49 protein-coding genes and 1 tRNA gene are annotated in these 50,335 nt (G+C 39.4%); 29 read left to right on the top strand and 21 right to left on the bottom strand.

The genetic code is table 11. From position 1 onward, the window contains the following. On the bottom strand, positions 1 to 669 hold a 669-nt coding region (locus tag Q8S11_RS03100; RefSeq protein ID WP_305660621.1), incomplete at its 3' end, for a tetratricopeptide repeat protein. Positions 670 to 839: 170 nt separating this feature from the next. Here Q8S11_RS03100 and Q8S11_RS03095 point away from each other — a divergent pair. After that, positions 840 to 1,940, top strand: a complete 1,101-nt coding sequence (locus Q8S11_RS03095; protein WP_305660620.1) for a DNA replication/repair protein RecF — start codon at positions 840 to 842, stop codon at positions 1,938 to 1,940. Positions 1,941 to 2,004: 64 nt separating this feature from the next. Then, positions 2,005 to 2,295: a DUF721 domain-containing protein gene (locus Q8S11_RS03090; RefSeq protein ID WP_305660619.1), complete on the top strand. Its 291-nt coding sequence runs from the start codon at positions 2,005 to 2,007 to the stop codon at positions 2,293 to 2,295. Here Q8S11_RS03090 and Q8S11_RS03085 read toward each other — a convergent pair. Then, positions 2,292 to 2,486 (bottom strand): hypothetical protein, encoded by a 195-nt coding sequence (locus Q8S11_RS03085; protein WP_305660618.1) that lies wholly within the window; start codon positions 2,484 to 2,486, stop codon positions 2,292 to 2,294. The genes Q8S11_RS03090 and Q8S11_RS03085 overlap by 4 nt on opposite strands. Positions 2,487 to 2,544: 58 nt before the next feature. Continuing rightward, on the bottom strand, positions 2,545 to 2,964 hold the full coding sequence (locus Q8S11_RS03080; RefSeq protein WP_305660622.1) for a nucleoside-diphosphate kinase: 420 nt from the start codon (positions 2,962 to 2,964) through the stop codon (positions 2,545 to 2,547). 118 nt (positions 2,965 to 3,082) lie between these two features. On the opposite strand from Q8S11_RS03080, the gene Q8S11_RS03075 reads away from it, so the two are divergent. Beyond that, positions 3,083 to 4,096, top strand: a complete 1,014-nt coding sequence (locus Q8S11_RS03075) for a bifunctional oligoribonuclease/PAP phosphatase NrnA (RefSeq protein ID WP_305660617.1) — start codon at positions 3,083 to 3,085, stop codon at positions 4,094 to 4,096. A 146-nt stretch (positions 4,097 to 4,242) separates the two neighbouring features. Further along, the gene (locus Q8S11_RS03070) at positions 4,243 to 5,181 is read left to right on the top strand and encodes an FKBP-type peptidyl-prolyl cis-trans isomerase (protein WP_305660616.1); all 939 of its coding nucleotides are present in this window, start codon (positions 4,243 to 4,245) and stop codon (positions 5,179 to 5,181) included. Between the two features lie 287 nt (positions 5,182 to 5,468). Here Q8S11_RS03070 and bshA read toward each other — a convergent pair whose 3' ends face one another. The 3 genes from bshA to Q8S11_RS03055 all read right to left on the bottom strand — a co-directional run bounded on the left by bshA (position 5,469) and on the right by Q8S11_RS03055 (position 10,146). After that, entirely contained in the window at positions 5,469 to 6,605 is a 1,137-nt protein-coding gene (gene bshA / locus Q8S11_RS03065; protein WP_305660615.1) for an N-acetyl-alpha-D-glucosaminyl L-malate synthase BshA, read from the bottom strand. Positions 6,606 to 6,701: 96 nt separating this feature from the next. Continuing rightward, on the bottom strand, positions 6,702 to 8,534 hold the full coding sequence (locus Q8S11_RS03060) for a serine hydrolase (RefSeq protein ID WP_305660614.1): 1,833 nt from the start codon (positions 8,532 to 8,534) through the stop codon (positions 6,702 to 6,704). After that, positions 8,518 to 10,146, bottom strand: a complete 1,629-nt coding sequence (locus Q8S11_RS03055) for an amidohydrolase (RefSeq protein ID WP_305660613.1) — start codon at positions 10,144 to 10,146, stop codon at positions 8,518 to 8,520. The genes Q8S11_RS03060 and Q8S11_RS03055 overlap by 17 nt, the downstream gene beginning before the upstream one ends. Positions 10,147 to 10,405: 259 nt before the next feature. Between Q8S11_RS03055 and Q8S11_RS03050 the strand changes: the two genes are divergently transcribed. The 8 genes from Q8S11_RS03050 (at position 10,406) to Q8S11_RS03015 (ending at position 19,331) form a co-directional block, all read left to right on the top strand. Continuing rightward, a complete protein-coding gene (locus Q8S11_RS03050; RefSeq protein ID WP_305660612.1) occupies positions 10,406 to 11,395 on the top strand; it encodes a cytochrome c in 990 nt (329 codons plus the stop codon). A gap of 247 nt (positions 11,396 to 11,642) precedes the next feature. Further along, positions 11,643 to 13,499, top strand: coding sequence for a DNA mismatch repair endonuclease MutL (gene mutL, locus Q8S11_RS03045; protein WP_305660611.1), 1,857 nt, complete (start codon positions 11,643 to 11,645; stop codon positions 13,497 to 13,499). Positions 13,500 to 13,516: 17 nt separating this feature from the next. Continuing rightward, positions 13,517 to 14,263, top strand: a complete 747-nt coding sequence (locus Q8S11_RS03040; RefSeq protein WP_305660610.1) for a rhomboid family intramembrane serine protease — start codon at positions 13,517 to 13,519, stop codon at positions 14,261 to 14,263. Continuing rightward, the gene (locus Q8S11_RS03035; protein WP_305660609.1) at positions 14,260 to 15,111 is read left to right on the top strand and encodes a rhomboid family intramembrane serine protease; all 852 of its coding nucleotides are present in this window, start codon (positions 14,260 to 14,262) and stop codon (positions 15,109 to 15,111) included. The genes Q8S11_RS03040 and Q8S11_RS03035 overlap by 4 nt, the downstream gene beginning before the upstream one ends. Continuing rightward, a complete protein-coding gene (locus Q8S11_RS03030) occupies positions 15,111 to 16,235 on the top strand; it encodes an endonuclease/exonuclease/phosphatase family protein (protein WP_305660608.1) in 1,125 nt (374 codons plus the stop codon). Before Q8S11_RS03035 ends, Q8S11_RS03030 begins: the two co-directional genes overlap by 1 nt. A 50-nt stretch (positions 16,236 to 16,285) precedes the next feature. Beyond that, complete coding sequence (gene cysS, locus Q8S11_RS03025) at positions 16,286 to 17,746, top strand: cysteine--tRNA ligase (protein WP_305660607.1); 1,461 nt, start codon at positions 16,286 to 16,288, stop codon at positions 17,744 to 17,746. A gap of 135 nt (positions 17,747 to 17,881) precedes the next feature. Further along, positions 17,882 to 18,754, top strand: a complete 873-nt coding sequence (locus Q8S11_RS03020; protein WP_305660606.1) for a hypothetical protein — start codon at positions 17,882 to 17,884, stop codon at positions 18,752 to 18,754. A 262-nt stretch (positions 18,755 to 19,016) separates the two neighbouring features. Continuing rightward, positions 19,017 to 19,331 (top strand): phosphoribosylpyrophosphate synthetase, encoded by a 315-nt coding sequence (locus tag Q8S11_RS03015; RefSeq protein WP_305660605.1) that lies wholly within the window; start codon positions 19,017 to 19,019, stop codon positions 19,329 to 19,331. Here the strand turns inward: Q8S11_RS03015 and Q8S11_RS03010 are convergent. Continuing rightward, positions 19,328 to 20,293 carry a MoxR family ATPase gene (locus Q8S11_RS03010; RefSeq protein ID WP_305660604.1) on the bottom strand — a complete coding sequence of 322 codons (966 nt, stop codon included), beginning with the start codon at positions 20,291 to 20,293 and terminating at the stop codon, positions 19,328 to 19,330. The genes Q8S11_RS03015 and Q8S11_RS03010 overlap by 4 nt on opposite strands. Before the next feature lie 3 nt (positions 20,294 to 20,296). After that, positions 20,297 to 21,661, bottom strand: a complete 1,365-nt coding sequence (locus tag Q8S11_RS03005; RefSeq protein WP_305660603.1) for a peptidylprolyl isomerase — start codon at positions 21,659 to 21,661, stop codon at positions 20,297 to 20,299. A gap of 323 nt (positions 21,662 to 21,984) precedes the next feature. Between Q8S11_RS03005 and Q8S11_RS03000 the strand changes: the two genes are divergently transcribed. Next, positions 21,985 to 22,590 carry a hypothetical protein gene (locus Q8S11_RS03000; RefSeq protein ID WP_305660602.1) on the top strand — a complete coding sequence of 202 codons (606 nt, stop codon included), beginning with the start codon at positions 21,985 to 21,987 and terminating at the stop codon, positions 22,588 to 22,590. 1 nt (position 22,591) lies between these two features. Beyond that, a complete protein-coding gene (rdgB, locus tag Q8S11_RS02995; RefSeq protein ID WP_305660601.1) occupies positions 22,592 to 23,167 on the top strand; it encodes an RdgB/HAM1 family non-canonical purine NTP pyrophosphatase in 576 nt (191 codons plus the stop codon). On the opposite strand, the gene Q8S11_RS02990 is transcribed toward rdgB, so the two are convergent. After that, on the bottom strand, positions 23,164 to 25,182 hold the full coding sequence (locus tag Q8S11_RS02990; protein WP_305660600.1) for an OstA-like protein: 2,019 nt from the start codon (positions 25,180 to 25,182) through the stop codon (positions 23,164 to 23,166). The genes rdgB and Q8S11_RS02990 overlap by 4 nt on opposite strands. A 53-nt stretch (positions 25,183 to 25,235) precedes the next feature. Here Q8S11_RS02990 and tilS point away from each other — a divergent pair, with 53 nt between their 5' ends. Both tilS and Q8S11_RS02980 read left to right on the top strand, forming a co-directional pair. Beyond that, positions 25,236 to 26,573: a tRNA lysidine(34) synthetase TilS gene (tilS, locus tag Q8S11_RS02985; RefSeq protein ID WP_305660599.1), complete on the top strand. Its 1,338-nt coding sequence runs from the start codon at positions 25,236 to 25,238 to the stop codon at positions 26,571 to 26,573. A 1-nt stretch (position 26,574) separates the two neighbouring features. Continuing rightward, positions 26,575 to 27,060 carry a hypothetical protein gene (locus Q8S11_RS02980; protein ID WP_305660598.1) on the top strand — a complete coding sequence of 162 codons (486 nt, stop codon included), beginning with the start codon at positions 26,575 to 26,577 and terminating at the stop codon, positions 27,058 to 27,060. A 313-nt stretch (positions 27,061 to 27,373) separates the two neighbouring features. Here Q8S11_RS02980 and Q8S11_RS02975 read toward each other — a convergent pair whose 3' ends face one another. Further along, a complete protein-coding gene (locus Q8S11_RS02975; RefSeq protein WP_305660597.1) occupies positions 27,374 to 28,339 on the bottom strand; it encodes an isopenicillin N synthase family oxygenase in 966 nt (321 codons plus the stop codon). 1,060 nt (positions 28,340 to 29,399) lie between these two features. Here Q8S11_RS02975 and Q8S11_RS02970 point away from each other — a divergent pair. Further along, positions 29,400 to 29,567, top strand: a complete 168-nt coding sequence (locus Q8S11_RS02970) for a hypothetical protein (RefSeq protein ID WP_305660596.1) — start codon at positions 29,400 to 29,402, stop codon at positions 29,565 to 29,567. Between the two features lie 12 nt (positions 29,568 to 29,579). On the opposite strand, the gene Q8S11_RS02965 is transcribed toward Q8S11_RS02970, so the two are convergent. The 3 genes from Q8S11_RS02965 to Q8S11_RS02955 all read right to left on the bottom strand — a co-directional run bounded on the left by Q8S11_RS02965 (position 29,580) and on the right by Q8S11_RS02955 (position 31,434). Continuing rightward, entirely contained in the window at positions 29,580 to 30,083 is a 504-nt protein-coding gene (locus Q8S11_RS02965; protein ID WP_305660595.1) for a hypothetical protein, read from the bottom strand. A gap of 184 nt (positions 30,084 to 30,267) precedes the next feature. Beyond that, positions 30,268 to 31,116, bottom strand: a complete 849-nt coding sequence (locus Q8S11_RS02960; RefSeq protein ID WP_371135123.1) for an OmpA family protein — start codon at positions 31,114 to 31,116, stop codon at positions 30,268 to 30,270. 93 nt (positions 31,117 to 31,209) lie between these two features. Then, positions 31,210 to 31,434, bottom strand: coding sequence for a CDGSH iron-sulfur domain-containing protein (locus Q8S11_RS02955; RefSeq protein ID WP_305660593.1), 225 nt, complete (start codon positions 31,432 to 31,434; stop codon positions 31,210 to 31,212). A gap of 223 nt (positions 31,435 to 31,657) precedes the next feature. Here Q8S11_RS02955 and Q8S11_RS02950 point away from each other — a divergent pair, with 223 nt between their 5' ends. Continuing rightward, positions 31,658 to 34,846, top strand: a complete 3,189-nt coding sequence (locus Q8S11_RS02950) for a DUF4962 domain-containing protein (RefSeq protein WP_305660592.1) — start codon at positions 31,658 to 31,660, stop codon at positions 34,844 to 34,846. A gap of 412 nt (positions 34,847 to 35,258) precedes the next feature. Here the strand turns inward: Q8S11_RS02950 and Q8S11_RS02945 are convergent, their stop codons facing one another. The 6 genes from Q8S11_RS02945 to Q8S11_RS02920 all read right to left on the bottom strand — a co-directional run bounded on the left by Q8S11_RS02945 (position 35,259) and on the right by Q8S11_RS02920 (position 39,188). Beyond that, the gene (locus Q8S11_RS02945) at positions 35,259 to 35,474 is read right to left on the bottom strand and encodes a hypothetical protein (RefSeq protein WP_305660591.1); all 216 of its coding nucleotides are present in this window, start codon (positions 35,472 to 35,474) and stop codon (positions 35,259 to 35,261) included. 2 nt (positions 35,475 to 35,476) lie between these two features. Beyond that, the gene (locus Q8S11_RS02940; RefSeq protein ID WP_305660590.1) at positions 35,477 to 35,785 is read right to left on the bottom strand and encodes a hypothetical protein; all 309 of its coding nucleotides are present in this window, start codon (positions 35,783 to 35,785) and stop codon (positions 35,477 to 35,479) included. Positions 35,786 to 35,796: 11 nt separating this feature from the next. Beyond that, a complete protein-coding gene (locus Q8S11_RS02935; RefSeq protein ID WP_305660589.1) occupies positions 35,797 to 36,363 on the bottom strand; it encodes an RNA polymerase sigma factor in 567 nt (188 codons plus the stop codon). Positions 36,364 to 36,796: 433 nt separating this feature from the next. Further along, positions 36,797 to 37,249: a hypothetical protein gene (locus Q8S11_RS02930; protein ID WP_305660588.1), complete on the bottom strand. Its 453-nt coding sequence runs from the start codon at positions 37,247 to 37,249 to the stop codon at positions 36,797 to 36,799. Next, positions 37,246 to 37,599: a hypothetical protein gene (locus Q8S11_RS02925; protein WP_305660587.1), complete on the bottom strand. Its 354-nt coding sequence runs from the start codon at positions 37,597 to 37,599 to the stop codon at positions 37,246 to 37,248. The genes Q8S11_RS02930 and Q8S11_RS02925 overlap by 4 nt, the downstream gene beginning before the upstream one ends. Before the next feature lie 611 nt (positions 37,600 to 38,210). Further along, positions 38,211 to 39,188, bottom strand: a complete 978-nt coding sequence (locus Q8S11_RS02920) for a hypothetical protein (protein WP_305660586.1) — start codon at positions 39,186 to 39,188, stop codon at positions 38,211 to 38,213. A gap of 587 nt (positions 39,189 to 39,775) precedes the next feature. Between Q8S11_RS02920 and Q8S11_RS17805 the strand changes: the two genes are divergently transcribed. Further along, a complete protein-coding gene (locus tag Q8S11_RS17805) occupies positions 39,776 to 40,015 on the top strand; it encodes a hypothetical protein (protein WP_371135122.1) in 240 nt (79 codons plus the stop codon). Here the strand turns inward: Q8S11_RS17805 and Q8S11_RS02915 are convergent. Both Q8S11_RS02915 and Q8S11_RS02910 read right to left on the bottom strand, forming a co-directional pair. After that, positions 40,012 to 40,293 carry a hypothetical protein gene (locus Q8S11_RS02915; protein ID WP_305660585.1) on the bottom strand — a complete coding sequence of 94 codons (282 nt, stop codon included), beginning with the start codon at positions 40,291 to 40,293 and terminating at the stop codon, positions 40,012 to 40,014. The genes Q8S11_RS17805 and Q8S11_RS02915 overlap by 4 nt on opposite strands. A gap of 368 nt (positions 40,294 to 40,661) precedes the next feature. Next, positions 40,662 to 40,736, bottom strand: a tRNA-Val gene (locus Q8S11_RS02910). Between the two features lie 273 nt (positions 40,737 to 41,009). On the opposite strand from Q8S11_RS02910, the gene Q8S11_RS02905 reads away from it, so the two are divergent. From Q8S11_RS02905 to Q8S11_RS02860, 10 genes are all read left to right on the top strand, one after another. Next, positions 41,010 to 42,251 carry a site-specific integrase gene (locus Q8S11_RS02905; protein WP_305660584.1) on the top strand — a complete coding sequence of 414 codons (1,242 nt, stop codon included), beginning with the start codon at positions 41,010 to 41,012 and terminating at the stop codon, positions 42,249 to 42,251. A gap of 80 nt (positions 42,252 to 42,331) precedes the next feature. After that, the gene (locus Q8S11_RS02900; protein ID WP_305660583.1) at positions 42,332 to 43,267 is read left to right on the top strand and encodes a hypothetical protein; all 936 of its coding nucleotides are present in this window, start codon (positions 42,332 to 42,334) and stop codon (positions 43,265 to 43,267) included. A 47-nt stretch (positions 43,268 to 43,314) separates the two neighbouring features. After that, positions 43,315 to 43,758 carry a hypothetical protein gene (locus Q8S11_RS02895; RefSeq protein ID WP_305660582.1) on the top strand — a complete coding sequence of 148 codons (444 nt, stop codon included), beginning with the start codon at positions 43,315 to 43,317 and terminating at the stop codon, positions 43,756 to 43,758. Between the two features lie 54 nt (positions 43,759 to 43,812). Further along, positions 43,813 to 45,645: a hypothetical protein gene (locus Q8S11_RS02890; RefSeq protein ID WP_305660581.1), complete on the top strand. Its 1,833-nt coding sequence runs from the start codon at positions 43,813 to 43,815 to the stop codon at positions 45,643 to 45,645. A 603-nt stretch (positions 45,646 to 46,248) separates the two neighbouring features. Continuing rightward, a complete protein-coding gene (locus Q8S11_RS02885) occupies positions 46,249 to 46,722 on the top strand; it encodes a hypothetical protein (protein WP_305660580.1) in 474 nt (157 codons plus the stop codon). Between the two features lie 55 nt (positions 46,723 to 46,777). Beyond that, on the top strand, positions 46,778 to 47,266 hold the full coding sequence (locus Q8S11_RS02880) for a hypothetical protein (protein ID WP_305660579.1): 489 nt from the start codon (positions 46,778 to 46,780) through the stop codon (positions 47,264 to 47,266). Between the two features lie 308 nt (positions 47,267 to 47,574). Next, on the top strand, positions 47,575 to 47,991 hold the full coding sequence (locus Q8S11_RS02875) for a hypothetical protein (RefSeq protein WP_305660578.1): 417 nt from the start codon (positions 47,575 to 47,577) through the stop codon (positions 47,989 to 47,991). A gap of 35 nt (positions 47,992 to 48,026) precedes the next feature. After that, positions 48,027 to 48,209, top strand: coding sequence for a hypothetical protein (locus Q8S11_RS02870; RefSeq protein ID WP_305660577.1), 183 nt, complete (start codon positions 48,027 to 48,029; stop codon positions 48,207 to 48,209). Positions 48,210 to 48,282: 73 nt separating this feature from the next. Continuing rightward, complete coding sequence (locus Q8S11_RS02865; protein WP_305660576.1) at positions 48,283 to 48,999, top strand: DUF4595 domain-containing protein; 717 nt, start codon at positions 48,283 to 48,285, stop codon at positions 48,997 to 48,999. 52 nt (positions 49,000 to 49,051) lie between these two features. Further along, positions 49,052 to 49,336: a hypothetical protein gene (locus Q8S11_RS02860; protein ID WP_305660575.1), complete on the top strand. Its 285-nt coding sequence runs from the start codon at positions 49,052 to 49,054 to the stop codon at positions 49,334 to 49,336. Positions 49,337 to 50,335 lie beyond the last annotated feature (999 nt).

Here is a 50,335-nt window from a genome sequence, read left to right as displayed (position 1 = left end):
TTCAGCCCTTGCAATAAAGGCATCCACTGAGGCTGCTTCAACACTTTCCGGATAATCAGTTTTGATTTTCTTGTAAGTATCCAGTGCAGATTTTAATTCCTTTTTCTCTTCATAAACCAAACCTAACTTTTTAAGAAAAAGGGGAGTAGTGAAGGTATTTTTGTTTTTATCAGCAGCTTTCTTATAGAAAGTAATGGCTTTATTGTAGTCTTTCAATTCACTGTAAGCATCTCCAAGCATGCCCAATACAAGCGGATCAATAACAGGGCTACCGGTACTGCTATATTTTCCAAGAGCGTCAACTGCTTTTTGATATTCGCCCTTTTGTAGATAAAGACCTCCAAGATATGCGTTTGCAAGATTGGCAGATTTAGTACTGGAATATTCATCCGCTATTATTTCAAAACCTGGATATGAACCATCCCCTTTTATTGCCCTGTCTTTCAGGGAATCAATAGCCAAATACTCTTCAGCCTTAAACATTTCATTGGCTGCTTTTTCTGCCCTTGGGGCAAGGTAGAAATTTTGGTAACCAAAATATAATAGCACTAAAGCAATAATGGCAGCAGCAATTACAGCTAAGCTTTTTGCATTTTCCTGAACAAATTTGCTTGTATTTCCAAGCTGATTGTCAGTTTCTGTTACGTTATCTTTTTGATCTTTTGACATTTGTATATTAAAAGTTGTAAACCATTTCCATAAATCCAATTCCGCAAAAATACATTTTTAGTACTAAGTATCAACTTTTAAATCAGACAGATTGATTTTTTTTATTTGGGCAGTAAAACAAGCTGAAAAGACTAAATTTGTAAAAGCGCTTCCAAGCACAGGCATCAACTATGTGGCTTCAAAAATTATCCGTCCTTAATTTTAAGAATTATTCTGAAGCCGAGTTGATTTTTTCTGATTCTGTCAATGCCTTTACTGGGAATAACGGTGCCGGAAAAACCAACCTGCTCGACGCAATCCATTATTTATCCCTTTGCAAAAGCTATTTCAATCCTATTGATAGTCAACAGATTATGCAGGGCAAAGATCTTTTTATGATCCAGGGAACATTCATGAAAGAAGATACAGATGAAGTAATCTACTGCGGATTAAAACGAAATCAAAAAAAGAAATTCAAACGTAACAAAAAAGAATACCAGCGTCTGGCCGATCATATTGGCCTCTTCCCTCTGGTAATGATCTCTCCAAATGATATCAGCCTGATTATTGAAGGCAGCGAAGAACGCAGAAAGTTCATCGATAATGTAATCTCTCAAACGGATAGCCTGTATCTGGATGAACTGATCAATTATAACCGGAGCATGATGAATAGAAATGCCCTGTTAAGGCAAATCGCTGTTTCGGGCAATTATGATGCCGCATTAATGGAGATCTACGATGATCAGCTTGTAATTTCGGGCAATAAGATCTTCGAAAAGCGCAAGACCTTCATGGAAATATTTACGGGTATCTTCAATAAACATTATCAATACCTGAGCGAAAATGCCGAAAAGGTTGAACTCGTTTATGATTCGCCACTGCTACAGGAAGATTTTGCAACTATATTAAGCAGGAATCTGGAGCGCGACAGGATACTGGAGCGTACCTCAAGCGGGATTCACAAAGATGAGCTGAATTTTAGCATTCATGGAATGGCGCTGAAAAAATTTGGTTCCCAGGGGCAGCAAAAATCCTTTCTTATCGCCTTAAAACTTGCACAATACACCTTTCTGCATCAACAAAAGGGATTTGAACCCTTGCTCCTTCTGGATGATATTTTTGATAAACTGGATGAGTCCCGAACCACCAAGCTAATGAAAATGGTATCCGACAAGGATTTTGGGCAGATATTTATTACCGATACCAGCAGGGACAGAATTGAGAATATTTTCGTTAAGCTGGATGTTCCGGTAAATATCATTGATATCGAAAAAGGAAATATTGCTGAATAAATAATCCTTCGAGTGTATCAGATTTTCTTAAATTTAAAAACAGGGATTAGATAATCTCATGATTATGAGCCGTACAAACGACAAACCACTTAAAGATGCTATTGAACAAATGCTTCAGGTTTACAAACTGAGAAGGAAGTTCGATGAAACTTCTCTGATTGTGGCTTGGCCTGAAATGATGGGAAAGGCAATCGCTAACCGGACAAAGGATATCTTTATTCGCGACCGAAAGCTATTTATCCGTCTGGAATCTGCGGTTATTAAAAATGATCTGATGATGATGCGCTCCAATATTATAGAAAAGATGAATCAACGCGCAGGGAGCAGTATTATTGATGAAATAATCTTTCTTTAACTACTCTTTTTTTCGTTGTAGTTTTTTACCAGAAGGTAATACAAAACTGTCATAAAAAAGGCAATTGAGATAGCCTTAAGAACAAATAAATAATCCACATTAGAATCCCAGCCGCCCAGATAAGAAATAGCAGCGGGCACAATTAGCATCACCAAAAAAAATATCAGAAAGCGGGCTTGAAGAATTTTCATCACTGGAAATTTTATATTGTCACCCTGTAAAAATTACAGGGTGACAATATATTGAGCATTAAAAACGCTCGAATGCGGTAAAAAAGAAACGTCCTTCTATTTCAGCATTGTCGTCTGAATCTGATCCATGAATTGCGTTTGCATCAATGGATTTTGCATATTTATTACGGATAGTTCCTGCATCAGCTTTGCTTGGATCAGTTGCACCGATCAGCTTTCGGAAATCCTCAACCGCATTATCCTTTTCAAGAATTGCAGCTACAATCGGTCCGGATGACATAAAATCAACTAAATCTTTGTAGAAAGGACGCTCACTGTGTACTGAATAAAATTGCCCTGCAATATCTTTGCTCAAACGGGTATATTTTAAAGCAATCACTTTAAATCCACCCTTGATAATATCATCCAAAATTGCTCCGGTGTGGCCATTGGCTACAGCATCGGGCTTAATCATTGTAAAAGTTCTGTTTGTTGCCATCATAATATATTCAAAATTGCTGCAAAAGTACTGCTAATTAATTAAAGGATAAAGGATTTTAATAAATGAGCGGTTTTGAAGCTTTATTTTAATAACTTTGCATTTCTTTTTACTATACATGTTAGAATTAGCCTCCCTAAAAGAGTTTTTAGCTGAATCAAGGCACATTGTCATTACCACACATCCTAAACCGGACGGTGATGCGATGGGATCTTCTTTGGGCTTATACAATTATCTGATCCTGAATGGGCATCAGGTTAGTGTAATTACTCCTACAGATTATCCAAGCTTTTTACAATGGCTGCCCAACAATTCTGATGTCATCATTTATACAGAGAAACCTGAACAATCACAGCATTTGGTTGCATCGGCTGATCTGATCTTTTGTCTTGACTTTAATTCCCTGGTGCGCATCAACGAAATGGGCCATTATGTGCGTGAATCAAAAGCTAAAAAAGTTTTGATTGATCATCATCTGGAACCCGAAGGTTTTGAAGATTATCGCCTCTGGACTACCGGTGCCTGCGCTACTGCTCAATTAGTATATGAGTTTATTGTGAATGTGATGGGTGAAAGACAGCTGATAAATAAAGATATTGCTAGTTGCCTTTATACCGGAATAATGACCGATACGGGGTCTTTTCGCTTCAGATCAACTACTTCAAATGTACACCGGATTGTGGCCGACCTGATTGACTGTGGGGCTGATAACACATTGATTCATCAATTGGTTTATGATGATTTCTCAGAGACCAGATTAAGGTTTCTTGGTCATTGCCTCCTGAATAAGCTGGAAGTATTAAATGAGTATAATTCAGCAATTATTGTGATCACAAAACAGGAGCTTGAAGAATATAAAATTTCAACAGGGGATACCGAAGGTATCGTAAATTATGCCCTCTCGATAACCGGAATCCGTCTTGCAATCCTTATTATTGAACGGCAGGATGTTGTAAAGTTGTCAATACGTTCAACAGGAGATTTTCCTGCAAATGAAATATGTAAGAAATATTTTAATGGTGGTGGTCATAGAAATGCAGCAGGAGGCTTTTCAAATGAGAAAGTAGAAGCTGTTAGGGAAAAGTTTGATTTGATATTGCCAGAATATAAAACACAACTGGTACATAACTAACAATTTAAATAGAATTAATTTTATAACATAAAAAAACAATAAATCAATATAGAAGAAGCTTTCAGGCGCTTTTTAGAAAAAGAAAATGTTCATCACCTGATTGATTCAATTAAAAAACAATGTATATTTCAAACAAATAAAAACAAATGAAAAAATTAGTAATCGTATTAGGGCTGGCAGTTACGGGATTAACGGCTTGCAACAATTTTGACAAAGGTGAAGGGGATATGTTGTATAAGATCCACACTGACAAATCTGGTGAAACAATAAAAGAAGGTGATTTCGTAGCTTTCAAAGCAATTGAGAAAACTGAAGGCGATTCAGTTCTTTACAGTTCTTATGACTATGATCGTCCTTCCTTGCTGGTGAAAGAAAAATCTGTCTTCAAAGGTGATCTTTTTGCAGCTCTTGGCCTTTTAAGTGAAGGTGATAGCGCAACCTTTAAAATCAACATCGACTCAATGGTACAAAAAATGGGTCGTCCGCAACCTTCTGATACCACTAAAAAGTACCTTGTATACACCATTAAAATTGACAAAGTAATTCCAAAAGGATCCTTAAACGATAGTCTTTTCCGCGGAAAAATCGACGAATTCCTGAAAGCAGAAATGGAGCAGGCTAAAACTGCAGAAGTCGCTAAAGTAAAGGCTTATGTTTCCTCAAAAAGTCTGAAACCGACAGTAACTGCATCAGGCCTGAACTATGTTATATCCAAAGAAGGTACAGGAGCAAAAGCTAATATGGGTGATACAGTAGTAGTAAACTATACCGGCATGTTTTTAAGTGGAAAAGTATTTGATAGTAGTCTGCCCGAAGTCGCCAAGAAAAACGGAACTTTTAACCCTCAACGTCCATATGAGCCCTTGAAACTTCCTGTTGGCTTAGGTGGTTCAATACCAGGCTTTGAAGAAGGGTTAATGCTCTTAAACAAGGGTTCAAAAGCTACTTTGATTCTGCCTTCGAAACTAGCTTATGGTGAGCAGGGAAATCAGGGAATCCCTCCATATTCACCGCTGGTTTTTGAATTGGATGTAGTTAACATCATTCCTGGAACAGCGCCTGTGGCTGCTGCTCCTCAGCAATAATACAGTCCTTTATTATCAAAAAGCCCTTTCTGAATATCCAGGAAGGGCTTTCTTTATGATGGCTGACAGGCTTTAAAACCCTGTCAGCCTATTCGTCATAAGGATCCTTCAATTCGAACACAGCGCCAGTATTTTCTTCTTAAGCTTGGAATTTGCGCTGTGGAGAAATCTGTTGATGTGAGGCTGTGCTTTTGACCATGAGATTTCTCATCGCGTTTAAAATATTTTTAAGTACAACAATCCTTATCGCTCGAAATGACGGAGTTTTAAGGTAGCACAGTCCTGAATTATTTAACAGCAGCCTCTTTCAATACATCCATATAATACTGCTCATAAACCGGTAATATTAGACTCAGATCGAACTGCTGAGCACGTTTAAGTGCTCCTTCCTTGAATACAGCCAGTTGTTCATCATCTTTTAAAATAAATATTGAGTGTTGAGCCATCGCTTCGATATCACCCACATTATCCATAAATCCGGTAACGCCATTAATATTAAGTTCGGGCAATCCCCCTGCATTTGAGGTGATTACCGGAACCTTACAGGCCATTGCTTCCAAAGCCGCCAAACCAAAACTTTCAGATTCAGAAGGCATAATAAACAGATCTGAAACCGAAAGAATCTCTTCTACAGCATCCTGCTTGCCAAGGAATCTCACACTATCACATATTTCCAGATCGCGGCAAAGCTGCTCACAATATACCCTTTCAGGTCCGTCGCCAACCATTAACAATTTGGACGGAATCTCCTTTTGAATTTTTTCAAAGATATGAACCACATCCTGCGTCCGTTTCACTTTCCGAAAGTTTGAGGTATGCGCAATTATACGCTCATTATTTGGAGCAATAGCCAATTTAAAGTGATCTTTTGCCTTGAGGCTAAAACGCTGCAAATCAATAAAATTCGGAATTACCCTGATCTCTTTGACTACATCAAAATGCTTGTAAGTATCCTCCTTCAGGTTTTCGGAAACAGCGGTAACGCCATCAGACTGATTGATAGAAAACGTCACAACTGGTTTATATGTCGGATCCTTTCCCACCAATGTAATATCAGTACCATGTAAGGTTGTCACAACAGGAATATGAATGCCATAAGTAGCAAGAATCTGCTTTGCCATAAAAGCTGCAGATGCATGGGGTATAGCATAATGTACATGCAGCAGGTCAAGTTTCTCAAACCTCACCACATCTACCAGTTTACTTGCCAGAGCAAGCTCATATGGCGGATAATCAAATAAAGGATAGTTTGAAACAGAGACTTCATGGTAAAACAGGTTTTCAGAAAAGAAATCCAGCCTGGCAGGTTGCCTGTAGGTAATAAAATGCACCTGATGTCCATTATCAGCTAATCCTTTACCTAATTCTGTGGCTACCACCCCACTGCCACCGAAGGTAGGATAACAAACTATTCCAATTTTCATTAGTATCCTGTATTAGATTACAAAGTAAATTCTTTAAAAGGAGATTAATGTTAGTAAAGTGTAACAAATCAAAAGCTATGCCAGACACCGGGGATTTTACTTCCCAATTGCTTCATAAATCACGTCCTGAATCCGACCCCTGATATTCAGGTCAATAAGCTTCGAAGTTACTCCCGGATTAACCCGGTTCGATAAAAACACATAAACCAGATTGTACTTGGGATCCACCCAAACGCAGGTTCCAGTATATCCGGTATGTCCGAATGTAAGCGGAGATGCCAGTTTGGAAGGATAGCCTTTAGTACTTTCCTCATCCCATCGATCAAAACCAAGTCCGCGGCGACTAATGGCTGATTGTTTTGCAGTAAACATATTTACCGTTTCGGGTTTAAAATACTGCGTTCCTCCATATGTTCCTCCGTTCAATATCATCTGATACAGTATTGCCAGGTCATTTGCACTGGAAAAGAGTCCGGCATGACCAGATACTCCCCCAACCATAGCGGCACCCTGATCATGAACATAGCCTTCAAGCAGCGTCTTTCTGAATTCCCTGTCATCCTCAGTAGGTATTATCTCCTCCTTTGGGAAACGCAGACGAGGATTAAACCCTGCCCTGCTCATACCAAGAGGCGTGTAAAACTGATTCATTACATAGGTTTCCATTGGCTTTTCCGATTGGCGTTCAACCATATCCTTCATGAAATACATGCTCAAATCGCTGTAAACATACTTTCCCTGATTCGACAGACTAGAATTGAGCATAAGCGGCCACATCACCTGTTTGAAATAATCCTTCCGCAAGTAATAATTATCAGCTACTTTTAAAGGATGTATTCCGGACGAATCACGACTATAATCTGTATCTGATAAATTTCTGAAAAAAGGGATAAAAGGAATGAACCCGGCCTGATGAAGCATTACATCCCTCACAGAAATATCCTTTTTATTAGTATTTCTTGATCGCGGAATATAGGCTCCGACATTGGTATCAAGTTTAAGTTTACCCTGCTCAAATAAGCGCATTACCGCCATGGTTGTTGCCGAAATCTTTGTGACTGAAGCCAGGTCATAGATGTCGGTGATCCGGGTTGGGGTTCGGTCAATATAAGTACGGGTACCATAAGCCTTGTTAAAGATTATTCGCCCATCCTTTACTACGAGCACTACTGCACTAGGAGTGGCTCTCTGACGAATTGCTTCTTCTGCGATATCATCAATTCTTTTCAGATCAGCACTATTGATTCCCACTTCCTCTGGCACCGAATATTTTAAGCGGATAGGAATAGTGGAAAAGCCTGAACCCGATGCATATCTGGCAGAAATTTCCTGATTCAGCCGTGTATTTGCAGAAACTCCACCAAATACCAATTGTGCGGCAAAATTCGCTGATATTGCTGATTTCTTTTCAGACCAGATAATAGCAGAATGTAGAGGGTCCAAAAGTTTCAGGCTTCCTGCCTCACCAGATAAACTAATTATTAAACTTTTATTTAACTGGAGATCGAGTAATAGCGGAATCGTCCTCGGATCATTTAATGACTGGTCAGTTACCTGAACAATGATGGTATTAAAAAACTTCAAATCATCATTCAGATCATTGAAGCTAAGCATATCATGATTGTATAATGCTGAGGCAAAGGACTTAACCCGGGTATATTTGTTTAAGATACTGTCAAATTCGGTGGCATAAGCCGAACCAATATTAACACTTGCTATACTTAAAGGTATCAAATCCTTTATTGGGACAAGCTCATCTTCATTATTCAGTAATACTGTAGAGTTTTCAATTTTTTTCCACTCCATTAAAAAGGCTTCATTCCTGAAGTGTTCTGCCATCTGTGCACAAGCACACAAGGTAAAAAAACTTAGAATACAGATTGCAGCTGGTATACTGCTAATTTTCAATGATTTATTTACTATAAACATTCTCGCCATTAATATAGGTTTTTAACACTTGAGCATTAAACAACTGCTCAGCATCAGCTTTCATAATATCCTGATCCAGGATCACAAAATCGGCAAACTTCCCTGCTTCAATACTGCCTTTTTCCTTCTCTTCAAACTGACCTTTTGCAGCCCAGATCGTCATTCCACGTAAAGCTTCCTCCCGACTAATTGCATTTTCCATCTGATAACCTCCTGCAGGATATCCTTTCATATCTTTCCTCACCACTGCCGCATAAAACGTGTACATTGGGTTTATATTTTCTACAGGAAAGTCAGTCCCCAATACTAGCCAGCCATTTTGATCCAATAATTGCTTAAAGGCATAGGCCCCTTTTACCCGCCCGGCGCCCAAACGGTCGGCAGCCCAATACATATCAGATGTGGCATGAGTACTTTGTACTGAAGGGATGATATTATTTTCAGCAAACAGTTTAAAATCTGCCTGATTCACAACCTGGGCATGTTCAATCCGCCAGCGGAAATCATTTTTTCCTCTTAAAACTTTCGCATAAACATTCAGAATTTCACGGTTTGCAGAATCACCAATAGCATGGGTATTCATCTGAAATCCCGCATCAGCAATTTTCTGAGCTACTTCTGCAAAATGCTTTTTATCACTTAATAAGAATCCAGAATAGCCCGGTTTATCTGAGTAAGGTTTAAGAAGGCAGGCCCCTCTCGATCCTAGAGCCCCGTCCATATAAACTTTAAAGGAACGAACGTTTAACCGATCTGATTTAATGGCTCCATTTTTAAACAGGAAATCGTAATTCTCTGGATTATCACTGAGCATTGCGTAGATGCGCATCTTAAGCTGCTTATTTTGTTGGAGTTCAGTAATGACAGGTATGAGATTATGACTGATACCACAATCGGTGACCGAGGTTAATCCCGCAGCAAAGCAATTTTTTTGAGCATCCATCAGCGATTCACGAATCTGTGCTGCCGTTTGATCAGGAATTTTGGCGTAAACAGCCCCCTGCGCATTGTCAACCAGAATACCTGAAAGTTTTCCATTGATGGTTTCTACCTCCCCTCCTGAGATCTTCTGCCCGGGCTTCAAGCCTGCAAGTTCAAGTGCAGCTTTATTTGCGATCGCTGCATGTCCGTCAATCCGTGCAAGTATAAGCGGCCGGTTTGGAAAAAGCTCATTCAACTTTACATTATCCGGAAATTCCCGATCAGCCCAGTCGTTCTGATCCCAGCCTCTGCCAATGATCCAGCCTTTAGGATTTTCCTGACTAAATTCTTGTAATTTCTCAAGGATTTCCTCCCAGCTTTTGGTTCCAACAAGATCAACCTGCTGCAGCCCTTGCCCGTACCCATAGAAATGAGAATGTCCATCAATAAAGCCCGGATAAACAGCCTTCCCTTCTGCATCAAGCACGCTGCCCGTATATTTCTTCAGAATTTCTTCGGAATTTCCAGTCTCTATTATCTTACCATCTTTTACAGCAAATGCCTCTGCAACTGAAAATTTATCATCCACTGTATAAACCACCGCATTGTGAACAATCAGATCAGCCTGTTTTTGAGAATGACAGGAAAAAAACAGAACTGAAATAGCTATTACAAAGATTTTTCTGATCATCTATGATTTAATTGAGAAATGCTTACAATCAGTAAATATAAATTATGATTAAGCAATTACCCTGTAAAAACTCAATTAAAAAGCCTGCCCGGGAGTTCAAAATACAAAAATCTTAGCGTCATATAATTTATTGATATTCAGGCTATTGTTTTTTAATAAAAATAATTATTTTTATTAAAGGATCTGACTTTTAAGTACTTAGCTGTAACAATTTGAAAATATAATTATCGAATATTATCAAAAACTAAAATGACTGAAAATGAAACAGAACTTAAAAAAGGGTATTAAATACCTTGTTCTAATAGCCATAGTGGCTATTGTCGGATTGCTGAGCTATGTAAGTTTTGCACTTCCTGATGTCGGAGATCCCGAAAATTTAACAATTGAAATTACTCCTGAAAGAGTAGAAAGAGGCAAATACCTTGCTCATAGTGTCAATGCCTGTATGGATTGCCATTCGAAACGGGAATGGACGAAAACAGCAGGTCCGATAGTTGAGGGCACATTAGGACAAGGCGGTGAAGAATTTAACCAGGAGTTAGGATTTCCGGGTAAATTTTTTGCTAAAAATATTACCCCTTATGCCTTAAAGGACTGGACTGACGGCGAAATTTTCAGAGCGATAAGCTCCGGTGTTAATAAAGATGGCAAGGCCCTTTTCCCGCTGATGCCGCATCCGAATTATGGAAAATCTGACCGTGAAGATATCTATTCAATCATTGCCTATATCCGAACTTTGAAACCAATTGAAAATAAAGTTCCTGAGTCAGAACCAGACTTTCCAATGAATTTCATCATCAATACGATCCCGCAAAAACCTCAGTTCGTAAAAATACCTGATCAGAGTAATACGGTAGCTTATGGTGCATATATTTTCAATGCTGCAGATTGCTTTACCTGCCATACGAAGCAGGATAAAGGTGCCCCATTACCAGGAATGGACCTGGCAGGAGGCTTTGAATTCAAAATGCCGGGTGGCGGCGTGGTTCGGTCAGCAAATATTACCCCTGATAAGGAAAGCGGAATAGCCGAATGGACAGAGGAAATGTTTGTAAATCGTTTTAAAGCATACAGCGATAGCACGTATAAACCTGCTGATGTTAAACCAGGAGATTTTAATACTGTCATGCCATGGTCGATGTATGGAAACATGAAAACCGAAGATCTGAAAGCAATCTATGCCTATCTGCGTACAGTAAAACCTGTTAAAAACAAGGTTGAGAAATTCAGCCCGGCACAAGCTGAATAATTCAGTTAAGCACAAAATAATCTTCTGATAATTATGCCTGTTTAATGAACAGGCATAATTATCATTCTACTCTCCCATTATTCTTATTATACCTTCCTTAAGATTAAAACACCTTATCTTTGGTTTCGGAAAACATAAAATATTCGGAAGCCTGAAAGATTTCTCTTATTTTACCAATGCGTTTTTCGAATAATTTGCGTTGAGAATACGGCATAGAATTCTCATTAATACAATAAACTAAATTAATTTGTCTGATATAATACAGCTTTTACCTGATTCTGTTGCCAATCAGATCGCTGCGGGAGAAGTGGTGCAAAGACCGGCTTCAGCATTGAAGGAACTGATTGAAAATGCTATTGATTCGGGAGCGGATAAGATCCAGATCCTGATCAGGGATGCCGGAAAATCACTCATCCAGGTCATAGATAATGGATGTGGGATGAGCATGACCGATGCACGCATGTGTTTTGAGCGTCATGCAACTTCCAAAATCAGAAAAGCAGAGGATCTTTTTGCGATACGAACCATGGGTTTCAGAGGTGAGGCCATGGCATCAATTGCTGCTATTGCTCAGGTCGAGTTAAAAACCCAGCGGCATGAAGATGAACTGGGTACCTGTCTCCGGATTGAAGGATCAGAGATCATCAGTCAGGAGCCAGTTTCATGTCCCCCTGGCACCAGTATCAGTGTAAAAAATCTGTTTTACAATACTCCCGCCAGACGCAATTTTCTGAAAGGTAATCCCGTAGAAATGCGTCATATCAATGATGAATTTCAGCGCCTTGCACTCGCTAATCCGGAAGTATTCTTTACTCTTCATCACGATGGTAATGAGGTTTTCCATTTGCCAAAAGGAAGCCTAAAACAGCGGGTAATCCACCTTTTTGGAAATGCCTATAATCAGAAACTGGTTCCGGTTGAAGAGAACACCTCAATTATCGGCCTCAAAGGATATATTGGGAAACCCGAATTTGCTAAAAAAACCAGGGGTGAGCAATTCTTTTTCGTGAACAATCGTTTCATCAAAGATCCATACCTGAATCATGCGGTAATGAATGCTTATGAAGAGGTTTTAAGTTCAGATAGTTTTCCGCTATATGTTTTGTTCATCGACATTGATCCTTCGAAAATCGATATCAATGTGCATCCTACGAAAACAGAGATCAAATACCAGGATGAAAAAGCAATTTATGCGATCATCCGTTCTGCAGTAAAGCGATCATTGGGCAAATACAATATCAGTCCGACGCTCGACTTCAATCAGGAAACCGGCTTCAGCCAGATGATTACTCCTAAGGCACATGAAGATATCGTGCCTCCTTCAATTGCATTTAACCCTGATTTTAATCCCTTTAGTCCGGGAAGAACTGAACGTGAAATTCCCTTTCTTAGAAATACCGGAGAGGAAAGACAGAGTGTAAGCAAGAATTGGGGATCCCTGTATGAAATAGTACAACCAGACCAGTCGAGGCAAACCGGAATGGAGCTGGAAGGAAATCGCCAAGTTGAAATTGATAATCAGGTACTCAAGGTGCTCGGGAAACAGATTTTTCAATTGCATAACCGGTTCATTATTTCACAGATCAAGTCAGGGTTTATGCTGATAGATCAGCAGGCAGCACATGAGCGGGTATTGTATGAGCGCTTCCTTCAGCATCTTGAAAACCGTCAGGGTGCTAGTCAGCAAAGTCTGTTTCCACAAACTGTTACGCTGAATACCAGTGATTTCGAGCTTGTTAAAGAACTTTTACCGGATATCCATGCCCTGGGCTTCCAGATACGTACATTCGGAAAAAACACCTTTATTATTGAGGGTATCCCGGCAGAGATCGGATCAAATATTAGTGAACTTGAAATGTTGGAACACCTGATCGAAGGGTTTAAGAATAATCAAAGCGCTTTAAAATTAAATAAACGTGACAGTCTGGCCCGTGCCCTGGCGCGCAATACCTCAATAAAATCAGGGCTGACTTTGTCAGTTGATGAAATGAACCTGCTGATCGACGAATTATTTGCCTGCGAAATGCCAAATACCTCACTCAATGGGAAACCGGTTATCAGCACCTTTACTCTTGAAGAACTATTACAAAGATTTGAAAAATAAAACCAGCATATTAGGTTATGAATGAGCGACTTTCCCCTTTTACCAATATCCCACCAGTAGTTAAGAACCTGCTGATCATCAATGTCATTTTTTATATCGCCACGATGATGTTCGGTGGTCCGATGATGACCAAGGTATTAGGAGTCCACTACTTTGACAGTCCTGATTTCAGGATATGGCAGGTGATTACTTACATGTTCATGCATGATTATTCTTCCTTATTCCATATTCTGTTCAACATGTTCGCCCTTTACACCTTTGGGTCTTCCATCGAACACATTATGGGTTCAAAGCGATTCCTTAATTTTTATCTGATTACCGGACTGGGCGCCCTGGCGCTCCAATTACTGGTTCAAAGTTTTGAGGTTTACAGTATCACAGGCAGCGCGGTGAACAATGGCTCTTTTATGGTAGATTCATTGAAAAGAACCATTTCTTTTAATCCCGACCTGATTTCTAAAGATCAGGCATCCACACTTCTGGGTATTTATCTAACTCCAATGGTTGGGGCTTCAGGCGCAATTTTTGGAGTTCTGATTGCTTTCGGTATGCTTTTTCCAAATGCGGAACTGTTTATAATGTTTATTCCTGTGCCTGTAAAAGCAAAATATATTATCCCGGTTTATGTATTACTGGAGTTATTTCTGGGGGTTAAACAATTCTCGGGCGATTCCGTCGCACACTTTGCACATTTGGGAGGAGCCCTATTTGGTTTTATCTTAGTAAAAATGTGGCACCTGAAACGCCATGATAATTTTTTATGAATAAGAATTTATTGAACGAATTATACTTTAAGGCATTTCGCTCAGGAAATCCGCTTTTTTTATTTATCGGAATAAATATTCTTATATTTCTGGCTATCGGCCTAATTACAGTTGCTGAATTTTTATTCGCGCGTAATACTTCGGTGGCTGACTGGCTAAGCAGGCAACTATCCATGCCGGCAAACCTGGAGAGTCTCCTTTATAAACCCTGGACCATAATCAGCTATATGTTCCTACAGCGGGATGTGTTCCATATTCTGTTTAATTTGCTTTGGTTATACTGGATGGGAATGATCTTTCTTGATTTTCTGAACAAGCGCCAGTTTATCTTCACCTATCTGGCAGGTGGGATTGCAGGAGCCTTATTGTACCTGCTGGCCTATAATACCTTACCGGCTTTCGCCGGCCTATCCCAAAATTCTATCCTTTTAGGATCCTCTGCCAGTGTTATGGCAATTGTGATTGGCACCGCAACCCTGCTTCCGGATTTTAGCATTCGCTTATTATTATTTGGGAACGTGCGCTTAAAGTATCTGGCAATGGCCTATTTCATTCTTGATATAATAGGCATGGGTGGCGCAAATCCGGGCGGCAGTATCGCTCATATTGGGGGTGCTATTGTAGGTTTTGTATTTATAAAACAGTTGAATAGCGGAAGGGATCTGAGTAAAATCCTGAAGAAGAGATCAAGGCTTAAAGTAGTACAGAATAAGAATAATTCAAGACCAGAAATCATTCCTACTGATCAGGAAACCATTGACAAGATTCTGGATAAAATCTCCAAATCAGGCTATGATAGTCTGAATAAAACCGAAAAAGAGGCATTATTTAAAGCGAGTAAAAAATAATGGCAAAATTCAACAGAAAAAGACCTCGCATTCATCTCTTCAGTAAGTTCGTGCTTATTGCCAATATTTTTGCGGTCATTTCATTGCTCTTAAGCTACCTGGCATCATACTCAGATCCATCTTCTTTCTGGATAAGTCAGTTTTTCGGACTTGCTTATCCGGCCATATTTATGATCAACCTCCTCTTTGTATTTTACTGGCTGATCCGCTGGCCCAAAATAGCTCTAATTTCGGGTATAGCCATTCTTGCCGGCTGGAGTATGATTCTGAATTATATTGGGTTCAGAGAAAATACGGCGATAATGGTTCCAAAATCTTCAGAGAGCTTTATCCGGGTTATGACTTATAATGTTCATAATTTCAAACAATTTGGCGATAAGAACGACAAGTTCACCAAAGATCAAATCCTGAATATAATCCAAAATGAACAGCCTGATGTAATTTGCTTTCAGGAATTCTTTAGCAGAAAAAAAGGAGAATATAATTTCAGTAAGCATATACAGGAAATACTCAATACGGAGCATTATTATTTCAAGCCATCAACAGATAATGGTTATGAGGCAATTGGAATGGCAATTTTCTCCAAATTTCCGATAGTGAACCAGGGGAATATCCAGTTTGCAAAAAAAATGAACTGGAATGAAGCAATCTGGGCAGATCTTAAAAAAGGTGATAAGACCTTCAGGATATACAATGTACATTTCCAGTCCATCAGTTTTCAACCTGAGGATTATATGTACCTGCAAAAGGTAAAAAAGGAGATAAATACCGATGTGGAATCAACCAAAAAAATCGGCAGCCGGCTAAAACAAGCCTTTATCAAGCGCGGGAATCAGGCGAAAATGCTAAAAAGCCATACCGATTCCTGTACCATACCTTATATTGTTGCCGGAGATTTTAATGATACTCCAATCTCATATACAGTAAAAACCATCTCTTCAGGGATGAATAACAGCTTTCGGGAGAAAGGAAGCGGCTTCGGAGTAACCTATAATGGTGACTTCCCGAATTTTCAGATAGATTATATCTTCACATCCCCTGAATTCAGTGTGAAGAATTATCTGATTATCAACAAAAAACTATCTGATCATTTTCCTGTCAGAACTGATCTGGAATTAAAATAAAAGCGTTCAATATCCCCGAAAAATCGATTTTCAATTTTTAAGTTTGCAGCATGGATAGTAACCTTTACATATACAATACCCTTTCGAGAACTAAAGAAAAGTTTGAGCCCCTTCATCCGCCGCTTGTAGGTTTGTATGTTTGTGGCCCAACAGTTTACAGTGATGTGCATTTAGGTAACTGCCGCACTTTTGTCATGTTCGACCTGATCTACCGTTACCTTTTACATCTTGGATATAAAGTAAGGTATGTCCGTAATATCACCGACGCCGGACATCTGGAAGGAGATATGGATGAAGGTGATGATAAATTTGCCAAGAAAGCCAGGCTTGAACAGCTCGAACCAATGGAGATTGTTCAGAAATACACCCTGGGTTTTCATGATGTCATGAGACTTTTTAATGCATTGCCTCCTGGAATAGAACCAACCGCAACAGGCCATATCATCGAACAGATTGAAATGGTCAAGCAGATACTGAAAAATGGCTATGCCTATGAGGTAAATGGAACTGTCTACTTTGATGTTGAAAAATATTGCAAAGAGTTTAATTATACCATATTAACTAACAGGCAATTAGACGACCTTTTAGAAAATACCAGAGAACTTGGCGGGCAGAATGAAAAACGCGGGCGACTTGATTTTGCCTTATGGATTAAGGCAAAGCCTGAGCACATTATGCAATGGCCTTCACCATGGGGAAACGGTTTCCCGGGATGGCATATCGAATGTTCTGCTATGAGCAGCAAATACCTGGGAAATAGTTTTGACATACACGGCGGGGGCATGGATCTTGCCGCTACGCACCATACCAATGAAATTGCACAGTCACAGGCTTGTAATCATGTTCAGCCTGCAAAATACTGGATGCATACCAATATGCTGACAGTAAACGGAACAAGAATGTCGAAGAGCAAAGGAAATGGATTCTTACCTCATGAACTGTTTACCGGAAGTCATGAACTATTGTCAAGAGGGTATTCTCCAATGTCGGTTCGGTTCTTTATGCTTCAGGCACATTACAGAAGCACACTTGATTTCTCAAATGAAGCACTTGAGGCATCTGACAAAGGATTTAAACGCCTGATCAATGCCTATGCACTGCTTGACAAATTAAATCCTTCCCCGAAGTCCAATATTGATCTGAAAGGCCTGACAGAACGATGCTATGCTGCCATGAATGATGATTTTAATAGTCCGGTGCTGATTGCCGAACTATTCGAAGCCGTACATATCATCAACAGCGTTTATGATGGCAAAACGGAGGCAACAGCAACTGACATCGAAGCCCTGAAAAAGCTGATGGACGATTTTGTTATCGGAGTTTTAGGCTTGAAAGAAGAAAGCAATCAATCGGATGATATGGGCAAGCTGCTCGATTTCATTATTAACCTGCGTTCTGAAGCAAAAGTGAATAAGGATTATGCCACTTCAGATAAAATCCGCATAGGATTAAACTCAATCGGAATACAGCTAAAGGATAACAAGGAAGGTACTACCTGGAATAAAATCTGAGACAATAGCTGAAAACATCTCATTTTAAAACTTCAATTTTTCTTAAAAAAAAACTAAAATAATCAGGAAAAATATATCTTCCCGAATTTAATGGCATATTTTATGCTCAGGCTTCTGGTCACATAATAAAAACAAATGAACCGATTTTCCATAATTTTCAGCCTGCTGATATTAATTTCAATAGATAGTATTGGGCAGGAAAGCAATGGAAGAGTAAATTCACTCGTTGCAGCAGAAAACTTTTTCTCAGCTTTCACCAAAAGAAATGGCTCAAAAGCAGCTTTTTTGAAAGTCTCAGACGATGAATCCATAATCTTCCGCCCGGATCCCGTAAAAGTTAAAAATTTTTATGGCAGGGGAACAATGGACGGCCCGGGTGAACTTAGCTGGGTGCCGGTATATGCAAAAATTTCCCAAAGCGGTGATTGGGGATTCACTACAGGACCTTATTCATTTTTAAGCGGCCCGAATGCCGAACCCTCTTATGGCCAATATCTTTCTGTATGGAAAACAGATTTTAAAGGCGTATGGAAATTAGCTTTGAATCTGAATATTTCGCATCAGAAAGCACTTATTGAACCTGAACTAAATTTTACAGATCCCAAAAATATTAAATTCTATGAACAAAATTCCCTGGCCAGATTAAGGCAGCGTCAGGAGATTATCACCACAACAGACAGACTGTTTTCAAATACCCTGATGAAAGATCAGGCTCTTGCCCATGATGTATTTATGGCCGAGGATGCCCGCTTTTTATTCCCCGGGGAGGAACCTATTATCGGGAAAGCCAGAATCAACAATTTTGTAGGCAAGAATCAGATCAGTATTGAATCTGAGCCTCTTCGTGCCGACCGTGCACAGGGAAGTGATCTGGCTTACTCTTATGGTATTGCCTATATAACAAGAAATAAAATAATCACTAAATATCATTATGTTAGAATCTGGGAATCACAGGAAGAACATAAGTGGAATGTGATTTTGGAAATTTATACTCCGGCAAGTAATTGATAATTGACAGTTGATAGTTGACAATGGAGAATGGTGTAAATACAATATTTATGCCTTGCACTTCGTTCAATGAGAGAATGCGAAATGGGGAAAAATTACGAATTACGAATTACGGAATTACGGAGTTAGAACAAAGAGCCAAGAACCAGAGAATTGAGAATGAAAAATTGAAACCCGATAGCAATCGGGTTGACAAGATATCAATTCCCAATGGAGCAGGATACAACCAACAAACTAACAACCAACAACTAACAACGATCTCATGAGTGCAAGTCCATACAACTACCGAAATCTTCTTGAAGCTGTAAACGGCCTTCGTGAAAGAGGTTTTACTTATGATTTTAAGTACGAAAATGCCTGTCTTTACTGTGAGATGATCAGTGAGAGATTTCAGGCGAGTGATTTAAAGATTACTGAGTACTATCGCTTTGAGGGCATGAGTGATCCCGAAGATAATTCTGTAATTTATGCAATAGAAAGCAAGCAGGGCCATAAAGGTTTCATCATTGATGCTTATGGAGCTTATTCAGACGAGCATATAGCTGCCTTTATTTCCAATATTGAAGTGATTGATTAGAGGAGTTTACTGATTATCATTTCAGTACTGATGCCTTCAGCTTCAGCCTTGTAATTCTTTACAATCCGATGGCGGAGTATTGACTCGGCAACGGCCATAACATCCTCCTTGTCAGGAGAGTATTTACCGCTAATCGCCGCATGGCATTTGGCTCCAAGTACCAGGAATTGAGATGCCCTCGGACCAGCACCCCAGCTTAAGAATTTATTAACCTCATCAGTAGCTGAAGCAGTCCCGGGACGGGTTTTTGCAGCAAGTGATACGGCATACTCAAGTACATTATCTGTTATGGGGATATTTCTGACAAGCTGCTGAAAATAGCTGATCTCATGTGCATTCAATATCTTTTTCAATTCCACATTTCGATTAGCCGTTGTATTTCTAACTACCTGAAGCTCTTCCTCAAATGAAGGATAAGTTAAAAATACATTGAACATAAAGCGATCAAGTTGAGCCTCTGGTAAGGGATAGGTTCCTTCCTGCTCAATTGGGTTTTGGGTAGCCAGTACAAAGAATGGCTGCGGTAAGCGATGGGTCTGTCCGCCAACTGTTACTACTTTTTCCTGCATTGCCTCCAGCAGGGCTGCCTGAGTTTTTGGAGGGGTTCTGTTAATCTCATCAGCCAGAATAATGTTGGAAAAAATCGGTCCGCGAATAAATTTAAATGTACGGTCCTCCCCCAGAATCTCAGATCCAATAATATCAGATGGCATCAGATCGGGGGTAAATTGTATCCGGTTATAGCTCAGGTCTAAAACCTGTGCAACAGTTTGTACCAGTAGTGTTTTGGCAAGACCGGGAACCCCAACCAGCAAACAATGTCCATTACTAAAAATAGAGATGAGTACTGATTTAACCACATCATCCTGACCAATAATAACCTGTGAAATTTCTTCCCTAATCCTCTTGTAAGAGAGGTGCAGGGCATCTACAGCTTCTACATCAGTCTGATATGCTTTCATAATCTATTTACTTGCAGTTGTCCAGTTTGAAAGTTCAGGACAAGTCTGAAACTCAGCATCAATCTTAATAAACGTTATTTTTCGGCGTTTTTCAAACCATTCACTGATTGTCCGGTTGTTTTTATCTTCGAAAGCAACCTCCTTAATTTTCGGATAATCCTGCTCAAGATTAGCCTGATGCGGACCAGTCTTCGATTTTAGAATTAAAAAACGATAGCCGGTTTTACCGTCAGCCTGTGTGAATATTGCAGGTTTTGAGATACTTCCAACTTTCATAGTATCTACTGTTAGAAACACCTGAGGGTCAAGCTTATCTGTTGGAATCAAAGTAGTACGGCTCTGAACATTTTCAGCATTTAACATCAAACCACCATTGTATTTGGTTTCATTATTATCAGAATAAAGAGATGCCGCAGCTCCAAAATCAATTTTCTTGTCCAATACAGATTGATAGATACTGTCAATATGCGCCTTTGCCCGCTCAAGACTGGCCGGAGTTGGTTCGGTTTTAATAAGTATATGCCTCACATTCACCTGTTCTCCGCGTCTTTCAATAACCTGAAGCACATGGAATCCGAATTCAGTTTCAATAACCTGGGATAATTCACCTGACTTTAGCTTAAAAGCTGTGGCTGCAAACTCCTTGACTAAGCTGGTTCTGTCCATAAATCCAAGGTCACCACCCTCACGTGCAGAACCTGGATCCTGGGAATATAATTTTGCAAGTGTTGAAAAATCTTCTCCATTCTTTATTCTCAATCGTAAAACTTCTGTTTTATCATGAAAAGATTCCTTTTCTTCCTTATTGAGTTTTGGAAACACTACGATCTCTCCGATTTCGACTTCTGTGTTAAAAAAAGGCAAACTATCTTTCGGAATAGCCTCAAAATAACGCTTTACATCAAGTGGTGTAACCGCGACATTTTCTGTAATCTTAGCCTGCATTTTCTGAGCAACCAGCATTTCCTTAATGTCAGGCCTGATCTCATCCTTATACTGGATTAATGAACGGCCCAAAAATTCTTCAAGCCGCTCTTGTCCGCCCGCACGGCCTGTCATTGCACGCAAACGTCTCTCGATCTCTCCATCGATCTGGTCTTCAGTTACTGTAACCGAATCAATAATTGCCTGCTGTCCAAGGATCTTTTGTGAAAGCAAGCCCTGCAGAATACTGCATTTCACATCCGTATTTGGAGGATTTCCCTGAGCCAGGTATTGTGAATATTGTAATTCAATTTCTGACTGCAAAATAATTGAACTTCCAACTACCGCGGCGACTTTATCAATGGATTTTTTAATATTCTGCGCATATAGCTGCACAATGCTTATAAGTAACAGTATAGTTAATATCCCTAAGGTCTTTCTCATTTCTAATTATCTTCTGGTGTTAGGGTTTATTCCGTAAAATATCCCCGTTTATTAATTCAATCCCTATAAAAAACATAAGTCTCTTCTCAGAGACTACATAAAAACTGAATTCCGCAAAATTATCAGTTATTATTCATAAATCAATGATTTAAATGAACAGGTATCGATTATTCTACAAAATAAAATTATAGTCAACAGGAAGGAATCAATACCTTCATGATTGCAACTAAGTTAAGCTTTTGAAAAAGATGCAAGGTGCTTTTAACTATTTTTAACAGATGCTTTACTAAGTTTGCATCATATCAATAGCAAAAGAATAAAAGATGTCAAACCTGCTTACACAGAATAGCAATGCCCTGAGGCTTTTGATGACTGAGGATTTGTATATTCTGACTGAAAATGAGCCGATAAACTCCATCAAAACTGGGTACTCCCCGGAACTATCCAGTCAGAAAGCAGTCTATGCTCCTGCACAGCCTGTTTCAGAAATTCCAGTTCAGGAAGCGGAGGAAATAATGTCTAAAAAAACAACTGAATCTGCAAAAAACAGGGAATTTGCCTATCTGGGTGAAAACAATAAATATTTTCTAATCCTGATTAATGAATCTAAACAAAAGGGAATCAGCAACATCCATAAAGAAACACTACTAAAGATTATGGCTGCAAAAGGTCTGGAACTACGTGATCTGGCGGTTCTCAACCTGAATCAGTACCCGGGAGTACAGTACAATGAGCTCAAAGAATTCTTTAGTTTCAATAAAATAGTACTGTTTGGAATTGACCCTCAGCAAATCTCCTTATCCTCTCAAAGCTCGAACCAGGTTGTAAAACTGGAAAGTGCAAAGATTCTCTGTACCTACAGCATCGATGAAATGATCAGGGATACAACGAAAAAAAGGGAGTTTTGGAATGTAATGAAAGACTTTTAGGATGGAACTAGTTTTTGCAAGCAATAATGAGCATAAAGTAAATGAGATCCGCGCCATAGCCGGTGAAGCAATTATTCTGAAAAGTCTTAATGATATCGCTTGCTTTGATGATATTCCTGAAACAGGCAGCACATTTGAAGAAAATGCAGGTCAGAAAAGCAGGTATATTTTCGAACGGTATCATTGTAATTGTTTTGCTGATGATTCGGGGCTTGAGATCGATGCATTGGATGGCGAACCCGGGGTCCATTCAGCCCACTACTCGGGCAGCCGTGATTTTGAGCAGAATATGCAAATGGTTTTGGATCGGCTTGAGGGACAAAACCAGCGGACTGCAAGGTTTAGAACTGTCATTTCCCTGATATTGAACGGGGAAGAGCATCTTTTTGAAGGAAGTATTGAAGGCAGGATCAGACTGCAGCAATCAGGGAGCAAGGGTTTTGGCTATGATCCCATTTTTCAACCGGATGGCTATGAAATCAGCTTTGCAGAAATGGATCCAGCAGAAAAAAACAGGATTAGTCACAGGGCCATTGCCGTTGCCAGGCTGATCAGCTTCCTTAAAACTCAAATTTAATTCTGCTGTTTAAGTGGCGGCTTTTCAGGATTTGCTTTGGGTTGTGATTTAACACTTTCGTCTTTTGCTGAAGTCTTGACCGGAGCCTTTGTTTCAGCTTTTACTGGTGCCTTTTTTACAGGTTCGGCCTTTTTCTCTTCTTTTGCGAGCTGAGGGATGATTTCCTCCTTTGATTTAGGACGATCCCTGGGTTTCCAGATAAAGCCCTTTAAAACCTTTTCTTCCTCTTTGAGGTCTGCCATTGGCGTAATAGAAGCATCAACAGAGTGGATTGCGGTAATACTCTGGAGTTTGCTATCCTTTAACAAGATCTTTAAACGGCCACTAACCAGATGATTCAAGCCAGTGTAAGAAGAATCCTCTTTTACATAATAAACACTTTCTGCATTACCATCAACAAACATGCTATTCAGCTTATTATCCCTGAAATAACCGGTGATTATTTTGCCTTTTATCTGATTAAAGTTGGTTGAATCGGCATCTTCTGTATTAACAATGAAGCTGTTATGCTGCAGCAGCATATTATCCATTTTCTTATTCTTCATCTGTAAAAAGACTGTATCACCAGATAGCTGTGAGCCCTGAGCCCAGATCATTGGGTTTACAAAGCATCTTACAGTTGAATCAGCATAGCTGAAGAACATAGAATCTGCCCTGGCCTGCAGATCAGACTTAAATATTTTTGCCCGATGATAGGCAATCACAATTCTAGATTTCGCGGTATCTGTTGAAACTGAATCTGAAAGTAATACCACTTTTTTTAGGGTATCTGATTTGCCCTTCTCAGTTTGGGGATCAATTTTCTTTACATCCTTAACAGGAATTGATTTGGCAGGAGGCTTTTGCTCAGGTTTTATCACCGGGTTTTCCTTTTCCGGTGGCGGAATCAGCTTTTCGGGCTCCTTTATTTTACCGGGTGTTTTAAGTGAGTCAGCTGAATCTGTGCTTATATCGGCGACAATTACCGCCCGCATGTTTTCGGGATCAGCCGGGCCTTCCTGAGGCAGTGCTGCCGGTGCTTCTTTAGTGGCAAGCTGATCATCCGGAACCATTTCTTCCTTTTTATATGGGATCAGGTCGCGGGTAAAAATCACCTTACTGAACAGGGTATCCGCAGTCATCCAGATGGAATCTACCTTGGCAGAATCCGATTCAGAAATAATCACCACATAGGGATTAATCGTTACCAGAATACTTTCATCTGCCTTCTTATACAAGCCTATTCCTCCCCTGAGCTGAGCCTTTTCAGCGGTATCCACAAAGAAAACATTGCCTATTGCCCTGCCAAAACCTGCTTTACGATCGTAAAAAAGGCTATCGCCGGTAAGTGATTTACTACCCTGGGTATACAGATTTTTCTTACCGAACCGGGCCTGATCACTTTGGGTATTGTAGTTCCCGTTCTCGGTGTAAAGCGTATCATCCTTGCCATAAATATTTGTAGGGCCATAGAAGTAAGCAATTTTCGAAGTTGAATTATACTTGAGTGTATCGGTTTTGATTAATGCATCGGGTGATGTAAGTACTACATCGTACCTGAAATAGGCATCCCTTGAAGTCTCGAAATAATAACCGTTCTTGCTGGTCAGCACATTTTTACCATTGACAATTTTACCCCCACCGTTATAGGTTCCAATTTTAGTTGTCATGTTATACGTGAGATGGTCAGTAGTTAATGTCGCATCCCCATCAATTAATCTTACCTTGTTGGTCAGAACTGCCAGTTTGGTATTTCCATCGTAGTTGAGATGATCTGAATAGATAACGGTTCCGGATGGCTGAGTGATGACCACATGCCCGAATGCTTCAAAAGTATTTGCTGCCTGATTAAAATCAGCACTATCTGAAGCTAGGGTTGATCCTTCATGTACAAAAACCGGTCGGATAATCCGCGCAAAACCAGCCGCCTGGAAGCCTTTAACCAATTCGGATGACCTGATCTCAATCTGCCGCCCCTGAGCTAAGGCTGCAAGCGATAATATTGAAAACAGAACTGAAAATATGACTTTCCTCACATTACAAAAATAGTTTTTTGGCTAAGGATTTTTAATTAAATAATTTTGAGCTTATGGAAGCCCTTAGCCGACTGCAATCATTCATCAAACAGCATGCCCTTTTTCGTAAAGAAGAGTCTGTTCTCCTTGCTGTTAGTGCCGGCCGTGATTCTGTGCTGATGGCCCATCTGTTCAAAGCTGCAGCTTATCGTTTTGGTATTGCGCACTGCAACTTCAATCTCAGGGCAGAGGAATCTGAACTGGATGAACGCTTCACAGAAGATCTTGCTGACGAACTGGAGGTCCCTTTCTATACCCATCGTTTTGAGACCATGGAATATGCCTCTGCGAATCATATTTCTGTTCAGATGGCAGCCAGGGATTTGCGCTATGAATGGCTGGAAAAGATCAGAACTGAGTTTAACTTTCAGTATATCGCAGTTGCACATCATCAGAATGATGTGATTGAAACGATGCTACTCAACTTAACCCGCGGAACCGGAATTTCAGGATTGCATGGTATTTTACCAAAGAAAGGAAAACTCATCCGCCCGCTTTTATTTTTGAGCCGTGATGAAATTGATGAACTTGTCAAGCATGAAGCTTATGCTTATCGTGAAGACAGCTCAAACCTATCCGTAAAATATTCCAGGAATAAACTCCGTCTGGAAGTAATTCCTATCCTGAAAGAGCTTAACCCCGCACTGGAGCAAACTTTTGAGGCAAACAGAAAGCGTTTTGCTGAACTTGAGATTTTACTTGATCTGCATGTTCAGGAGATAAAGGAGCGCTTGTTTATTAAGCTGGCTGAGGATGAATTCGAGATTAGTATTGCTGAACTGAAGAAATTAATTCCATTAAATACCCTCCTTTATGGACTGTTTCATCCTTACGGATTTACAGAAACGGTGCTCAATGATCTTGCCCATGCATGGGATGGCAAACCGGGAAAAGTGTTCCGTTCTACCGGATATCAATTGCTTGTAGATCGTGGGCGTATAATCCTGAGCCGGACAAACGAGGATAAAGCTGAGGATGTATTGCTTGAATCCTCTGCTAAGATTTTCATCTGGAACAAGCAGAAATTCGTATGTAAAATTGTTGCAATCAATCAGTTTGAACTAAACAAAAATGAAAACATCGCCCAGCTCGACTATGATTTGCTCAGCTTTCCACTAAAATTAAGGACCTGGAAAAACGGAGATTATTTCCAACCCCTTGGCTTAAAACAAAAAAAGAAACTAAGTGACTTTTTTGTCGGCAGGAAGATTAGTCTGAATCATAAAAAAGACATTGGGGTTTTAGAAAGCAGCAATGGTGATATTGTATGGCTGGCCGGTTTACGTGTGGATGAGCGCTATAAAATTAGCCCCAACACAAAAAAAGTTTTTATCTTAGAACAATTGATCTGACATGGAAGAAAACGAACCGGCTTTCTTAGAAAAACAATACCTGGGTCGCGATTACGGTCGCATCAGCATCCGTTTGGTGCTGGCTCTGTTTTGTTTTGGTGCTTACTACCTTTCAGGAAGCCAGGGTCAGAATGCAGAACTTTTTCTGGTTGTAGGTTTCGGAATACTGATTGGCTCAGTAGTCATGATGTTTTTACTGCATTACAAAACTACTGTAAATAATAAAAGTATTGTGCTTGATGGAATCTGGACTACAAAAATGGTCAAAATCGACCTGAACAGTATCATTAAAGTTGAGGCTGTTCCCTATAGCTCTTATATCATTAATAACCCGGTTTATAATCTGCACCAGAAGGGAACCGTTCGTTTCTATGCAGGGGGTAAGGATGCCGTTATGCTCACAGACCGTGACGGCTTGAAATATATCATCGGAACACACCGACAGGCGGAGCTGGAGCAGAGTATTAAGAGGGAGATGAAGAACTAGGGTGGTTGGTTAGTTGGTTGGTTGTTGGTTGTTAGTGAATCCTGCTTCTGAGAATGTTATAAGTCCTGCTGAACGTTCCACCTGTCATCCTGAAAGTATTGCATGTCATCCCGAACGTTTTGAATGTCATCCCATACCTTGTTTCTAATCTAAAGCGTATTGCTTGTCATGGGTAGGAGGCACGACGAAGCAATCTTATGACATTTAGTAATCTTATTGATGAGATTGCTTCGCTGCGCTCGCAATGACATAACATCACTCTCGCAATGACAAAACACTAAGGTCGTATTGACACCCCACACTTCAATTCCACTTACATCTTCAATCCAATCTCCCTCAGCCGCTCATCCAGATATTCACCGGCAGTGATATCTGTATACGCTTTCGGGTGATCTGCATTGATACAAGAATCCAGGGCTGTCAGGTCCATATCTGCTTTTGGGTGCAGAAAGAACGGGACTGAAAACCTGGAAGTCTTCATCAACTCACGCGGAGGATTTACCACACGGTGAGTAGTTGATTTCAGTTTATTATTGGTTAAGCGCTGCAGCATATCCCCTACATTGACTACAATATCTTCCACATTCGCTTTTACCGGATACCAGCGGCCATCGCGGGTTAAAACCTCCAGACCATCGGCACTGGCACCAATCAGCAGGGTTATCAGGTTGATGTCTTCATGTGCTCCTGCACGAACCGCATCAGCAGGAATACTATCGGGATTTTCGATTGGGAAATAATGAATAGCACGTAAGATGGAGTTCCCATTATGTACTTTATCATCAAAATAATTTTCTGGAAGGTTCAGATAAACTGCAATAGCCCGCAATAAATGCTTTCCGGCATATTCCAAACGCTGATAAACCTCACGGGTTACCTTATTAAAGCCGGGTAGCTCATTCACCTGGACATTATCAGGATATTCCTCTTTCACATAATCGCCATCAGTAACTACCTGCCCGCTCTGCCAGAATTCCTTCAGGTCGGGGGTTTTTGAATCCTTTGCCTTCTCTCTTCCTTTGCTTGTATAACCCCTCTGACCAGCAAGTTCCGGGATTTCATATTTTAATTTCTGCTCATCAGGCATGCTAAAGAATTTCTTTACTTCAGTATAAAGCTCATTGATGAGCTCCTGAGTCATTCCATGATTGGCAATGGTTACGAAACCGGTATCATTAAAAGCCTTGCCGATATTATCAGAAAATTGCTTTTTCTGCTCAGGTGTACCCTTTATATAATCGTCAAGATCAAGACGCGGGATATTTACTTCTGCTGTCATAATTAATTGGTTAATTAAGGAATAAATATACGAGCAATTGTTAATAAGTTAAGATATATTGAAAATATGAAAAGACATCTAATTGATAATAAATAACTTATGTTATTAACATTTTATCGTAACAGAAATTAAAATAAGAATATTCCGCCCCGGGCAGGGTTAAAAAGGAAATTTCTTCATCCTGGCGAGCATGAGGATGATGATGAAAAGGATGGCGAGGATTAATAGGGCTTTCATGATTTAGGGTTAGTAAAAATATGAAAATTGATTCATATTAACTTTAACCTTGCTACTCTCTATACCTCACTGAACACACAAATATTTTCCAGTTACTTATCAGGACGCAAAGTGGAAATTATTAATTAACAACTAAACTATCATAGTTTATCCCGCTCATGGTCTCGTCGTGCCTCCGAGACCATGAGCGCCTTAAAAATAATATACAACAGCGAATAAACACCGCCGCTGTCCCGAAGGTTCGGGACTGCTTCGAATTTAGTGCTAGGGCTTGGCCTTTCTCTACCGCACCATTCCCGATGGCAATCGGGACGGAAAAAAGCTTAACGGAGAGATACTATCTAGGCCGAATGACATTATGATACCAACTGACGATTATCTTAAGGTGGTTTTTGGGATTACTCTGTCTTACAACCGATCATAAATTACAGTCTGCACCGATTGCAGGATCGGCCTCCTGGGATTTGGCAGGAAAGGCGCGCTTTATCCCTGCATTAACATTCATAGATCACCGCACTTAAGCAATCCGGAGAAGTGTTGCAAGTTCATTCATCTCTTACACTGCCAAAAACACGGCTTGGATTGCACCGATAGGATAAAGTGTGGATTTACAATGCCGAAGGCATGGCTTTACCACAAATACCGGGAAGCCGCGGCATTTTGTTACTTTTCTGCTGCAGGAAAAGTAAAGAAAGTATTACAGGAGAAAATTTTTAGCTGAACAATCCCTTATTATATCTCCCTCCCAACACAAATATATCCACTATCCCAAAAAATAAAAATCTTCCTTGCAATACTAATATTTTTAGCATAGTTTTGCTCTATGACTGATCAGGAAAAAATCAAAGCCGCAATAATCCTGTTAAAAAAACTGCAAAGAATGGTTGGCTTTTTTATGAAAAAAGAGATTGCGGAAATGATCAATAAGCTTGAAGATCAGGGATTAAATCAAGCAATGAATCCACCTGTAAAAAAGGAAATCCAGCACTGAACTGTGAAGTTCTTATTTCTTCTGCGCCAGCATAATACCTGATCTGATCAGACCCTTATCTTTAGCTAATAGATTAACCACCACAGTACCTTTATTACTTGTAGGAATCGAAATAGATTTAACCGGCTGCTTTAAAAGTTCTTTTATCTCTTTATCAGGTTCCAGATCAAATACCATCATCCGCTTACTGATATCGGCTTCATTCAAAGAAATTACGTCATTATTTGCAACTAACTTAATTACCTGCCCGTTATCCATGATCAGGCTGACCTCGGTTCCCCTTTTTACTGTTGCCGCAATTGGCAGGTTCAAAAGCAAAAAATAAGTATCATCAAGCGCCCGGATTGAGAAGCTCAGTTTGTTTACACCCCCACCATCTTTAAAAAGATACATGGAAGTTTGCCTGATATGCTCATTAGTGCGTTTATCAACCCTGTCTACTGCCAGTACCGGAGCCTGCGAAAATGATTTAACAGAGATCAGAAACAGAAAAAAAATCAAAAATATGGAGCGCATTATTTTCTTTAATATCTATTCAAAAGTAATTGATAACCTTCTAAAATCTGATTATCCATATTGCCCGAGGCTATTAGATCAGGTGTATTCAGGATATCTTTTCAAACAAAACAAATATCATGCCTGCTAATTTCCTGGAAAAGTATCCCATTAAACCTCATCCCATCAATATAGAAACCCAATTCTACTTACTCTCAGGAGCTTTACCGATCAACTCCATAAACTGATCCAGTTTTGGTGTAATGATAATTTGGGTCCTTCTGTTCTTAGCTTTTCCCGCCTCTGTATCATTACCTGCAACCGGATTATATTCTCCTCTGCCGCCTGCCGTGAGTCGCTTAGGATCCACACCATAGGTATTCTGTAATGACTGCACCACTGAAGAGGCTCTCAAAGTACTCAAATCCCAGTTATTGCGAATATTTGGCATAGAAATAGGCACATTATCTGTATTACCTTCAATCAAGACTTCATAACCTTCATAATCCCTGATGATTTTGGCAACCTTACCCAAAATCTCACCGGCCTGATCTGAGATCGAATAACTACCTGATCTATAAAGCATATTATCCGAAAGGGAAATATAAACAACTCCCTTCAGCACCTGAACTTCCACATCCTTCATCTCTTCCCTGCTTAATGATCGGGTGAGGTTATTGGTTAAAACCAGATTCAATGAATCATTCTTGTTTTTGGTATTTACCAACTGCTGAATGTATTTATTGGAGCTGTTAATCTCATCCACAAGTTTGGAAATATTTACATTTCCCTGACTGCTTGTAGTTAAACATTTATTGAGTGCTTCTTGTAGTGAAGCAATATTTGACTTTTCTGAAGCTATCTGTTCTTCCAGACTTTTCACCCGGACGATTGAAGCTGAAAGTTCATTCTGGCTGGTTTGATACTTCCTTTCCAGATCGCGGTGGCTATCCTGGAGCAGGTTAAAATTGCTTTGGAGCTGACTCTGGCTGGTTTGCAGTGCAGTATATTTCTTTGTACTGACGCAAGATGCAGATACTAATGCTACTGACATAAGTACCGCTATAAATCCTTGAATCTTCATATAATTAAACTTGGTTAATAATTTTGAAGATACAAAAAAGGTGCCGTATTTGAAAAAACAGGACTAAACCTTTTTTGGAGGAAGATCAAAAGCGATCGCATCATGCTCGAAATGTCCGTTATGAGATCCATCACAGAATGGCTTGTTTTTTGAAAGTCCGCAGCGGCAAATGGATAGAACAGTCCGGCCCTGCAGACCATAAACTCCACCATTACGATCAACGATCTCAAAATCGCCTTCAATTTTTACTGAACCATTATTATTGATAGTAAGTTTTGTCTTTGACATAATTATTTTATTTGAGGTAAAGTTAAGGTAATGAAATGGGAAATGGAGAATAGAAAACAGGCGGAAGTATAACTGTTGCGAGCGAAGTAGGTATAGGAACAGAATTCACTCTTACATTGTAAGCAACAACCAAATTGTAACTTTATCATTAAGGGGGTGTTTATGGCCGATTTTAAATTCTAAACGAGGTATATTCAATTTTCACATTAAATTCCGTACACAGATGAAAAATTTGTATGTCTTTGCCCTTTCCTTTTTACTATTGAATAGTGTCTGTGGACAAAATTCCCTGCGCACACCGTATACCCTTTCAAATGATTTTGAAACAGGGGAATTGTATGGCTGGGAGCCTTATCCATATCAGCAGGATATCGGGTTTGATGCACTTTACTTTGCACGGAAAACACCAACACATAATAACAGCAGTTATGCACTCGCGCGACCTGTGCGAGCTTATTATCATACAGAACTGTATACCGGATTTACTAAGCGCCTGAATTTTTATACAAACGCTGCTTCCAGGATAAAAGCTGCCATTTATTTTGAAGGCGACCGTAATCCGGAATCGCTGGAGATTTCTTTAGGAACTTTTGATGGCCGACGATTTATGTATACGATGAAGAATCCCGTTGCGAATCGCTGGCTTGAGCTGGATATTCCGGCAAGTGAATTCAAACTGAACGGCCAGGCTCTTAATCCCGGAGAGCATATTCAGGTCATAACCTTAGAGGGTACCTATCCTCCAGTTTATTATTTATATACGTACACCATGTTAATGGATAATATTCAGATCACCGGAGATCGGGACAGCCGCTTTATCGCATCTGCCCCAGCTTCCACTGATCTCGATATGTTTGATATATCCATATTGAACAGGCATTTTTTCTACGGAGATAACATCAGTCTGAAAGCAGCTCCCGAGAATGGGATTTCACTTAAATCAGTAAAGGGCACCCTTGTTGATAGCAAGGGAAAAATTGTTAAGGACAACATTTCATTTACACGAAGCGGAAACGAATGGGTCAATGAGTCTATCTACAAACTGACTGAAAAGGATGCGCGCGGACAATGGGAAATGAGGCTGCAGGGTCAAAATGAACAGGGAGGAGCAACAAAACATGCCTTCCGCTTCCTGGTACCAGGTAAAAAGGTAAATGAACACCCGCGTCTGTTTTTCTCTGCTGATGAACTTAAAAGCCGTATAGCCAATGAAAAGTCGCCGGTCGCCAGGCGCATTCTGGACAAAGCGCTGGAAAATAAAAATTTCATGAATGTAGACATCAGTGCGATCAATGAGCCCGAGGATAATACAACCGAAACATTAACAGGTCCGCCATTTGCACCTTCTGTAATCTCTCCGCCTAACTGGAGGACGAGTGCCAACAGGCTTGGCAATGTCATTCATGATGGAAGTTTAAGATATGCCTTTGCAGGTGATCTTGCTGCAGGGCAAAAGGCCAAAGAGGCGCTTTTGAAGCTTTGTGCATTTAAAAAATGGAACAATAACTGGATGCTTGAACGTAAATTCTGGACCTATTACCCCGTAGGTTACATTATCAAGCCGGTTGGGATTGGATATGATCTGATTTATGATTTGCTGTCGGAAGAAGAGCGTGCATTTGTCAGGAATGCAATCATGGAAAAAGGTTTAAAGATGTTTCACAGGGATATGGTTGAGATGAACCGTATGCCTTCACAGCAAACCAATCATATTGCGGTAATAGTCGCAGGTTTTGGCCTGGCAGCTACCGCCATTTACGGTGATGATCCATCAAATCCGGCATTAGAGCCCTACCTTACAGGTATTATCACAAAAACTAAAGCTTTTTTAGATAAAACTTATTATGAGGACGGAAGCTACGCCGAGCCAAAGAGCGGATACCTGAATATGGCAGCCAGAGATATTGCAGAGCTTCTGCCAGCCCTCGAACGGAATTTCGGACTTGACCTGACCACTACAACTAACTTTCAGAATGTTTATAAATATCCGATACAGGCCAGCCATTCCAGCGGAAAAATGCAGGATTATGGTGACGGCGGCGGAACCAATGGCTCAAGTACCCAGTATGGAAGTCAGTTGCATTATCAGTGGTTAACCAAGCGCACCGGCAATCCTCTTATTTATAATTGGGTAAAACCGTACTGGGAAGCTGGAAATGGTGGATACTTTGCTTACCTCTGGTACAGAGATGATATTAGTCCGCAGACAAGAGAAAACCTGCCGACATCAAAGTTGTTCAATGCACAGGGAGTTCTTATGCGCTCAGGCTGGGATGATGCCTCAACCATAATCAGTACCAAGCTGGGTCCCAATTCAAATCATGCTCATTATGACCAGGGAAGTTTCCAGATCATGACCAATGGAGAAACACTTCTGACTGACCCGGGAGCCGGTGGCGGGCATTATTACGATTTCGATTACCTTGCTTACAATATTCAGGCTATCGGGCACAATGTAATGCTGGTTGATCATGACCCTGAAAGTCAGAAGCCGGCACATTACGACAACGGTATCGCTGCCCTTCGGGAATGGCCGAGGATATTCCACAGCTTTACAAGTGAAATCACAGATGAAATGTCGGGCGACCTGTCGTCGGTTTATAAGGGGAAACTCGATAAGTATACCCGTACCTTGTTATATACGAAAACTGGGCCTCTTTTCATGTTCGACCAGGTAAAAAGCAAATCTCCGGAGGGCCATGTTTACGACTGGCTATTTCATGCAGGAATGAATGATGGTAAAAGCTCTATGAAGTTTGCAGATCAACGTTTAACGGTTGACCGTCCTAATGCACGTCTTACACTTGATGTAGTCTCCTCTGATATAGTGAATGGAAGGATTACCGATAAATACGAAGATTCGGAGAGCTTTGTAAGAATTTCCAGTAAGCCTAAACTTACCACGGGAAATTTCCTTGCCGTTATCATGCCTGAGGCAAAACCAGCTTCCGGCACTTATACTGCCCGGCCAAAAACAACTGCCATTAATGAAGGTGGTTGGATTGGCGCTAAAGTTGAGCGGCCAGACGCTGTTGATCATGGCTATTTCAGAACGGCATCCAATTCTTCAGGTACAATTGCAGGTTTCAATACAGATGCAAGGCAATTCACCGTATCCTATAATGGTTCCGGAAAACTCTTAAAAGCTTATTTTGAAGGCAGTCAGTTTTCCGGTGATGGCCTTTATGTAATGAGTGAAGTGCCTGTGACTTTTGCAGTCCAATTCGGATCAAACGGAACAAATCTTGAACTAAGTACAGAGAAGGATGGTTCAATTGCCATTACTTATGACAAACAGCCTTCACAAGTACTGCTGAACGGATCCGCAATCCGAACATGGAAATATGATCAGGCATCGAAAAAATTAACCTTGCAGGTCCCTAAAGGCAGAACCAGCATGACAGTAAAATAGAGAAGGAAGAAAGGCGCCAAAATTGTTTTTGTAAGTGGCGATAAAGTTTATGCGATCAAGGGCTCCAAAAAAGCAGAAAACTTTGTTGGCGAAGAAGTAACCATTACCGGTTCTATCACGAATAGTGTTCTCGAAATTACCAAACTGGTCAAAAAATCAGAATAAATATTCTATACTGGTATTTTTGTAATATAAGCTTGTTTATTCTTCGTACCAATTTAAGATTCAACTAATTGGATATTCCCTTTGGTGGAATATTGTATTGATAAATAGTTTTTATCGGTTGATATTTTTATGTTAAGTCAAACAAGCGTAGGTAGGGTTTCATCCCAAAAAGTAAAAATATATGGCCTTAATTAAAAATGAGTTTCTTAATAGCAAACAGCCAGCTGCCTCATTTTCCCCGACAAGATTAATCTTCCATCTCCAAACAGGTCAGGCCCAATGAACTCACCACTAATTGAATCTGTGTGGGCGAAGGATTATTACCTACTATCCGTAACACCTTATCGCAATCTTCCAGATCTACGCTTACCTGTAGAATGTGAGCATGTCTGCTAAGCAGATTTTGAAGGCTGCTCACGTCGGATTGCTTGCTTACATTGGTTTTAAATATCAAAACTTCCATTTTCAACATTTCCAATGCTGCATTTTCGCTTTAAACTGATCTTGCTCTTCGGGGCTCATTTCCTTAAAGCGTTCGGCCATTCTTCCGCGCTTCCAGGAGGAGCCCATTTTGCCGCCCTTGCCGAAACCAAAAAGTATCTTGGACAGGATAAATATTCCCATCGCCTGCCAGAATGTAATGGCCCTGACACCGAGTATCTCGGGCAGCAAATTGTTCCAGAGCAGCATCACTACATAGCTTACCAGTGAAAGGAAGGCAATCCCGATCAGGGGGAAAAACACAAAACGGCCTTTGTAAAATATCTTCTTCATAATTCTAAAATTTAATAATCATTAATCTCTTTATACAATTGTTTTAAGCGCTTGCGCAGATGCAGTACAGCATAGCGTTTGCGTGTCACCAGGGTCTGAATGTTTTCCCCGGTAGTTTCTGCTATTTTCTGGAAGGGGATATTGTCCAACTCCTGCCAGATAAAGATCTGCTGCTGCTCTTTGGGCAACTCTTCCAGAGCAAGAAATAACTGCTCCCAGAACATATTGCGGAAGTACTCAGTTTCAGGAGTGTTTGCCTCTGTGAGGAGCATTGCCCTGAAATCCGGTGTATCATCCTCCTTGCCATCATTCAGGTTATCAAACAGCTCTTCTTTTTTCTTTTTATGTTTGTCGATAATCTTGTTCCGGGCCACCCGGTATAGCCAGGCGCCTGTTTGTTCAATCGGCTCAGAATTTACTATTGCAGTAAACTGGTACCAAACGTCCTGAATAATATCTTCCGCATCCTCTTCGCTATTAACCTTGCTCCTGATAAAGCCCATGAGCCCCTTACCATACGATTTTATCGTTTGTAAAATACGCTGGTTCTTCTCCTTGGGTATTACGACTGCTGTCAATTTATTGCGGGTTTATTAAGTAGACGATTGAGGTGTTAAAACATTTCAAATTATTTTTAATTTTTTTGAAATATTGATTATAGGATTCAAACCAGTTGACAATTGACAGTTGACAATTGACAATTGAGGCCTGATAGTTATCGGGTTGACAATTATCTGGGTGATCCGGTAAAAATTTTGTTCTTCGACCCTGAAAGGGGAAATGTCATTATTTAAGAGTCGGGAGGTTCCAGCTTTCGCTGGAATGACATGCATTTTTTTAGTATTGGGGAGATCCTGACTTTCGTCAGGATCGAAGGGGCCCAAAAAGCACTAGTAACAATACCACTCAGATTCCGGCGAAGGCCGGAATCTCCCTATTCCACCCCCCGGATTGTCATTCCAGCGAAAGCTGGAACCTCATTCTAACCAGAAAATATGATCCAGATATTTATTAATCTGCCTTTTTAAACTCTTTCCTCAATCCTGGTAATAAGCAAACGAAAAGTATAAGCAGGGCCAAAAAGATGTAAAAGGTATGCAGCCAGCTTACCGTTTGTAAAAAGACCATTTGGACTTGTATCCAGATAATTAAAACAAAGGCCATGTAGATGCTAAAAGTCCAGGACCAGTGCATATCATTAAAGCAATTGAGCATTTCAGCGAAGCTGCTTTCGGGTTTCTTTAATAAAGCGAATATCAGCAGAAATGGGGCGAGGCCAAGCATGGTGAACAGGATGATCCCCGGTATCAAAAAACTGGTAAAAGGCGAATGTTCCAACAAAGACAGTGGCATTCCCATTAATTGGCCGGAAGGCGAAAGAATCAGTACTCCCCCACCACCAATGGCGCCTAAACCCAAAAAAGCCAGTAAAAAAATTAAAAAATATAAAGCTTTTGTTTTCATTTCATGTAGAGCTGATAAACTGTAAGCACCAGGGTAATGAGTACAATGCCGGAATAGATTTGCTTGTTATACTTTGCGAGCCATTCCGGCAGATAGATATCGAAATTATGTTTTTGGGAGGAGGAATATTTACGGGCCATAATGGTCAATGGGCACATTTTATTAAAGATCAATAAGATGATGCCTTCTAAAACAATGAGTCCGTAACCCAGCCAAAGCCATACATCCAGTTTATTTATAATGACAGCATAAAGCATATAGAAAATAACAATATTGAAAAATACCCATATTAAGGTATGTGCAATTTTGATCAGGGTTAAATTTGTTTCCTCTTTGCGAGAGTGCTTCATCTATAAAAGCTTTTACAGATTGTAAATCTGGCGATTTAAATACCTGATAATAATGACATTGGTCATTGATGGGATTGATTTGGGTCATCGGGTTTAATAGAGGTGGCGCATAAAAGGAGAAGGAATTATATAAAGTTAAGGGCTAGATGGTGAAATGATACTGCAATGCCCGGTGCTGGTAATTCGCTGTTGTATAGTTTATACGCTTTCTTTTGGATTGCTTCTAATTGTATCACTAAATGCTACTGAACTGTAATTTTTAAAATCCCTGATGACATCAGAAAGTAAGTATTTATACTAAGAGTAAAGTGAACTGGATTCTTCTAAGGATTATCAGGCAAATCGACAAAGGTCTTAGCGGTAACAACTACTACGGCTTTACATTCAAGCCAGAAACCAATCTGCAGAGTTAAGCATAGCGGTCTATTCGGATTGTTAGATAAAAAAGAGTCTTCACAGCGATCCTACCCGGTGCTGTATTTTGTGAATTTAGGCTATTCGCTGATTTGTTTCGCTTCATACTCATTTCCAATTTCTAAGTAATACTTACAGAAGAAAGGAGCTAAAGAAGGAAATGCCACATTTGATGCCAATTGGAATGTCGAATTAGATTATTCAAAACCAGCTTCTGTAACTCCTGCATGTGGCATTTCTGTAGCATTGATTAATGCTTCTGTACCATGAGCCGGACTTCTATATCCTACTAATTTGTTTGCAGGTAGTAAAGCATCTGCTCCATTGGCACCTCCCGCAGCATAGTGATAGACCTGCCATGTATTATTTGCAACATTCCATGGCCCGGTAAATGAAGATACTGCATTACCTCCGCCTTTTTCAATTACTACACCGGTAACCCTAACTGAACTTCCCTCTTCTGCCAAAATAGATTGTGCACCAGCATGTATTGCTTCAGGCCGGGTTTTAAACGACTTCCGTTCAAGGTCCACCTGACGGGTTGACAAAGTTAAGTTAAGACCAAGCTGCTGAGCTCCGCCATATATACTAGCGACTGCCTTTCCGGCATTAATCTGGGAACGTGCCGCAGATCGGAATTCTGATTTTGCTCCACCGATTACCCAACTGAAAGTGCGTGGATAATTTAGGCCTAAACTACCCGGTGCTTCATTATATCTGCGAAGCGATTCAGCCTCTGCCTTTGCATTGGTTTCAGCGACATGTTCAGAATAAATCCGGTCGTGTAGTTCTATGTTTATTGCACGCTCCCCACGTCCTGCAGGTCCTAAATAAGCCTGTTTTGCCAAATTATCCGGTAAAGATGCATCAAGCCTTCCGTTACTTATAAATGCCGAAATCCGGTCCTGAGCTAAGGGGTTGCCACGCCATGATTTCTGCTTAAAGTCAGCAGGTAAGTCTGTTGGATCAAACCTGCGTTCTCCGGGTGCCAAAGCATTGCGGGCATGCCAGAATTGGCCACGGCCTGCACTGTTGTTATACATAAGCTGTGTCACCTTCTCGCTCTTACCCAAAGAAGCATTTAAATACGGCACTGCGGGCATTGAGATACCTTTTTGCTGTACTGTTCCAGTGCCTGAAGGTGTAAACTGTGCCTTTTTTGAACGGGCAAACATATTAGTAGGGCTTATGAAATTATAAATATTGAATTAACTATACCCGATATCTTTCCTTTATATGAATAAAAATAATAAAAGTTTCAATTAAGGCTAAAATAATATTCAGAAAGCTATCATCCTGACAATTAATTAACCAGAGAGGTACAAACAAAAAGAGATTAGAGATGTTGTGTCTTAGCGATAAAACAACAAACTCCTCAGAAATTAATCTGAAGGGTTTTGTTTCCTGGACCTCCTGTAGCGAGAGTCGAAGACCTCCTTCGCTAAAGCTATGGCGGTCGAAGTGGGTTCGAACCTTGACCCTCCCGATGTAATCGGGATGCTCTGAACCCTGCCTACTGGCAGGCAGCTGAGCTAATCTCCCGCTTTGGTAAATCCAAAAATGAGATTGCACCTACTTATAAAAAGAGTACTTTTTAGTCAAATTCTATTCAGCTATATTCAAGGTCTCTACCAAATTAATTAAATTTGGCTCATGTCAATAAACCCATACATTAACTTAGAGACATCATCTGATTTCCAAGTCTTTGACTTCATAAGTGTAGGTAAAAATATTTTAAAAAAAAGAGCGGTTTTTAACTGTATTGATCAAAAGGAACAACTGTACAATCTGGCTCTCTGACCGAAAAATTTTCTTTATGGGAAGTAACGCAGTACGTTCCCGGAAATATCAAATAGGTGTAAATAAATACCTGTCAATACTATCAAAAACCTTTTTTATAGAAGGCCTAATAATCGACAATGACAATAATATTGAGACCAGGGAGAAATTTAAAACAGGAAAAAACTATACCGCATTAATATTCACTCGAAAAGAGGATTAATGATTTTTGCGATACTTTGCAAACATGTTTTTCGCTTCTAAAGCCTTTGCATTTAATGGTCCAGCAGCTATTTTATCCAGACTTGAATTGACTTTTAAAACAATCACTGTTGACACTTCATAAGGATCTCTTTCCGTCATTGAACGAGTATTATAAGGCGCTGCATTCGCAATCCCATGAATCCAGCCACCTTTAAGCGCTTTTGCTATCCTTGCAGACCGACTACCAGTTGCACGTGTATCAGAAGCCTTAGTCCTAGATGCTTTTGTTGTTGCCATAACTTTAAGTTATATATTCAAAGATAATAACAATAATAACAACAACAACAACAACAACGACAGGAACAACGACAGGAACAACATTGAGAATTACAATAATATAAACAGCTTCAATTATCTATAATACAGGAGCAATAGGGAGGGGTAAAAACAAAAAAACAAGGTGGGCTAAGTTCTCGTACGTTGTTTACTATTTGGGAGAGATACTATGTACAAACAGTGATAACTCCCGATATAATCTTAATGATCTGAACCCGCTGAAAACAAAAAACCCCTCAGAAATTAATCTGAAGGGTTTTGTTTCTTAGACCTTCTACTCATGGTAGGTGGGCCGATGGCCTCCTTCGCTAAGGCTTCGGCGGCCGATGTGGGAGATACTGGGTTCGAACCAGTGACCCCCTGCTTGTAAGGCAGGTGCTCTGAACCAGCTGAGCTAATCTCCCGCTTTGGGACTGCAAATATAGGAGTAGCGAGGTGGATTGCAAAATTAATTTGCAAATTTGTTTAATTGCCTTGAAACGAGGTATTTATGACTCTATAGACGTCTTTATTCTCATTTTTAACAACTGATTACGAGCGCTTAACTTAGAACATAACCTACTTACCGATAGTAAATAGATAGTAAATTTTGGTGAATAAAAGGCTGAAAAGAGTATAGCGATAGTAAATAGATAGTAAATTTTCTATGTCTACAGGTGACCATAACCACCTAAATTATGGTCTATTACAAACTTACTCTCAACGATAAGAGAGAAACAAAAGAGAAAACTTACCCGATTGTTGTCCGGGTTACTTTTAACAAGAACAACACTACATTAACAACTGGTATACGAGTTAAAAAAGAGCACTGGGATTCAGAATCGCAGTTAGTCAACAAGTCAAATCCAAACTTCCAGCTACTAAATAAAACGATTTCTGAATTCTATTTAAAGATTCAAAAGGCTATCCATCAATTAGATGATATAGGTGAATTCTCATTTACAACTCTAAAAGAGAGCCTAGATGAAAAGGCTAACCCTTATAAAATAAACACCAACATCACATTTAATGAATTTTCAACTCAGATTATAAATGAGTTATTCGCAATCAATAAAGTAGGTAACGCATTAGTATATCAGACTGCTTCAAACAGATTGATTGGATTCGGAAATAATAGAAATTTGAAATTCAAAGAGATAGACTATACGTTTCTGGAGGCATTTCAAAGGCATCTCATAACAAAAGGTGTTAAACAGAATTCAATTGGTAACTACCTCAGAACCATAAGAGCTATTTATAATCGAGCTATAAAGGCTAAGATCATCGACAGATCCTATTATCCTTTTACTGAGGTCCCAATTAAGTCCGAAAGAACAGCAAAGAGAGCAATATTAGCTAATGACCTTGGTAAGATTTACCGACATGAATTAAAAGAGAATACAAGGGAATGGCATGCAAGGAACTACTTTTTCCTCAGCTTTTCACTTATCGGTGTTTCGTTCACGGATCTTGCTTATCTCAAGCCATCTAATATCATAAAAGGAAGAATAGTTTACCGAAGGAGGAAAACAAGGAAGGAATACAGCATCAAATTAACTGCATTAGCACATCGAATTATCAATGAATACAAGGGAAGAAATGAGAAGTATCTATTGCCAATCCTACCGGTTTCTGTAATCGAAGATTCTTTAATTGCAAATCAGAGAATACACCAGTGGATTAAAACGACAAATAAGTGGATGAAGGAGCTGGCAAAACAATGCGAGATTAATGAAACGATAACTACCTACGTTGCACGACATAGCTGGGCAACTACTGCAAAACGATTAGGCTATTCAAATGAATTGATTGCTGAAGCAATGGGACATGAATACGGAAACAAAATCACCAACATTTATCTGGACAACTTTGAGCAGAGTGTGATTGATGAATTGAATGAAAAAGTACAAGATTCCATTCTCAGTATTTTAGAATCTTAAAGGAATATGAGGGTGTCAATTACCCAATATAAGAGTTGTGCGCATATCTTTGTCCACTAATAATACTGAATCATTGAAAAATGAATAACGAAACTAACAGACTGGGTGAAGTATGGATCAATGTCATGCCCGACTTTAAAATTATTAAACCTTACCTATTTCCGAACATGAGTCAGGGTGAATTTAACAAAGAAGTGAGATTGTATAAATCTGTTGGAAAAGTATCCATTCCATTCTTAACTCAGGAGAAAGGAAGAAGTTATTGTAGTAATTTAGAAAAGATCATTAATAAATATGAGCTTAAGGAGCACATTAACAACCTATTTTTCATTATTAGTTATACTTACTCTAATACGATGCAAAGAGTAAATGGCATAGAACGACCAGGAAGAGAGAGCACGGAACGCATAAAAGAATTTGATACTAATATATCTGCTTTGGCAGCAAATATTAATTCCCACTTCACAATAACGTTTGAAGAGAAAGTTGGAAACATTGAGTCTGATTATCTTCTTAAGCCTATTAAGAGTCGACGAAAGCCTGTTCGATTTAAATTCACTCACAAAGAAACTACTGACTGGATTAAAAACCTTATTGTTGAAGCAATTGAGAAGGGTCAATTCCCAATGTCACTGGGTTTGCAATTAATTAGTTCATCTATAATTCCTGACGGAGAAGTAAAAAAATTCGTTCTGTCTGCACCAACAGAGTCATTTATTAAATTAACTGAAAAAGCTATTATAGAAGGAGCTATCCTTTCAATAGCAATACCTATAATTAATTACCTCCAGAATCAAACCTCAATCAAACAAACATCTGATAAATATTGGTCTTACGATCAATTAGGTTTTGTCATTGATGTACTCTTCCTTACGGGTCTACAAACCAGAGAATCCAGACTGCCCTATAAATTTCACTCGGAAAAGCCAACAGCAAATGAAAAGGATGCATTAGATAAAATGCTGCTTCGCAAAGTAAATAAGCGTAAGCTATTGTTTATCAATCCGATAAGATAATTTTTAGAATCATTTTCTGTAGTAAACTATACCCAGATAATTGCAGTATGCAAAAATCTAATAATCGACTGACATCTGAGCAAGGCTCGGATTCAGTCTACAATGCAAAGGATATGTTTTTAGAAACTAATCCTGAAAGAGGTATATTCAGTGCTACTTTACTGTTAGACTATACCGTACCAATGTCTCCGAAACGGAGACAGAAAGAAGCTGCTCTCTGGGATCGGCTTCGATCTGGTACAAAGATTAAAGGAATCCTTGTACCGGGTCTGGATAAGGATGAGAAGGAGTATTTATGGATCGAGTTTGAACTTCCTCGTGGAGTTGAACAGCACAAAGTTATCTTACTTTCAGATAGGATGGTTGAGTTCTTCCAGAAATATCAAACAGCTCAAGTGAGCATTCGTTTTACTCATCAACAATTATTAGAGGAGGCCACCAGGATCGAGGATGGTGATAGCATGACTGTGCGAACTGAATCTGAAAATTAACAATCTGGGTGGAGGTTCTCTCCACCCTTTTTTATTTATTAAAAATTTTTTGTAATGTTTAAAACAACTACTAATTATACGGTAACTACAGACACATTCATGTCCGATATATTCAGAGATGGACTTCCAGTCAATGCGTTTATTCACAAAGGAAGGTGTGCAATACGAGGCACATCAATTGAACTGGAAAAGAAGACTAGAACTACATTGATAATAGTACCCAATATCAGTATCATTCTAGGCAAATATACCTCAGAAAGAATCTCGGATAGACCCGATTACATTGTGTATGGAAATATTGGCGATTCTGAAATCTCATCGATTCTTAACGATGATAAAGTTGGTATAAAGATTATGTCTACTCCTGAAGGGATGAAACGCATTATGAGGTTAGCTTCAAAATCACAAGCAGAACATATAAAAGCTAATTGGTTCTTGCTTCTTGACGAATCGCATACATTTATCTCAGAGCTATATCGAATAAATATATTAGCACCATTCGAATTTTTTTGGGATTTCAATAACAAATCTATCATCTCTGCTACTCCCTATTTCTTTTCAGATCCTAGATTTAAATCCTTGGATTATCATGAAATTAAATTTACTGAGAAGCTTGGAAAGGTAACTCTTGTCAATGCAGTAAGTGTTACTGCAACTCTGGAGTATCTAATAGCCAATAGAAACGAATTCCCAGGCAATATTCACATCTTCTATAATTCAGTGACTGAAATTAAAAGAGCTGTATTACAATCAGAACTCGAGGAATGCAATATATTCTGTGCTGATGATAAGGATAGCCAAAACATGCAAAAATTAGGGGATCTCCAAAAGCATTTCATAGCAGAACCACGAAAGGGATTATATAAGAAAATCAACTTCTATACCTGCAAATATTTCGAGGGTTGGGATCTTTACGATAAGGGTGCTACAATGGTGCTAGTTACAGACTGCCATAAAGAACATACTAAGGTTGGAGTTGCCAGTAAGGGTAAACAGGCTATTGGAAGATTACGAAATGAACCATTTCAAATTATACATATAAGTAACCATGAGCACAAGGATACTAAAATATCTCTTGAACAGTACAAAGCCGGATATACAAGCGATGCTTTAAGAATTATTAAAAGTAACAATGAACATATACTGAATGCTGAATTCGATAAATTCAAAGGTGATAACAGAGCAGAGAAGTTTGCGGATGTAGATCAGAAAACAAAATTGGCTACATTAAATCTCTATAAACTAGATCAGCAGATTAATGAGTCGGCTAGTAATGAGATTTATAAAAGTATCAAGTTCATTAAGGAGGATTGGGAAGCAGCATATTATGATGTCGAGGTTCAATATTCTGATCTAAAACTGGTTTCAAAAACTGAACAGGAAAGAAAGTCAGCGGCTAAAATACTGGAAGAAGATTATAAAGAATTAAAACTACTGCAAAGTCAGACTTCTGGGTCGTTAATGTTCACATTTGGGAAAGGGAAAACGGAATTAATCAAAGAAAGCAACCCTCTTGCCTATCAAGCCTTCCTTTTAATGAATGATCAAGAAATGTCTGATCGAAAATATAATGTGAAGAAAGTTCAGCGTGAGGTTATCATAAGAGAAAATGGATCGGCTGAAATTAAATTCCTAAAGCTATGTAAAGGTGCTTTTAAAAAAGATACTTTTTACACAAATGCTCACATAACATCGAAGCTAAACGAATTCTATAAAAAATTGGGGATCAAAGATCCTAAAACAAGTGAGATAAAGAAGGCACATCCTTCGGATTTAGGTTCTGAAGGACGATTCAAGCTCAAACATGTCCGAAGGACTGTTAAAGGTGTTAGGCAATCTGGAATCATTATAGAAGCTTATTCGTTGGATGTAAACGTATTAGAATAATCAATCTATCCATCTATTAAGATGTTAAGAAGCCACAAAAAACAAAAAAATTACATTTATATAGGGAGTTTACAAAAAAATCAATTTTTCTGGCTTGACCCTTAAATGTACCTCTCATTTGATAACAGATAAACCTGCCTTAGTGCAGGTTTTTTTGTGTGGTTTCTCTTTGCTGCAAGTCAGCCTTTTAAACATCCTCCCTAGCTTGTCAATTCTGTTAGCCCCTCCTGTATCGATAAATTAGGCTTCAAAGTATATATAGAAGTTCTACAATAATTTTATGTGTGTTCCGACCATATAGCCCAGTTAGATCTTATCCCCTTACCTTCTATCGAGTAAAACGATTTATTATATCAGTGTTTCGGTCACAGAGGCAGTCTACAAACAAAAAAATCCCGCCTAATAGGAAACCTTCAAATTCCTCTCATTTTAGCTTCAATAAGTAGTGCCTGACAAATTTATTTCAAATGATTCCCAATCATTTTTAGTGGCATTTTCAACTTATTATTTTACAAGCAAACCTGCTTTCAGTCCCTCTCTGATGCCCTTTTAAGTCCTTCTACTCAATCAATTTATTATTCATTAACCATTTGACATTAAATCATGGAAACAACTGACAACGCAGCTAAGACTGCTGAATTACAAGCTAGAAACAATGAGGTTGAAAAAGCTTTTTTGCAGATCATTAAAGGAACATCAAAATTGCTTGGTTCCTTTGAAGCAAAGAAGTACAGAACCTTTATCCAGGTCGATCATTCAGCTAGTGGTAAGGAAACGAACCTGAACAGCGAATGCATCTGCTATTTCTGGAATCTGACTTTGACGACCAATAAATTTGGGTACAAAATCATATACTTCACTCCAGACCAGGAATCAATCACAAAGTTCGGACAACGACTTTCTAATCGGGCAATCAGGCAGCTATTTAAATGCACAATGCAAGAGAAGAATAAGCCAAACATTGAAGACAGTATACGGATCAATAGTCCCGGGAATGTTCAATCGTTCTTTTTATCGCGTCTTGCAAATGGCGATAATGCCTTTACCTCTATTCATGAGGAAGAGTACAAACAATAATTCAAAAAGAGCCTGCTTTGGTAGGCTCTTATCATTCCTTAACTTATAAAAGAAAATGGCAAAAGAGACATTATACCAGCCAAAGATCCAGATATCTGAAGCACCACCATTAACCTTCAGAGGTATCTTGAGAAAGAATTTCCAAAGAGTCAAATCCTGTGGCGAACCATTAAAAGAAATGAGATTAGAAATTGTTGAGGGTGCTTACTTCAGGATTTTGAATACTATCAAACAACTGTTAATTGATCATGCTGATCCTTGGGAAAAAACAGTTTATGAAAAGGACAGAAAGGGTGACCGGACTTGCTGTGAAGCAATTCATGATTTCGTCACACCTAACCTTTGCTTCAATCTCATCTGTGAGTTTGACAAAAAAGCGTGGATTGAATTTGGATTTAACAATTGCCCAGTTGAAACTCAGATCAGAGAGTTACTTAAGAAGGATGGATTGTTGCAGTATATGAGAGAGCGAAGCAATTTAGATTTGATTCGATATTTTGCTGTGGTGAGCAGTGATAACCCTCGTTCTGTCTTTGTTCTTTAGATTGATAATTATTCTTCTTAATTTCGGGGAAATAGACATCATTTTAAGAAACAGACAGTAATACCATCATAAATTATTAAAAATATAGCGTTAGCTATCAGTTCTTGCACCCAGGAATCCTAGGAAAATTTCAAATTGCAACAAGAACGGATTGATCCAACGCCTGCGCATAATAGCGTAGGTGCTGGGCCGTCCGTTGCAATGGGTCCTCCTAGGAACCTCTGAGTGCGGATTGGTTCAGTTCCCTGCGCTATTTGTGTTTACTAACCAACCGATGTGGGACTATTCGGTAATCTACACAGTAACAAATGTCCACTACTCTAAATCCTGAGCGAGTTAATCGAATCGCTGCAGATATCATCACTTCAATCTCAATTATTAATAATTTCCTAAAAGAAATCGAGAAAGATCCATTTCTGAATTTTACCGATAATACCCTTCTGGATAAGACAAGAGCAGCAGTTGAAGTATTGGGTGATCAAATATGTAATGGAATGAATAACTATCCTCTTGACTGTAAAGCTGCTTTACAAAAGATTTACACCTTTCCCTCTCGGTTTAAAGAGCCTGCAACTCTTGAAATCATTCTAACCTTCATATACGGAATGTTAACTGCTTATGAGAATCCATTATGTTATGTGCTAATCAGAGAAACAGGACACATCATGTACTCCCATCAGCTACAGAAAGCGAATAAGAAAAAAGTCGCAACACTACTTAAATAAGGCAGAAAATCAACTCACACAAACGATATATAAGCATGATCGGATTTCTAATATTATTTATAGTCATAGGTGGCTTAGTAGCCTATTTTATGACTGACAGCAAAGAAGGAGCAATTGAAGGTGCGGTGACTGGTGGAGCAGTATTCTTTGGAATTATCGTTAAGATAGTCCTGCCACTGATGTTAATGCTCTTCTTGTTCAAAGCTTGCTTTGGCTAATCACTTTTCAAGCATATTCTTTTAAAAGTAAACACACTCAAATCATTTATTAACTCAAAACCCAATTAACAAGATGAAACATGCACTATTATTAGCATTATCAATTGCCCTTATCTTCTTAAGCTGTGGCAAATCCAATGAAGAACCTTCCGTAGAAGGAAAGACCTGTCAGATATCAATAGCAGCTAATGAAAATCATAAGTATGATGCAGAAGGAAGACTGATCAATATATCAAATAGTGCTGATCCGGCAGGTGTAAACATCACCTACAGTAAAGACATGATAACGATACTTGGTTCAAACAAAATTCCCAACATAAAGCTCATATTGGTAAATGGTAGAGTAACTGAAGCTACGACAGTAAGCAGCACTACTACAAACTATGAGTTCAGCTATGATATGGATGGCTACATGAGTAAAGCTGTTATGTTTAGTGGAGGTGAGGTACATACTTATACCTATTCTTATACTGGTGGTAATCTAACTAAAATCGAAGGAACCAAGAATAGCAGCGGAAAGCTCAGCAATCACCCTACAATTACAGTTGAACATTCAACCGAACTTGCCTCAAACATTGCAGAGATTGGTATTCCAATGGAGAAACCGTTCATCTTTAGTCGATACAAGGTGGATAAATACTTTGGAAAGCAATCTAAGAACTTAGTATCTAAGGTGACTGAACTAGGCACTTCAGTGAGTTTTACCTATACAAAAGATGTGAATGGAAATATCACTTCTGTAAAGCGTAGTGATTCAAATCCTTACCTTATAATGTATATGTGCAAGTAATTAACATAACAAGGCAGCGAACAACTGCCTTGTTCATTTAAAATCAATTTGAATGGAGATTTTTATAATTATAATCATATTCCTGGCAATCTTTTACCTCATTTTTCGTAAACGCAAGAAACAATTGGTTTCAACTTTTGAGATTATTGAGAGACCATACCGACGTTTAGCAGAAGGTGATCGTACATTAGAAGAAATCATGTTCAGTAAGCCTTCCAATGAAGTGCTAGCAGAGCTGAGTTCCAAAAAGCGTGAAGATTTAACTGGAAATGAATTGCTAGTTCTTTCGGAACTTACGAAGTGGTACGATGAGAATCCAAGTTATAAGGGCAGCTAACAACTGCCCTTTTTTAATTCATCCCAACCCATTCCCATCCTCTCTAGTGGCTTACAGGGAGAATGTGATGGCTTGGTCTGAAGTGTTGGAAGGTATGTTCTTCAGTGTTTCTTTTAAAAGCCAATGCTCGCAAGTGCCTTGATGAGGGTTCAGTGGGTTATGTACGTCAGACGCACGAAGATCGGAACTCACTGCTACTAAGCCGGCAATGCTCACGCCAGACCACGCTTTCCATTAGTGCTTCGCTACAAATGAATGCGCTATGCTCCAACCCTGTTGCCTTGGTTTAATCAACCAGGGCAAGCCTCACCCTTCGCAGTCTGTCATTCACTTTGCTTTCGGCAAGCGACGCTGTTCGTAGAAGCTCCTGAATCTAGAACACGATGGCTTCGCCAAATCCTGTTATGTCTTCACGCTTCAATAGCATTGCGACCTGCGAATCACTCAGGCTTCAGCTTGTCACAATTATTGACCATCCAACCACAATTCCATTTGTTTCAATAATTCCGCCAAGCCTCGTGTTTTCTGAAGGGAAAACATATCACTGGATCACTCTGCGAGTTTTCCTCCAGTGACCTTCGTTCAGTCGCGGGAGGTCGCTACGATTAAAATTCTTTGTGGATGCATGTTCGCGTCAACTACCGGTACAACAAGTTGCCCGTAAAATTCCAAATTCTATAAATTAAATAATTATATTCATGGTTAATCTAAAAAACACTTGTTGCAATTAATGATAATCATTTTATGGAAGATATTGAAAAAATAGTCTACACTAGTGTAGCAGCACCCATTCTTAAAGAAATAATTGCGGGAAAGATCCAAAAGGCATTGACGGTAATAGGAAAAGCTCTCAAGTCTGTGGAAATACCGGTGAAACTGACCACCCTAAACCGGAGCAAACTGACCACCTAAAAGGCTGGCGTAGACTTCCCAATTTTGCTGGCGAAGATTTTCAGTTCAGTGCTGATCTTGTGTGATAAAAATAGATTTATTTGTTCA

Origin of the sequence: Daejeonella sp. (assembly GCF_030695525.1) — a bacterium.
In the GTDB taxonomy this organism is placed as follows: Bacteria; Bacteroidota; Bacteroidia; order Sphingobacteriales; family Sphingobacteriaceae; genus Daejeonella.
The sequence above is the reverse complement of the archived record's forward strand: the minus strand, read 5'-3'. Positions and strand labels throughout refer to the sequence as shown.

Excerpts from the sequence above, each read along its gene's own strand:
- Q8S11_RS02965 (WP_305660595.1), bottom strand. The coding sequence starts at position 30,083 with ATGCGCTCCATATTTTTGATTTTTTTTCTGTTTCTGATCTCTGTTAAA.
- tilS (WP_305660599.1), top strand. The coding sequence starts at position 25,236 with ATGGAAGCCCTTAGCCGACTGCAATCATTCATCAAACAGCATGCCCTT.
- Q8S11_RS02960 (WP_371135123.1), bottom strand. The coding sequence starts at position 31,116 with ATGTCAGTAGCATTAGTATCTGCATCTTGCGTCAGTACAAAGAAATAT.
- Q8S11_RS03000 (WP_305660602.1), top strand. The coding sequence starts at position 21,985 with ATGTCAAACCTGCTTACACAGAATAGCAATGCCCTGAGGCTTTTGATG.
- Q8S11_RS02970 (WP_305660596.1), top strand. The coding sequence starts at position 29,400 with ATGACTGATCAGGAAAAAATCAAAGCCGCAATAATCCTGTTAAAAAAA.
- Q8S11_RS02980 (WP_305660598.1), top strand. The coding sequence starts at position 26,575 with ATGGAAGAAAACGAACCGGCTTTCTTAGAAAAACAATACCTGGGTCGC.
- Q8S11_RS02955 (WP_305660593.1), bottom strand. The coding sequence starts at position 31,434 with ATGTCAAAGACAAAACTTACTATCAATAATAATGGTTCAGTAAAAATT.
- Q8S11_RS02900 (WP_305660583.1), top strand. The coding sequence starts at position 42,332 with ATGAATAACGAAACTAACAGACTGGGTGAAGTATGGATCAATGTCATG.
- bshA (WP_305660615.1), bottom strand. The coding sequence starts at position 6,605 with ATGAAAATTGGAATAGTTTGTTATCCTACCTTCGGTGGCAGTGGGGTG.
- Q8S11_RS03080 (WP_305660622.1), bottom strand. The coding sequence starts at position 2,964 with ATGGCAACAAACAGAACTTTTACAATGATTAAGCCCGATGCTGTAGCC.
- Q8S11_RS02975 (WP_305660597.1), bottom strand. The coding sequence starts at position 28,339 with ATGACAGCAGAAGTAAATATCCCGCGTCTTGATCTTGACGATTATATA.
- Q8S11_RS02945 (WP_305660591.1), bottom strand. The coding sequence starts at position 35,474 with ATGGAAGTTTTGATATTTAAAACCAATGTAAGCAAGCAATCCGACGTG.
- Q8S11_RS03090 (WP_305660619.1), top strand. The coding sequence starts at position 2,005 with ATGAGCCGTACAAACGACAAACCACTTAAAGATGCTATTGAACAAATG.
- Q8S11_RS03085 (WP_305660618.1), bottom strand. The coding sequence starts at position 2,486 with ATGAAAATTCTTCAAGCCCGCTTTCTGATATTTTTTTTGGTGATGCTA.
- Q8S11_RS02860 (WP_305660575.1), top strand. The coding sequence starts at position 49,052 with ATGGAGATTTTTATAATTATAATCATATTCCTGGCAATCTTTTACCTC.
- Q8S11_RS03060 (WP_305660614.1), bottom strand. The coding sequence starts at position 8,534 with ATGTTTATAGTAAATAAATCATTGAAAATTAGCAGTATACCAGCTGCA.
- Q8S11_RS02870 (WP_305660577.1), top strand. The coding sequence starts at position 48,027 with ATGATCGGATTTCTAATATTATTTATAGTCATAGGTGGCTTAGTAGCC.
- Q8S11_RS03035 (WP_305660609.1), top strand. The coding sequence starts at position 14,260 with ATGAATAAGAATTTATTGAACGAATTATACTTTAAGGCATTTCGCTCA.
- cysS (WP_305660607.1), top strand. The coding sequence starts at position 16,286 with ATGGATAGTAACCTTTACATATACAATACCCTTTCGAGAACTAAAGAA.
- Q8S11_RS02905 (WP_305660584.1), top strand. The coding sequence starts at position 41,010 with ATGGTCTATTACAAACTTACTCTCAACGATAAGAGAGAAACAAAAGAG.
- Q8S11_RS02895 (WP_305660582.1), top strand. The coding sequence starts at position 43,315 with ATGCAAAAATCTAATAATCGACTGACATCTGAGCAAGGCTCGGATTCA.
- Q8S11_RS03015 (WP_305660605.1), top strand. The coding sequence starts at position 19,017 with ATGAGTGCAAGTCCATACAACTACCGAAATCTTCTTGAAGCTGTAAAC.
- rdgB (WP_305660601.1), top strand. The coding sequence starts at position 22,592 with ATGGAACTAGTTTTTGCAAGCAATAATGAGCATAAAGTAAATGAGATC.
- Q8S11_RS03040 (WP_305660610.1), top strand. The coding sequence starts at position 13,517 with ATGAATGAGCGACTTTCCCCTTTTACCAATATCCCACCAGTAGTTAAG.
- Q8S11_RS03005 (WP_305660603.1), bottom strand. The coding sequence starts at position 21,661 with ATGAGAAAGACCTTAGGGATATTAACTATACTGTTACTTATAAGCATT.
- Q8S11_RS03075 (WP_305660617.1), top strand. The coding sequence starts at position 3,083 with ATGTTAGAATTAGCCTCCCTAAAAGAGTTTTTAGCTGAATCAAGGCAC.
- Q8S11_RS02930 (WP_305660588.1), bottom strand. The coding sequence starts at position 37,249 with ATGAAAACAAAAGCTTTATATTTTTTAATTTTTTTACTGGCTTTTTTG.
- Q8S11_RS02940 (WP_305660590.1), bottom strand. The coding sequence starts at position 35,785 with ATGAAGAAGATATTTTACAAAGGCCGTTTTGTGTTTTTCCCCCTGATC.
- Q8S11_RS03030 (WP_305660608.1), top strand. The coding sequence starts at position 15,111 with ATGGCAAAATTCAACAGAAAAAGACCTCGCATTCATCTCTTCAGTAAG.
- Q8S11_RS03050 (WP_305660612.1), top strand. The coding sequence starts at position 10,406 with ATGAAACAGAACTTAAAAAAGGGTATTAAATACCTTGTTCTAATAGCC.
- Q8S11_RS02925 (WP_305660587.1), bottom strand. The coding sequence starts at position 37,599 with ATGAAGCACTCTCGCAAAGAGGAAACAAATTTAACCCTGATCAAAATT.
- Q8S11_RS02890 (WP_305660581.1), top strand. The coding sequence starts at position 43,813 with ATGTTTAAAACAACTACTAATTATACGGTAACTACAGACACATTCATG.
- Q8S11_RS02865 (WP_305660576.1), top strand. The coding sequence starts at position 48,283 with ATGAAACATGCACTATTATTAGCATTATCAATTGCCCTTATCTTCTTA.
- Q8S11_RS02885 (WP_305660580.1), top strand. The coding sequence starts at position 46,249 with ATGGAAACAACTGACAACGCAGCTAAGACTGCTGAATTACAAGCTAGA.
- Q8S11_RS03095 (WP_305660620.1), top strand. The coding sequence starts at position 840 with ATGTGGCTTCAAAAATTATCCGTCCTTAATTTTAAGAATTATTCTGAA.
- Q8S11_RS03010 (WP_305660604.1), bottom strand. The coding sequence starts at position 20,293 with ATGAAAGCATATCAGACTGATGTAGAAGCTGTAGATGCCCTGCACCTC.
- Q8S11_RS02880 (WP_305660579.1), top strand. The coding sequence starts at position 46,778 with ATGGCAAAAGAGACATTATACCAGCCAAAGATCCAGATATCTGAAGCA.
- Q8S11_RS02915 (WP_305660585.1), bottom strand. The coding sequence starts at position 40,293 with ATGGCAACAACAAAAGCATCTAGGACTAAGGCTTCTGATACACGTGCA.
- Q8S11_RS03020 (WP_305660606.1), top strand. The coding sequence starts at position 17,882 with ATGAACCGATTTTCCATAATTTTCAGCCTGCTGATATTAATTTCAATA.
- Q8S11_RS02875 (WP_305660578.1), top strand. The coding sequence starts at position 47,575 with ATGTCCACTACTCTAAATCCTGAGCGAGTTAATCGAATCGCTGCAGAT.
- Q8S11_RS03055 (WP_305660613.1), bottom strand. The coding sequence starts at position 10,146 with ATGATCAGAAAAATCTTTGTAATAGCTATTTCAGTTCTGTTTTTTTCC.
- Q8S11_RS02920 (WP_305660586.1), bottom strand. The coding sequence starts at position 39,188 with ATGTTTGCCCGTTCAAAAAAGGCACAGTTTACACCTTCAGGCACTGGA.
- Q8S11_RS03070 (WP_305660616.1), top strand. The coding sequence starts at position 4,243 with ATGAAAAAATTAGTAATCGTATTAGGGCTGGCAGTTACGGGATTAACG.
- Q8S11_RS02950 (WP_305660592.1), top strand. The coding sequence starts at position 31,658 with ATGAAAAATTTGTATGTCTTTGCCCTTTCCTTTTTACTATTGAATAGT.